Here is a 41,059-nt window from a genome sequence, read left to right as displayed (position 1 = left end):
CTGGGCGTCGATGTCCTTGTAGCGGTCGAGCATGACGCGCAGGCCGGGAACGTCGTAGCGGTCATAGGCGCCCGGCAGCCCCGCCATGATGTTGGAGAGAAGCTTGCGCCGGTCGCTCTCCGACGAGCGGACATGCCAGTCCTTCGCGCGGGTCAGCACATCGGGCGCGTAGTCCGCCTCGGCGCCTGGGCGCTCCAGCATGAAGCAGTCGAACGCCGCGAATTCGTGGATGTTGAAGCGCAGCGCCGTCGCGCCGCCCGGCAGCGGATGGGCCAGCTCCGTACGGGTCCAGTCGACCACCGGCATGAAGTTGTAGCAGATCGTGGTGACGCCGCATTGCGCGAGGTTGCGCATGGATTGACGGTAATTGTCGAAGAGGCTCGTCAGGTCGCCTTCGCCGATCTTGATGCGCTCGTGGATCGGCAGGCTTTCGACCACGCTCCAGCGCAGGCCGAGCGAAGGGGCGGCCGCGATCAGCGCCTTGCGCTTCTCGATCTCCTCGACGCTCCAGATGACGCCGTAGGGGATCTGGTGCAACGCGGTGACGATGCCGCTCGCGCCCGTCTGGCGGATATGGGAAAGCTGGATGACATCCTCGGGGCCGAACCAACGCCAGGTCTGTTCCATGATTGCCTCTCAAATAATGGGCCGAGCTGGGGACTCGGCGGCAGTTTCGAAGTCTTCTGTCGTTGAGATCACGCGCTGAGCACCTGCGGCAGGGCATCGGATTCGGGCTCAAACAGGTCCGGATGCTTCGCGGCGAGCTCGGGCAGGGAGCGCAGGATCTCGCTCAGGTGCCGGTGCATGGCCTTCTCGGCGGCGATGGGATCGGACGCCTTGATGGCTTCCACGATCTCCGCGTGCTGCCCGACGATGAGGTGGCGCGGGGTCGCCTGCTTCACGTCGAGATAGCGCACCCGGTCCATCTGCGGCTTGACGTCCTCGATCATACGCCAGGCGGCGGGCCGACCGGCCGCTTCCGCGAGCAACCGGTGGAACTCCTCGTCCATGGCCATGAAATCGTCCGACGAGGTGGCGCGCTGGGCGCGGCGCTGCCGGGTCAGGCTGGCGTTCAGCTCCGCCAGGATCACGGGCGAGGCCTTGAGGGCCGCCTCACGGACGACGGCGCATTCGACCGCCACGCGGATGAAGCGCGCATCCTCGACGGCCGCCCGGGAAATCTTGACCACCTGCGTGCCCCGCTGCGGCAGGACCCGAACGAGCCCGGCCTCGCTCAGCTTGATCAGGGCCTCGCGCACCGGCGAGCGGCTCACGCCGAATCGCTGCGCCAGATCCTGCTCGGAGAGCATTTCGCCGGGTGCGATCCTCATGCTGACGATGGCCTGGCGGAGGGCACGCGTGACCTGCCGAGCCATGGGTTCACGGCCGGTATCGAGCTTCGCGAGGGCTGGTCCATTGGTCATAAGTGGCACACTACCATACTAGTAGACCATTGCAAAGGATCGGCGATGGGCTTAAGGTTTCCCCTATGTGACGCTCGCAACTTGGCCGTGAAATGGGCCTGGGCGACGCGTCGAGGGAGTACGCCATGTTGATCCACCCGGACCGGCTGTTTCCTGTCGAGCCCGAAGCCCGCCAGGTGGCGCGCAGGCTCTACGCGCAGGTGAGCGACCTGCCCATCGTGTCGCCGCATGGCCATACAGATCCGCGCTGGTTCGCCCAGAATGAGCCGTTCCCGGATCCGGCGACGCTCTTCGTCATTCCCGACCATTACATTTTCCGCATGCTCTACAGCCAGGGCGTCCGGCTGGAAGATCTCGGGATCCCGGCCAAGGACGGCACCCCGGGCGAGCGCGATGCGCGGGCGATCTGGCGCCGCTTCGCGTCGCATTATCACCTGTTCCGCGGCACCCCCACGCGCCTCTGGCTCGACCACACCTTCGCGACCCTGTTCGGCTTCACGGAGCGGCTCTCCGCCGCCAATGCCGATGCCTATTACGACCGTATCGACGCAGCCCTTCGCGCGCCGGAGTTCCGTCCACGCGCCCTGTTCGAGCGCTTCCGCATCGAGGCCATTGCCACGACGGAAAGCCCGCTCGATCCGCTGGCGCATCACGAGACCATCCGACAATCGGGCTGGAAGGGCAGGGTGGTGACAGCCTACCGTCCCGACCCGGTCGTCGATCCCGAATTCGAGGGGTTCCGGCAGAACCTCGCGCGCTTTGGCGAGATCACCGGCCACGACACGACGACCTGGAGCGGCTATCTAGACGCGCACCGCACGCGGCGCGCCTTCTTCCGCGAATATGGCGCGACCTCGACCGATCACGGCCACCCGACGGCGCGTACGGCCGATCTCTCGCAGGCCGATGCGGAGGCCCTGTTCCGCCGCGTTTCGACGGGCGCCGCGACGCCCGAGGATGCGGAGATGTTCCGCGCCCAGATGCTGACAGAGATGGCCGCGATGAGCGTGGAGGACGGCATGGTTATGCAGCTCCATCCCGGCTCATTCCGCAACCACAATGACGCGCTCTATCGCCGCTTCGGCCGCGACATGGGGGCCGACATTCCGCTGCAGACCGATTACGTGCGCGCCCTCAAGCCGCTGCTCGACCGGTTCGGCAACGAGACGAACTTCACCTTCATCCTCTTCACCCTCGACGAGACGAGCTATTCGCGCGAGCTGGCGCCGCTCGCGGGCCATTACCCGGCGCTCAAGCTCGGACCCGCCTGGTGGTTCTTCGACGCGCCGGAGGGCATGCGCCGCTTCCGCGAGCTCACCACGGAGACGGCGGGCTTCTACAACACGGTCGGCTTCAACGACGACACGCGCGCCTACCTGTCGATCCCGGCCCGGCACGACGTCGCCCGCCGGGTCGACTGCGCCTATCTCGCCAATCTCGTGACGACCCATCGCCTCGACGAGGACGAGGCGCACGAGATGGCCTACGATCTCGCCTATCGCCTCGCCAAGGAGGCCTACAAGCTGTGACACGGGACATGGCCGGCCATGAAGAGCCATGTCGCACAGAACGGGAGGAAGACATGACGAACCTGATCACCAGGCGGACTTTCGTCGGCGGGGTCGCCGGCGCCGCCGGCGTTGCAACCCTCGGCGGCAAGGCCTTCGCGCAGGCGACCCTGCCCACGAGCCCGGTTACCCTCAACATCATCGACGTGGCCGGCAACCTGGCGCTGACCCAGAAGGCCATCGAGAATTATCGCAAGGCCAAGCCCAACCTGGTTTCGCGCATCACCTTCACCAAGGCGACGGCACCGGAACTCGCAGGCAAGATCAAGGCGCAGCAGGATGCGGGCCGGGTCGATATCGACCTCGTCCTCACCGGCACCGACGCGCTCTCCGCCGGCATCGAGCAGAAGCTGTGGGTCGACCTCATCCCGGCCCACGCGAACGCGCTCCCGAAGCTCGACGACATCTACCTCGCGCCCGCGGCCAAGATGCAGGGTCTCGCCAAGGGGCAAGGCGTCGTGGTGACCTATTACCCGTCGGGCCCGCTGCTCGAATACATGCCCGACAAGGTCAAGACCGTGCCGACCACGGCCGAGGAGCTCCTAGCCTACACCAAGGCCAATCCGGGACGCTTCCTCTATGCACGCCCGGCGAATTCCGGTCCGGGCCGCACCTTCATCATGGGCCTGCCGTACATTCTGGGCGACAGCAACCCGCAGGATCCGGCCAAGGGCTGGGACAAGACCTGGGCGTACCTGAAGGAGCTGGGCCAGAACGTCGAGTATTACCCGTCCGGCACCGGCGCGGTGATGAAGGAGCTCGGCGAAGGCTCTCGCGACATGACCGTCTCGACCACCGGCTGGGACATCAATCCCCGCGTCCTCGGCGTCGTGCCGAAGGAGGCCAAGGTGGCGGCTCTGAAGGGCTTCCACTGGGTGGCTGACGCCCATTACATGTGCGTGCCCAAGGGGCTGCCCAACGAGAAGTTAGCGGTGCTCCTAGACCTCATGAGCTTCCTCCTCACCAAGGAGCAGCAGGCCTACACCTATGACGAGGGCTACTTCTATCCGGGTCCTGCCGTGAAGGGCGTCACCCTCGACATGGCGCCGCCGGAGAGCCAGGCGGCCATCAAGGAATTCGGCCGTCCCGAATACGAGAAGTGGATCGCCGAGAACCCCATCGAACTGCCGCTCCAGCCCGACCAGATGGTCGTCGCCTTCCGCATGTGGGACGAGCAGGTCGGCGGCGGCAAGCGCAAATAAGACTAAGAACAAGGACGCGCGATGACCATTGCCCTTTCCCAGTTCGACGAAGTGCGGCTCGACCATGTGAGCCGCGACTTCGGGGCGCTCAACGCTCTGCGCGATGTTTCCCTCACCATCCGGCGGCGCGAGTTCATCGCACTGCTCGGACCATCCGGCTGCGGGAAATCGACGACGTTGAACTGCATCGCGGGTCTCCTGCCTGTGACCGGCGGGGCGATCTGGCTCGACAAGAGCCGGGTCGACACACTCCGCCCCGAGGAGCGCGGGTTCGGGATGGTGTTCCAGAACTACGCGCTCTTTCCCCATCTCAACGTGCGCCAGAACATCGGCTTCGGCCTCAAGATGCGCGGCAGGCCCAAGGCCGAGATCGACCGCAAGGTCGACGAGGCCCTGAGCCTCGTTCGCCTGCAGGGCCAGGAGAACAAGCTGCCGGGCCAGCTCTCCGGCGGCCAGCAGCAGCGCGTGGCCATCGCCCGCGCCATCGTGATCGAGCCGCCGCTGGTGCTGATGGACGAGCCCCTGTCGAACCTCGACGCGAAGCTGCGCCTCGAGATGCGCGCGGAGATCCGGCGCATCCACAACGAGCTCGGCGCCACGACCATCTACGTCACCCACGACCAGGACGAGGCCCTGTCGCTCGCCGACCGCATCGTGGTGCTGCGCGACGGCGTGGTGCGGCAGGTCGGGACGCCTAAGGAGCTGTACGAGGCGCCATCCCATCTTGACGTGGCCGATTTCATGGGCTTCCGCAACAAGCTGAAAGGCAAGGTGGCGGGAACGGATAACGGCCGCGCCGTTCTCGACGTGGAAGGTGCGCGGATCAGCGGCGTCGCCCGCGAGAGCCTCTCGGCCGGCTCCGCCGCCTACGCGGCCATCCGCCCGGACGATCTCATGGTCGGCGAGGCGGGACCGAATGCCATCGCGGCGACCGTCGACACCATCGAGTATCGCGGCCGCGAATTCGTCGGCACGGCCCATTCGGCCGGCGGACTCGATTTCGTGTTCCGCTCCCATCAGCCGGTCGAGCCCGGATCGCACGTGCACCTGCGGGCCGACGACCAGCGGGTTCTCGTCTTCGCGGAGCCGATCCAGGGGAGGCAGTGATGGACGCGCTTGCTCCCACGGCCCCGGTCGAGCACGGCCCGAGCCTGCGTCAGCGTCTCGCGGCGCGAGGCTTCGACGCGGTGACCCTGCTCGTCATCCCAGCGGCGATCTTCAGCCTCCTGCTCTTCGTCTATCCCTTCGCCTTCGGTTTCATCCTGTCCTTCGAGCCGAAGGCGGGCGGGGACTGGCTGGCCAATTACAAGCGCTTCTTCTCCGATCCGTTTCTCTACGACACGATCGGCAACACGCTCCGGCTCGCGATCCCCGTCACGCTCCTCAACCTCGTGCTCGCGGTGCCGATCGCCTTCCGGGTGCGCCTCATGCGGCGCCAGCGCCTGCTGACCACGATCCTCGTCCTGCCGATCACCCTCGGCACCGTGCTCGTCGCGGAGGGCCTCCTGAACTATCTCGGCCCGCAGGGCTGGTTCAACCGCACGCTCATGACCTTCGGGCTGATCTCGCAGCCGCTGAAGCTCGTGCACAATTACTGGGGCGTCTTCGCCTCACTGGTGATCACCGGCTTTCCGTTCACCTTCCTGCTGACGCTCTCCTACGTCACCGGCATCGATCCGGCACTCGAACAGGCGGCCGCGACGCTGGGCGCGAGTGCGTGGCAGCGCTTCCGCCACGTCTATCTGCCGCTGCTCATGCCGGGCTTCGCCATCACCTTCTGCCTGTCCTTCGTGCAGGCCTTCTCGGTGTTCCCCTCGGCGGTGCTGCTGGGCGAGCCCGCGGGCATCACCCGCGTGATCTCGATCGCTGCGGCAACGGCAGCCTTCGAGGAATACGACTACTCCATGGCCTCCTCCATCGCCATGATCATGGGCTTCGTGCAGCTCGCCATCGTGGTGGCGGTGCTCGCCTCGCGCGGCCTGTTCTACCGTGGGCCCGCTTCGGGCGCGAAAGGGTAAAGCCGATGATCCGCGACACGACACTCGGCTCCAAGCTCTGGGCGGCGGCCATCTGGTTCCTCGTCGGCTTCTTCGTCATCAACCTCTTCGCCATGATCGCCACCGTGGTGACGAGCTCCTTCGCTACTCGCTGGCTCGGCACCTGGCTGCCGGTGGGCTTCACCACGCGCTGGTATTCCTCCGCCTGGAGCGAGTTCCAGCTCTGGGACGTTCTGATCGTGACGTTCCAGGTGATCGCCGCGGTGGTGTTCGTGTCCGGCGCCCTCGGCGTCACGGCCGCCTATGCGCTCGCCCGCCGGGACTTCGCGGGAAAGCGGCTTCTCGTCCTGCTCTTTCTGCTGCCCCTGATGATCCCGCCGATCACCTTCGGCATCCCGCTGGCGACCGTGCTCTACCAGACCGGCCTCGCGGGCACGTTCTGGGGCGTGGTGGCGGCCAATCTCGTGCCGACCGTTCCCTTCGTGATCCTCGTCATGATCCCGTTCATCGAGCAGATCGACCCGAAGATCGAGGCGGCCGCCCGGGTGTTCGGCGCCAACACGTTCAAGCTCTTCGTGCACGTTCTCCTGCCGCTGCTCCTGCCCGGCATCCTCGCGGCCCTGCTGCTGGTGCTCGTGCGCACCATCGCCATGTTCGAGCTGACCTTCCTAGTGGCGGGCCCGACGAGCCAGACCCTCGTGGTAGCGCTCTATTACGCAGTCTTCGCCGCGGGCGTGCGCGCCGTTCAGTCCATCGACGCCATGGCGGTAATCTACATGGTCACGACCCTGGTCTGGCTCATCATCGCCCTGCGCTTCGTCAACCCGACGCAGATCGTCACCCGGGCGAAGCAGCAGCCGGCGCATTGAGAAAAAGCGATCATCTGTAGGAGTTAGGCGCGCCGGTGCCGCAGCTTCACCTCTCCCCGAATCTCGGGTGTTCCCGAGATCCGTTCCTGCAAGCCCAAGTCGGGAACACCCGATTTGGGATGGGGAGAGGTCGAGCGGAGCGAGGGTGAGGGGGTACAGGTCCATCCGGAGAGGGCGTAACCCCTCACCCGCGCCTCCGGCGCGACCTCTCCCTCAAGGAGAGGTGAAATCACGCCACATCTTGATAGACTATCGCCCACAACCCCCACCCCTAGCCCCTCCCCACAAGGAGGAGGGGAATACACACATCCCTTTTCAGGCCGGACCTCGAGGACACCATGTCGGATCGCTTGAACGAAGACTCTCTCGCCGATCTCCCGGAAAACATCCGGCGGCCGGCCTATGACCGGCGGGCGGTGACGACCGGGATCGTGCATCTCGGAATCGGGGCCTTTCACCGGGCGCATCAGGCGGTCTACACGGACGACGTGCTCGCCCTCGATCCGCGGTGGGGCATCGTGGCGGCGAGCCTTCGCAGCCCCGATACCTTCGACGCGCTGGCCCCGCAGGACGGGCTCTATACGCTTTCCGTGCGCTCGCAGGCGGGCGAGGCGCTGCGCATCATCGGGTCCATCGGCCGGGTCATCGTCGCGCCGCGCGCCACGGACGACCTCCTCGACGCGATGGCCGATCCGCGCACGAAGATCGTCACGCTGACGGTGACCGAGAAGGGCTATTGCCACGACCCGGCGACCGGCACCCTGAACGAGGCTCATCCCGACATCGTGCACGATCTCGCCTATCTGCGGACGCCGCGCTCCGCGCCCGGATTCATCGTCGAGGCCCTGCGCCGCCGCCGCCGGGCGGGCGTGCCGCCCTTCACGGTGCTCACCTGCGACAACCTTCCCTCCAACGGCCGCACGGTGAAGCGGGTTCTCACGCGCTTCGCGGAACTGATCGATCCGGATCTCGGCCGGTTCGTGGAAAGCGAGGTGTCCTGCCCCTCGACCATGGTCGACCGGATCGTGCCCGCGACCAGCGATCAGGACCGCCAGCGCATCGGCGAGGCTCTGCATGTGGAGGACGCCTGGCCCGTCGTGACCGAGCCGTTCACGCAATGGGTCATCGAGGATCGCTTCCCGCAGGGGCGTCCGGCCTGGGAGAAGGCCGGGGCCGAGTTCGTTGCCGACGTGGAGCCCTATGAGCACATGAAGTTGAGGCTGCTGAACGGCAGCCATTCGACGCTTGCTTACCTCGGCTACCTCGCGGGCTACGAGACGGTGGCCGACACCATGGCCGATCCGGCCTTCGTGCGGCTCATCGAGGGACTGATGGACGAGGAGGTCACGCCGACGCTCCACATGCCGCCCGGCGCCGATCTCGCCTCCTACAAGCGCGCCCTGATCGAGCGATTCAAGAACCCGGCCCTGAAGCACCGCACCTGGCAGATCGCCATGGACGGCTCGCAGAAACTGCCGCAGCGCCTCCTCGGCACGGTGCGCGACCGCCTGCGCGATGGCGCCTCCATCGCGCGCCTGTCCCTCGGGGTGGCGGCCTGGATGCGCTACGTCACCGGCATCGACGAGAAGGGCGCGGCCATCGATGTGCGCGATCCCATGGCGGCCCGGTTGCGGGAGCTGGCCGATGAGGCAGGGGGCGGCGCCGAGCGCCTAGCCCATGCGCTGTTCGGCATCCGCGAGATCTTCGGCGACGACCTCCCGAGCGACCCACGCTTCACCCAACCCGTGACCGCGCATCTGGCGTGGCTTTACGAGAAGGGCGCCCGGCGGACGGTGGCGGAGTTCGGAGGAGCCTAGAGCCTCGGACCCAAAAGTGGCTTCCACTTTTGGGATTCATCCGATGCGCTAGGGTTATCGGCAAATCGTTTGATCGCCATGCGTCTCGTCTGAGACGACGCTCCTCCTAACGTAACCAAAGTCGTCGCGTCCGTGCTGATGCGGAGACACCAACTCGTAGAGATACAGCGGACGTTAGGCTGACCGGACTTCAATCAATATGTCATCGAACAAGCTGAAGTACCTCTGCTCGAGCTCCGCAGTGGAAAGTTCGAACGCAGCCATCGCATACTGCAAGCCGAGTGCTTGTGCAGCCGCTTTTCCGTCCAACATAAAAGATGGATGTAGATCATCTGCCGTCATCAGGTCGCCGGCATTGCGCATGGCATAATCCATGATCCAGAGACAGTAGACTAGCCGCTCAAACGGGGTGAGCGATGAAAAACCCTGGGCAGATTTCTTTGCGACGACACGATCGCCAGTGTTCAAAAGCCATGTTTCATGATCTGGGTCTGCCATCTCAAATGCGCGCCTGCTTGGCCCGCTTGCGCTCGCATGATTTGCAGCGGCAGCCCATGGGCTTGATGAAGGTCTCGAAGTAGTTCTTGCCGTAGTTGTAGGTGATCTCGTCGCCGGGCTTGATGCGCTTGATCGCCTTGATGCGGATCCGGCCGCGCGACACGGTGGCCTCGGCATTGGGGCGGCAGCCGTGATTGATGTAGCGGGCGGTGTTCCAGCGCGGCGAGCCGTCGATCGTCCAGCGGTCGCTGATCTCGAACAGGTAGCGCGTATTGCGGCGCCGCTGCACTTCCTCGTTCGTGATCTTCGGCCCGACATACTCGATGATGAAGGTGCCCTTCTCGATCACGTCGGTGGCGAACAGGCCGAGGCCGGTTTCGGATCTCCCGATACGAAACGGTCCTTCTGCGGGTTTCATGTTCATGGGAGACGAGGACTCCGAAGCACGCGTACTGACATGCAGGTGTAGTATCGCTAAACGCGGAGCGATGAAATTGGGTCTGAACGAAAACTTCTCCAGATCCCATGCCCGCTTTTGCACGAAGACGCGACGATTGCGTCCGCCACGCGGGCGGTCTCTACACCACTTCCGAGGAATCCGCCGCTCCGGCGAGAGCGCGACGCAGGGTATCGGCGAAATTGTCGTAGGAGAACGGCTTCGACAAGGTCGGCGAGTCGCGGAAGCGTTCCGGTAGCGAGCGGAAATCGTAGCCCGTCGAGAAGATGAACGGGATGCCGCGGAAGCGCAGGACATCGGCCACGGGAAACACCACCGAGCCGTCCACGTTGATGTCGAGGATGCCGATGTCGATATCGGCCTGAAGCGCCAGGGTCAGGGCATGATCGAGCCGTGCGGCCGGGCCTACGATCTCGCATCCGAAATCGAGAACCATGTCCTCGATCAGCATCGAGATCATCGCTTCGTCCTCAACGATCAGGACCCGCTTCCTGCGACCCTCGAACATAGCCCCTCCAAGCCGGATTGCATCTGCATGGCACCTTGCGGCGTCGTTAAAACGAATCAGCTGCAACAACTATAGTCGATGGTTCGGTACGCCATCACTATCTTAGGTTATTATGACTTGAGCCCGCATCGTAATGCCGTGGATTACGGAAAGTAAAGAGTCGGGGTGTCTGCGGTTCTAATGCGTTCTCATGGAGTGTTTCCGTGCGCAGCACTGCGCAATCCTTGCTGCGAAGGCTCCATGAGGCGCGTGTGCCTCCCAACCGTGGTGAACCTCGCGGTCGAAGGGCGCGGCGAATCATGTCGGCAGCGAGTCTCTGCCCCAAGGTAGCGTGACGGCGGCCGGACGAGGGGAGGCCGTCGAGCACTCTGTGGCGGACCTATCCGTGACCCGCCATGCGCAGTGGCAGCGCCTGCCAATCGTCTTCCACCCGATCCTCTCTGAACGAGGGCTGTCTGGCAGGTGCCGTCTACCGATGAATCAGAGATCGGACGTCAGTGCCGACGCAGTCTTTGAATCAAAACGTCCGCAGCTTGGCTTGTTAGGCCCCAGGCGACAGGGCGCTCGCCAAGATACACCGTGAAGGTGCCGTCCTGGGTCGCCTGCTTGGCAATCTGTATCATGAGTTACCCTCCTCATGGGGAGCCCGGACATCGGTCCGTTGTCTCGCCATGATGAAATGAGAGGCGCTTCCCGGGAAGCTTAAATTATGGGCAGTGACAGGCCGATGACGATGCAAAGCCTTGCGAACCAACAGCTTCACAGAAGGTTGCCGTAAAGGCAAGTCCCGGTCCAGATGGGCCGCAGAACCGCAGGATCGCCTTATGAAGCTCTTCGAATGCCAGGCCTGCGGGCAGCCGCTCTATTTCGAGAACAGCCGTTGCGAGAGCTGCTGCCGGCGGCTCGGCTGCCTCCCGTCGATCCAGGAGATCAGCGCCCTGGAGCCGACGGCGGACGGGAGTTGGACCGCTTTGGCTCTGCCCAGCAAGGGATTCCGTTTCTGCGCCAATGCCCGGTACGAGGCCTGTAACTGGCTGATCCCGGAGGACGATGCCAACCCCTATTGCCGGGCCTGCCGCCATAACCGCACTGTCCCGGATCTCTCCGATGGCCGGAACCTGATCCGCTGGCGTAGCCTCGAGACCGCCAAGCGGCGGCTTTTCTACACCTTGCTGAAGCTCGGCCTGCCTCGGGCGACGCGGGCCGAGGACCCGCAGGGACTCGCCTTCGACTTCCTGGCCGAACTCGCCGAGAACTCCCCCGCTGGCCCCTCGATCCTGACCGGACACGACAACGGCCTGATCACCATCAACATCGCCGAAGCCGACGATGCGGAGCGGGAAAGGCGGCGTCACAGCGTGGGAGAGCCCTACCGGACCCTCTTGGGGCACTTCCGACATGAAGTTGGCCATTATTTCTGGAACGTGCTCGTCCGGGACGATCCGAGCCTCGAAGTATTCCGACGGATCTTCGGCGACGAGCGGCAGGATTACGGAGAGGCCCTGAAGGCCCATTATGCCCATGGACCCAGAGAGAACTGGCAGGAAGGGTTCATCAGTTCCTACGCGGCCTCGCATCCCTGGGAGGACTTTGCCGAAACCTGGGCACATTATCTCCATATCGTCGACACCCTCGAAACGGCCCACGCTTTCGGACTGGCAGTGCGTCCCAAAATCGGCCGGGGATCCGAGCTTGCGGCGGAAATCGATTTCGATCCGCATCGGGAAACCGATCTGAACCGGCTGGTCGCGGCTTGGCTGCCCCTGACGTTCGCCGTCAATTCCCTGAACCGCAGCATGGGGCAGCCGGACCTTTATCCTTTCGTCCTAGCCTCCCCCGTCATCGCCAAGCTGGCCTTCATCCATGAGCGGATCCACGGCTGGAGCGGGCGCCTATAGGAAGGCGCAGACCGCCATCGCGTTCTCAAGGCGATGATCGGAGGGCTTAATTCTCGCGTCGGACCGCCACAAACCGCATGACACGCCCTTTTGGGACCTTGCGTGAAATGTCTAGGTATGAGTAGTTATCGTCTTGCTCTCAATGGTTGAGGGCGTTACGCCTATAGCGTTTACGAAACTTGAGACTTTAGAAGGCAGTCCTGATGGGCCGGGGAAATGATCACCGTGATCGCCGACGTCAATTTGGCGGTCAACCCGAAGATCACTGGGGCGATTTCGCTCCTCCAACATCTTACGAACGGCCCATGCGGCAGCAGACATCTTATGGCTCACCCGCTTCGGGCCCAGAGACCGAAGCACGGGTGAAGTGGTTCAATCCTGAAAAGGGCTTCGGATTCGTCGAAATGACCGACGGATCGGGCGAGGCCTTCCTGCACGTCCGGCAGGTCGAGGCGGCGGGCTATTCCGCGCTCGAATCCGGCACGACCCTGGTCATTAAGGTCGGTGCAGGCCAGAAAGGACCGCAGGTCCAGGAAATCGTGAGCGTCGACGCCAGCACGGCCGAGCCCGAGCCGCCGCGTGGCGCTCGCGGTCCCCGGCCCATGCGTTCGGGTGGCCCCAGCCAGTCCGGCGGGTTCTCCCCGCGTCCGAGCAGCCCGCGGCCCGTCGCCGGTCCGCCGGAGGTTCCGGCCACCGTCAAGTGGTTCGATTCCGTGAAGGGCTACGGCTTCGTGTCCGTTGAGGGCGAGAGCAAGGACCTGTTCCTGCATATCTCCGTCGTGGAGCGTGCCGGCCTGAGCCAGCTCGAGCAGGGCCAGGCGGTCCGTGTCGCCATCGTCGAGGGCCGCAAGGGCCCTGAAGTCGGCGCCATCGAACTCGCTTAAGGCTTCCAGCCTCTTCGTGTGAACAGCGTCGGGTCTGGGGCCTTCTCCTCATGGGGAAGGCCGGCCCGGGTTTTCGCACGTCCTTTGGCATGCCATCCGACGACATTGAAACCGGCCCCTAAGTGCGGTGCGCTTTGGGGGCCGATCCTCATGGAACTCGCATCGGGACCACCCGCGGGAGCGGGCTCGTTCCGATGCCTAGCAGTGGACCTCTTCGAAGGCCCGCACCCACATCTCGCAGACGCCGGACCGGACGATCTCGTTCAGAGTGAATTCGATGATCGGGACAGGGAGCATCTGCGACTTGATCAGGTGAATGACGGTGCGCAGGCCCGAGGTTTCCCGTAGGTCGCACTGGCTGACGTCCCCATTGATCACCACCGTGCAATCCTCCCCGATGCGGGTCAGGAAGGTTTTCATCTCGGCCGGAGTGGCGTTCTGCGCTTCATCGAGGAGGATGAAGGCGTCCCGCCAGGACCGTCCGCGCATGACCTCGAATGGCACCATTTCGATATCGCCGTTCTTGACCGCAATGTCGTAAGCGGCGGTGCCGATCCGCTCCTTGATGGCCTCGATGACCGGGGCGGCCCAGGGACCGAACTTTTCCTCGAGACTGCCGGGAAAGAACCCGAGGGAGCGGCCGCTCGGGACGTTGGGGCGGGTGAGAATGATCTTGCGGATGCGGCGCTGCCGGAAAAGATCCGCCGCGTAGGTCGCCGCGATCCAGGTTTTTCCGGTGCCCGCGGGCCCAAGGACCACGACCTGGGCATTGGTCTTCAGAGCGTCGAGATAATCGTCCTGTGTCGCATTGAGCGGTTTGATGGGAGGGAGGCTGCGCTCAGCCTGGAATTTGGATCCGGTGAGGTCGAAGACCTGCGCTGTTTCATGGGAGCGGCGGGTCTTGCGTCTCTGCTTCTCATGATGCTTGCTCAATGACCAACTCCGGGTTTCGAAACTGCGCACAGAGACCTATCCAGGCGCCGCGCAGAGGCGTCTGGGGGAACTTGCAAGAGAAGGTTGTTTGCGAGGGCGAGTCGTTGCGGGCGGTGGATTTCCGCGATCCGGACGGTGAGGATCAACCTGCCTGCCCATCAAAGCCTGTTCTTCAATCTGCCAGTGGCGAACTATCTTTGATTCTGATGACAGTTTACCGCTGCTACGCCTACCTGCGAGTCAAATGTTGAGGCAGCCTGCTTGGTTCCCGGGCATCATCCCTCTGTGCAATGGAGGGGAGAAATAGCTGTGGACGGCGCCGGAGTCCTCCTCCTGCGATGCCTGGACGGCCAGCCCTCGCCAATCGCGGCTGCCCGATGGTAAGGATGGCGCCTTGAACAAGGGCAGCGTGGCATGATCGTTATCTTCGGCTCCATCAACATGGACCTCGTGGCAAGAGTCCAGCGGATCGCCCGCCCGGGCGAGACCGTCCTGTCTCGCCGGGCCGACAGCTTCTTCGGCGGCAAGGGCGCCAACCAGGCGGTCGCGGCCGCGCGGGTCGGCCACGGTCTTCCGCTTCGGGTCGCCATGGTCGGAGCAATCGGCACTGATCCGTTCGGAACGGCCTGCCTCAAGAACCTCGAAGAGAACGGAGTGGATGTCACCGCCATTCGGGTGACAGACGAGCCCACGGGCTGCGCCTTCATCACCGTCGACGAGACTGGCGAGAACGCCATCACGGTCGCCAGCGGCGCGAACATGGCGCTGCGTTCGGATGACCTGCCCGAGAGCCTTCTGTCCAGGGCTTCCGTTCTGGTGCTCCAGATGGAGGTGCCGATTGCTGATTCCCTGGAGGCTGCCGCGCGGGCGCGCCGGGCCGGCGTCAAGGTGGTGTGGAACTTCGCCCCGGTGCCGGCCGTCAAGGAGCGTTCGGCCATCGCCGAACTCCTGGCGGTGACCGACGTCCTCGTGGTCAACGAGCACGAGGCGCTCGCCATCGCCGATGTCATCGGAGAGCGGTCGGGCGAAGACTATCTCAAGGCCGGATCTGACATTGCCCGTTCGTTCGGCCCGACCTGCATCGTCACGGCAGGATCGCGCGGCGCCTATGCCATCACCCCCGATGGTGCTCAGATTCATGCGACGGCACGTCCGATCCTCCCGGTCGACACCACGGGCGCGGGGGACACCTTTGTCGGCGTCCTGGCCAACGGGCTTGCCGAAGGGCTGGAGATCGGGCCGGCCATGGAGCGGGCCTGCGCGGCCGCGTCCCTGTCCTGCCTGACGGCGGGTGCCCAGGCGGGCATGCCCCAGAGACAAGCCCTGGAGCAGCACCTGAATCAGGCTTGAGAGAGCGCCTCGGGGATCACCCTGGTCAGGCTACCGTTTGCCGGGAAGAGCGGGATCAGGCAGGCCTGCAGGGCGTGGTAGAGGTCCGGCTTGCCCGTGAAGAGGGTCGTCCCCGGCTTCAGGTCTTCCGTCAGCTCCGGGCGCCATCCGCCGTGGTCGTGGTCGATCAGGTTGCGGTCGGCAAAGCCCCAGAGGGTGCGGTACCATTGCTCATGATAGACGCTCGGGTCGTGGTCGCCGAGAAACGCCGCCGCGCCGATCGCTTCCGCGCAGGGCCACCAGAGCTTCTGCGGCAGGCGGGGCTTGTCCTCCCAGTCGAGGGCATAGAAGAAGCCGCCCTTGTCCTTGTCCCATCCGAGCTCGATGGATTGGCGGAAGAGTTCACGGGCCGCCTCCGGCATCCAGGCATGGCGCTTGCCGCCGAGAGACCAGAGCTGGAGCACAAGGCGCGCCCATTCGAGCCAATGGCCCGGCGTCGTGCCGTAGGGGCGGAACACGTCGTAGCCGCGATAGTCCTTGTCGAGGCTCCAGTCCGCATGGAAGTGCTCGGCCACCCGGTAGCCGAGGGAGGCGGCATGGCGGCCAATGATCAGGCTTGCGATCCGCTCGGCCTTGTCGAGATAGGCCTTGTCGCCGGTGGCCTCGAAGGCAGCCATCAGCGACTCCGTCAGGTGCATGTTGGAGTTCTGGCCGCGGTATTGGCTCAGGGGTTGCCAATCGCGGGAGAACTCCTCCGTCACGGCTCCGTGTTGATCTTCCCAGAATCGCTCCTCCAGAACCTGCGTGATGTCCTGGATCAGGCGGTCGGCGAGGGGATGTCCGACCGTCTTGGCGCTGGAGGCGGCGAGCAGGACGAAGGCGTGCCCATAGGCCTGCTTGGTGTCGTCCTTCGGCCCGTCGTTGTCGAGAGACCACACATAGCCGCCGTGCTGGGCATCCCGATGGGCATTCCAGAGGTAGTTCATGCCATGGTCGACGATAGCATCGCTACCAGGGCGGCCGAGCAGGGTGCCGATGGCGAAGCAATGCACCATGCGGGTGGTGTTGTGGATCTGCCGCACGGGATTGGCGGTCTCGATAGGCCGACCCGCATCGTCGAGATCGAAGAAGCCGCCGGCCGGGTTGATGATGCCGCGCTGGAAGAAATCGAACAGGTTGTTCGCCTGATCCATCAGCCATTGCCGGTGGAAGCGGTTCGAGCGCCAGGTCGGGCCAAGGGGAGGGAGGACGGGCTGGGACATCGTCATGACAGGTTCCGTTGTGATCAGGCGCGTGATGCCATGAATTGTTCGACTTCGGCCCAGGAGGGCGGGTTGGCGCCGCGCCGGGTGCAGACGATGGCCGCAGCGGTAGCGGCGAAATCGAGCGCCTCTGTGGCCTGCCCTTCCGTCAAGCCGGCAATGCCTGCGGGCGTGAGCAGGTGGCTGGCATCGAGCCAGGACAGGAGGCCGGCATGGAAGGTGTCGCCGGCGCCGACCGTATCCACCACGTCGATCCGTGGAGCCGGGCGCTCCACGATCCGGTCGCCGAAGGCCGCCAGCGGGCCCTTCTCACCGCGGGTGATGATCACGAGCTTCGGACCGAGCGCCAGCCACGCGCGGGCCGCGGAGGCGAGGTCATTGGTGGCGTAGAGAAGCTCGATGTCCTCGTCGCTCGCCTTCACGATATCCGCATGGGCAAGCAGACCTTCGAAACGATCGCGATAAGCCTTCAGGTCGCCGACGACACGCGGCCGGACGTTGGGATCGAGGGAGATCACGCGCGACCCGGCCTCGCGGCGAAGCAGCGTCTCGATGGCGCTGGCGATGGGCTCGACGCCCAGGGCATAGGAGCCCGCTGCGATGGCGTTCACCTCAGGCGGAAGCCGGGCCGGCAGCATGTCGGGCGAAAGGGCGCGGTCGGCGGAATTGGGCGCATAGAAGGAATATTGCGGCTGCCCGGAGGCACTCGTCGCGACCACGCTGAGGGTCGTGTAGTTCGGGCAACGCTGGAGATAGGCGGGACTCACGCCGGATTCCGCGAGCTTTTCCGCCAGGAAGGTGCCGAACACATCGTCCGACAGGGTGGACAGGAAGGCGGAGGGCCGTCCGAGGCGGCCGATCCCGATGGCCACATTGAAGGGTGACCCGCCGGCAATCGCTTCCGCAGGAAAGCCGGACGGGCCAGGCGCTCCGATGAAAAGGTCGATCAGGGCTTCGCCGCAAACCAGGATCATGAAAAGCCTCCGGACAAAACCTCAATGACACTCATGGGCACCCAGCGATCTCAGCGGCGTAAGGTTAGCCCGGCATCGCATCGGGCGGAACGGGCTCCGAGGGGAGAGCCGCGATCCGTTTGAGATCGCGCAATATATGATCCAGGGAAACGGGTCCAGAGACGCCGCCGAAGCCGAAATACAGCGTCCTGTAATGAGCAAAGAGCTGCTCGTAGACCGCATGCGCCGTCGGGTCCGGTTCGAAGGTCCTGAAGGGCAGGCAGATCGCCGCCCGGGCGCTGTCGAGATCGGGATGCGATCCGGCGGCGAGGCTCGCGAAGATGCTGGAGCCGAGGCCCGTCGGAATGCCGTTCGGGACCAGAACGGGACGGCCGAGCACATTGGCGTAGACCTGGTTCAGGACGGCATTGTGCTGAGGGATGCCGCCCGCATTGATGACGCGCTCGACCGGCACCCCGCCCTCGGCCATGCGCTCGAGAATGATGCGCGTGTGGAAGGCGGTGCCTTCGATGGCGGCGAACAGTTCGTCCTGAGCGGTGTGCAGCAGGTTCCAGCCGAGCGTGATGCCGCCGAGATCCGCCTTCACGAGGACCGTACGGTCGCCGTTGTCCCAGGTCAGGCGCAGGAGGCCGGTCTGGCCGGCGCGGTATTGCTCCAGGCCCTTGGACAGGTCCTGGACGTTGGTGTTGGCGCGCCTGGCGATCGCCTCGAAGATATCGCCGGTCGCCGACAGCCCGGCCTCGATCCCGACGAGGCTGGGATCGACGCTGCCGGGCACGACACCGCAGACGCCCTGGATCAGGCTGGTGTCCTCGGCGATCGCGATGATGCAGGTAGACGTGCCGACCACGTTCACCACGTCGCCGACCCGGCAGCCGGCCCCGATGGCGTCCCAATGGGCATCGAGAGCGCCGACCGGGATCGGAATGCCCGCTTTCAGGCCGAGACGCTCGGCCCAAACGGGCGTGAGATGGCCTGCCACGACATCGGAGGTGACGTACTCGCCCGCGAGTTTTTCGCGGATGCCGTCGAACAGCGGATCGACCTTGGAGAGAAATTCCTGAGGGGGCAGGCCGCCCCAGCGGGGGTTCCACATCCACTTGTGGCCCATGGCGCAGATGCTGCGCTTGATCTGGCGGGGAGCCGTGACGCCGGTGAGGGTGGCCGCCACCATGTCGCAATGTTCGAGGGCCGTCACCAGCCGGTCGCGCTTGTCCGGATTGTTGCGCAGCCAGTGCAGCAGCTTGGAGAAGCCCCATTCGTGCGAATAGACGCCGCCGCACCATTGGATGGCTTCGAGACCTTCCTCATGCGCGAGCCGGGTGATCTCCTCGGCTTCGGCTTTCGCCCGGTGATCGCACCAGAGGTAATACTCGTCCAGGGGTTCGAGGTCTTTGCCGACCATTACGACACTGGAGCCTGTGGTGTCGATCGCAAGCGCCGCGACGTCCTCGCCCTTCACGCCGGCCGAATCCAGGGCCCCGCGCATGGCGCGCGTCAGCGCATCCATGTGATCGGCATGCGCCTGGGTCGCGTAGGCGGGGTTCTCGCGCTTCCGGTGAAGCGGGTATTCCGCCTTGGCGAGGCCGAGCGGGCCCTTGCGATCGTCGACGAGGGTGACCCTGACGCTCAGAGTGCCGAAATCGACACCTGCTACAACGGCCATCTGTATCTCCCCAAACGGGTCATGTGCGGTTGAAAAGGAAACGGGAGGTTATGTCTCGGACTGGCCATAGGTCGCGGCCGCGCCATGCTTGCGGAAATAGTGCCGGTCGAGCAGCGCCTGCGAGACGCCCTGGGCGTTCGGCTGCAGCGAGACCGTGTACATCGCCATGCGGGCGACAGCTTCCAGAACAACGGCGTTATGCACCGCGTCGTCGGGCGTCCGGCCCCAGGCGAAGGGGCCATGTCCTGCGACCAGAGCGGCCGGCACTTCCATGGGGTCCCGATTGCCGAAGGCCTCCGCGATGGCCACGCCGGTCGCGCGGACATAATCGTTCTTGATCTCGTCGGCGGTCAGCTCCCGGGTGACCGGTACCGGACCATAGAAATAATCGGCGTGCGTGGTCCCGAGGGCCGGAATCGAACGACCGGCCTGAGCCCAGGCCACGGCGTGTTCCGAATGGGTGTGCACCACGCCGCCGATCTCCTGGAAGGCCTTGTAGAGATGGATATGAGTGTCGAGATCGGAGGAGGGACGCAACTCGCCCCAGACGACCTTGCCTTCAAGGTCCGTGACGACCAAGTCGTCGGCCTTCATGCGCTCGTACGGTACGCCACTCGGCTTGATGACGACGAGCTTGTCCTCGCGGCTGATGCCGCTGACATTGCCGAAGGTGTAAAGCACGAGCCCGCGGCGAACGACTTCCAGATTGGCTTCCAGAACCTGTTCACGCAGCTGCTTCAACATCGGATGCTTCCTCAAAAAAGCCCATGAACGGAAAACGGCGGCCACAGCTCGCGCCATGGCCGCCGGATGTCAAACGAAATCAGCGGACGGCCTGCCAGCCCTTGTAGTCCTTGATGTTATCCGCGGTGATCAGCTTCGGCTCGAGCAGGATCACGTTCTTCTCGGGCTTCTTGCCGTTCACGATGCCGACGGCGAGCTCATAGGACTGAGCGGCCATGATGTACGGGTCCTGGGAGGCCGAGGCCTTGATCAGGGAGTTGCCGGACTTCAGCTCGGTCTCGATATCCGGGGCGCCGTCGACCGCCGTGATGATGAACTCATTGCGGTTGAGCTGCTTGGCGGCCAGATTGATGCCAATGGCGGTCGGGTCGTTGATCGCGAAGACGGCGTCGATCTTCGGGAAGCGGGTCAGCAGGCTCTGTCCGACGGCGAAGCCGCCTTCGCGGGAGCCCTTGGCGTCCTGGTTGTCCGACAGGATCTTGATGTCCGGGAACTTGGAAAAGACGTTCTTGCAGCCCTTCACGCGATCCGTGATCGAGGAGACCTGCGGGCCGTTCACGATCAGGACGTCGCCCTTACCCTTGAGGTGATCGGCGATGTACTGGCAGGCGAGTTCGCCGGCTTTGACGTTGTCCGTCATCACCGTGACGTCGGCGCCGGCCGCGGCCACGTCGAAGGCGGCGACCACGAGGCCGGCCGCCTGGGCGCGCTTGACGGAAGGCTCGATGGCCTTCGGATCGACGGCATTGATCATCACGATGTCCGTTCCGGCCGCCGTGAAGTTGTCCATCTGGGTGAATTGCTTGTTGAGATCGTAATCCGCCGAGACGGACGTGATCTTGGCGCCGGGGGTGATCTCCTTCGCCTTGGCCTCGATGCCCTTGATGGTCGCGACGAAGAACGGGTTGCCGAGCAGGCCGACCGAGATGCCGACGTTCTTGACGTCCTTGGCATAGGCCGGGGCAGCCAGAACGGCAGCGACGGCAAGGCTCAGCGTAAGACGGGAAAGTGCCATTGGTTCCTCCAAGTGTCCTTTGCAAGTTGCTTTGCAGGTGTCTTTGTGCTCCACGCCTCCCGGAGCCTGTGCTTGCCTTCCAGGAGTGCGGTTATACGAGCGTCCGAGGCGGGCGCTGGTATCTTGTGATCAGGTGCGCGCCGATCCCTTGAGGCGGTAGCGGTCGAGCGCCACAGCCCCAATGATCACGAGCCCCTTGATGATGAACTGCCAGATGTCGGAGACGCCCACCAGAATGAGGCCGTTCGACAGGATCGCGATGATGAGCGCGCCGATCAGCGTGCCCCAGATCGATCCGATGCCGCCGACGAAGCTGGTGCCGCCGAGGATGACGGCCGCGATGGCGTCCAGTTCATAGGATTGCCCGAGTTGCAGGCCATTCGCGGCGAACAGGCGCGCCGCCGACATGACGCCGCCGAGACCTGCCGCCAATCCCGAAAAGGCATAGACGAACAGCAGGACAGCCCAGACCTTGATGCCGGTGAGCCGCGCTGCGTCCGGATTGCCGCCGACCGCGTAGATATGGACGCCCAGTACCGTCCTTCGCAGGATGAACCAGGAGATGATCACCACGGCGAAAGCGATCCAGACCAGCCAGGGCAGGCCGAAGAGGGTGCCGTTGCCGATGAACGCGAAGGGAAGCTGAGGGTTGAACTGGGTCGTATCATTTCCGAGCAGGCGCGCGAGGCCGCGCACGGCTGTCAACGAGCCTAAGGTGACGATGAATGGCGGGAGCTTCGCGAACGCAATGAGCGCACCGTTCACCAGACCGAGACCGAGTCCCGCCAGTAGGGCCGCCGGAATTCCCAGCATGCCCCATTCGGGGATCAGAGATCCCAGGATGGCCACCATGGCGGCGGCGGCCAGGATCGAGCCGACCGACAGATCGATGCCGCCCGTGAGAATGACGAAGGTCATGCCGGCGGCCAGGACGGTGTTGATCGAGGCCTGCTGCATCACGATCGAGAGGTTCTGAAAGCTCAGGAACCGGCCCGACATGAGCTCGAACACGATGCCGAGGATGATGAGCACCGGCAGCATGCCGATGGCCTGCAGGGTGGAACGCCAGGCAAGGCGGCGCTGGAGGCTCTCGGACGCCGCATCGGGGCCCTTCACACCAGTCGATTGCATGCGTGCGCTGGTCTCATTCGGGGATGTCATTCGGCCGCTTCCCTTACGCCTGTCGCGATAGCAATGATGTTTTCCTGAGTCATGGGCGGATGGCCGGCTCCACCGACCTCACCCTCGAGCCGCCCCTCTCTCATCACCAGCACGCGATCGCAGATACCCACGACTTCCGGCAGCTCGCTGGAGATGACGATGACGCCGACGCCGTTTCGGGCGAGGCTGTCGATCAGGCGGTAGATTTCCGACTTGGCCCCGATATCCACGCCGCGGGTCGGCTCGTCGAGGATGAGGACCTTGGGTTTCGTCTCGAGCAGACGCGAGAGGAGGACCTTTTGCTGGTTGCCGCCCGAGAGGCTCCCGACCGGCACCACGTCGCCCGCCACGCGGATGCCGAGCGCCCGGATCGCCGCCGCGGCCCGTTGCCGGGCGGCTTTCATGTTGAGCACGCCGCCCGCACGGGCATCGCGGCCCAGAACGTTCACGTTCACATTGTCCCGGACCGTCAGGTCGAGGAAGAGGCCGAGATGCTTGCGGTCTTCCGTGAGGTAGACCACGCCGGCCTGGATGGCGTCGTCCGGCTCGTCGATCGAGAGGCGATTGCCCTGGAGAAAGATCTCGCCGCTGGTGCGCGGATCAGCTCCGTAGATGAGCCGCGCCAGTTCCGTGCGTCCCGCGCCGACGAGGCCGGCGATGCCGAGAACCTCGCCCTCATGCAGCTCGAAGGAGCAGTCGTGAACGCGAACACCGTCGCCCATATTGCGCACCGCGAACATCACCGGCCCGCGGCTCTGATGGGCGTCGTGCTCCTTCTTGTAGAAGGACGACAGGTCACGTCCCACCATCATCTGCACGAGGCGCTCGGCCGAGATTTCGTCACCCACGAGGGTGCCGACATAGGAGCCGTCCCGGAGCACCGAGACGCGCTCGGCCAGCTCGTAGATCTCGGCCATGCGGTGGCTGATATAGATGATCGCAAGGCCTTCCGCACGCAGCTGCCGGATCAGCGCGAACATCGCCTCCGTCTCGCGGGAGGAGAGGGAGGTCGTGGGCTCGTCCATGACCAGGATGCGGGAATTCGCGATGAGCGCGCGGGCGATCTCCACGAGCTGCCGCTCGGCCATCGACAATTCGCTGACCTTCGTGGTCGCCTTGAACTGAACGCCCAGGCGTTCGAGAACCGACGTGCAGGCTTTTTCCATGGACCGCCGGTCGACCATGGGACCGGACTTGTGCTCCCGCCCGAGAAGCATGTTCTCGGCGACCGTCAGGTTCGGCGCGAGGGAGAGTTCCTGGTAGATGATGGAGATGCCGTGATGCCGCGCCGTCAGCGGCCCGTCGATGACGACGGGTTGGCCGTTGATGCGGATCTCGCCTCCGGGGTCAGCCTGATAGGCGCCGGAGAGGATCTTCATCAGCGTCGACTTGCCGGCGCCGTTTTCCCCCATCAACGCATGGATCTCGCCGGGATAAACGGTCAGGGAGACGTTCGTCAGCGCCTTGACGCCTGGAAACGTCTTGGAAATGTCTTTCATTTCGAGGATCGGGGTGGATCCTGTCATGGGCGTTTCCCTAAAGGCGCGTTATTGAGGTGGCAGTTTTCAGCCTTGAACTCTGAAGACTCTATCATGCCAAATTTCGGACCGGATCAGAAGGGATTGTGACTGCCCTAAATGTTTCAATTCAATCGGGTTTCAATCCCTCCTTTATAGACGTGGATGGCAGCCCACAACATTTTGCGGACAAAGTGAATTTGCGCATCATCCAGTCGCCTGATGCGTCGATACATTGTTTCTATTGAGGCGTTCTTTTCAGAGCCTTCCGAATTCCGGCTTCAGCGCGCGATACAGGCTGCGGAAGGCCTCGATCCTCGGGCGATAGAGGTCGACGAGCTGCGGGTCGGGCTCGATGGTTTCCAGAATGCCCGGTGGCTTGCACACCGTCTCGGGGGATTCCCCTGTGGTCGCCAGGCGCGCCAAGCGGGCGGCACCGAAGGCCGGACCCTTGTCGCTGCCTTGATACCGCAGCATCGGAACATTCAGCACGCTGGCGAAGATCTTGGCCCAGAATACGCTTCGCGATCCGCCTCCGATCATTCCTGCATGCGTGAGGGGAGTGCCCGCCTGCGCGAGGCATTCCTTCGCGTCGGCGAAACTGAAGGCGACGCCTTCCAGGATCGCCTGCACCAGGTCCGTCTGCTGTGTCTGCGGCGAGAGCCCGAAGAACACGCCGCGCGCATAAGGATCGTTGTGCGGCGTGCGCTCGCCCGCGAGATAGGGCAGGAAGAGAACGGATGACGGCTTCCGATAGGCGGCCTCGGTCTCCTGCAGGAGCTCCCCGATGTCGCGTTTCAGGAGCTGGGCGCCCCAGGCCAAGCAACTTGCCGCATTCAGCATCGCGGCCATCTGGAACCAGCGCCCCGGCACCGCGTGGCAGAAGGAGTGCACCACCGCCTCGGGAGCCGGGCTGAAATCCCGGGTGGTGACGAAAAGCTGTCCGGACGTGCCGAGAGAGATGAAGGCCGATCCTTCCTCGATGGCGCCCAGGCCCACGGCACCGGCGGCCGCATCTCCTGCGCCGCCCGCTACGACCACGTCCTTCCGCAGGCCCCATCGTCCGGCGATATCGGACCGCACGAGGCCCGACGCTTGCGAACCTTCGACGAGCCTCGGCATCTGCTCGCGGCTGAGGCCAGTGGCTGCCAACGCCGCGTCGGACCAGTCGCGCTTGGCTTCGTCCAGCCACCACGTGCCGGCTGCGTCCGACATCTCGGTCACGATCTCGCCGGTGAGCTTGAGCCGGATATAGTCCTTCGGCAGCATCACCTTGCGCACGGCGCGAAAGATCTCCGGCTCATGGCGCGCGAGCCAGACGAGCTTCGGCGCCGTGAAGCCGGGCATCGGAATGACGCCCATGGCGTGGGACAGCTCGGGGTGCCTTTCACCGAGTTCCTGCGCCTCGCGAAAGGAGCGGCCGTCGTTCCAGAGGATTGCAGGCCGGAGCGGCCGGTCGTTCTCGTCGAGAAGAACGGCACCGTGCATCTGACCCGAAAGGCCGATCCCGCGGATGTCGGCGAGTGCCGACAGGGCGCGAGTGCGCAGTTGGTCGAGCGCCGCCTGCACCGCCTCCCACCAGCTCTCCGGATTCTGCTCGGACCAGAGATCATGCGGTCGGGATACCTGCAGGGGGACATCCGCTTCCGCGACCGCTATCTGTGATTCGTCGACGAGGATCGCCTTTACGGCTGAGGTGCCGACATCGATGCCGAGGTAATGAGGCACGCCGCATGCTCCTTGAATTGTCGATGGCCTTGGTTTGGCCTCATGTCCGGAAGAGCATATAGCTCAGCCCTGCCGCTTAGGCATACGGGTGATAAAATCCAGAGGCGCGGCCATGAAAAAATCTCATGGTCCAAATGTCGCTCGGATATTTAAATGGCAGCGGCATGCACCAGATAGTCGGTCATGCCACAGAATTCCAAACCCCAGTCCGAGTTCACCCGTCCCGAGACCGCCAACTCTGCGGCTGCGTTGAGCGCCGCTGTGCGGCTGCACCTCGGGAAGCAGTTGCGTGCCCTCTATGGCGACCCCGCGGAGGACAAGCTGCCGCGCGACCTCGCGCGTCTGGCTGATCGTGTCGCCCAGGTCATCCGTGCACATACGGAGCCGGTCGACCAGGAGTTCGTCAACGGCGTCATGGATGCCCTGCCGAACCTGCGTGCCTTCGCCCTCTCGCTGACCGGAAAGGTCGATCAGGCCGAGGATCTCGTGCAGGACACGGTGCTCAAGGCTCTGACCAAGCAGGACACGTTCGAGTCCGGCACGAACCTGCAGGCTTGGCTCTTCACGATCCTGCGGAACGGCTTCTACTCCACACATCGCAAGACCAGCCGCGAGGTGGAGGATGGTGACGGGACCCATGCCGCGAGCATGATCGCGATCCCGGACCAGGAGGACAAGCTCGCGCTTCAGGATCTCTCCACAGCGCTCGAGAAGCTGCCGCAGGAGCAGCGCGAGGCCATCATCCTCATCGGCGCCGAAGGCATGTCCTATGAGGACGCGGCGGAAGCCCTGGGCGTGAAGGTCGGGACGATCAAAAGCCGGGTCAATCGCGCTCGCAACCGTCTCGCCGAGCTGATGGGAACGTCCCGCGTCGACCACGACCACTCGGCGACGGCCTGACGATCAATTCTCTGTAGACCTGAGCATCGTGCGGAAAAGTGCATTCCACTTCTCCGCACGATGTTCTATGCCTCCGCCTCACCAACTTGTGAGCAGGCGCGCGGCATCCATCTGCGGAGCGCTGCTGCTCTCAGGCAGCGGTTCGCGGCGTTTGGCGACTTGATACCCGTCCGACGTCCGCAGAGACGACCGACTGCCCGAAGGATCTTGAGGCATGTCGCTTGTCGAGCTGATCGGTTTTCTGGCGCTGACCGGAATTGCCGCCTACATCCAGACCCTGACCGGCTTCGCTTTCGGCCTGATCACCATGGGTGGTGTCGGGCTCACCGGCCTTCTGTCGCTTCCCGATGCGGCGATGCTCGTGAGCGTTCTCACGTTCGTGAACGCCGTCCAGATGCTCCACAAGGGGTGGCGCGATGTGGCGTGGCGCGAGTTTCTCGTCGTAATGCTGACCAGCATCCCCACACTCTTCGTCGGTTACTGGCTGCTGGAATGGCTGGCGGGAACGCGGGCCGACATCCTGCGCCTCATCCTCGGCTTCGTGATCATCGTTTCCAGCCTGCAACTCGCCCGAAAGCCGGAGCCGCTTCCTCGGCCATCCAGCGACGGTTCGTTCATGTTCTTCGGCAGCATCGCGGGCCTGATGGGCGGGCTGTTTTCGACCGCCGGGCCTCCGCTCGTCTATCATTTCTACCGGCAGCCGATGCCCCAGGTGACGGTGCGGGAAACCCTGGTGACGATCTTCGCGCTCAACGCGGTGTTCCGGAACGGCCTCGTCGTCTTTTCCGGCAATCTTCCGTCCACTTCGACCCTGACCGGGCTCTTCGCCATTCCGGTCGTCATGGGGGCAACCCATGCCGCGCGCCGCTGGCCTCCACCGCTCTCTCCCGCCACCATGCGCTGGGTCGTTCTCGGATTGCTCTTCCTGTCGGGCGTGTCGCTGGGCATGCCTGCGGTCGTGCATCTGCTGAAATCCCCTTGACGATCCCTGGAGTGCGCAAAATATCAGCGACGTCGGGTCGGCCGTTCCTCGAACTTTTCCATAGGCTTCAGGTTGAGCCTGTAGCTGGTGGGTGCTCGAAGCCGCTCTTCTGCCAAGGAGGGGAGCATGGAACACAGGCCTCTGTCCGAACTTAGTAGCGTCGCCGATCTCAAGATTCCCGAGGACGTCAAAGCGCCGGTCCTGTCCAAGCGCGAGCGTCTCGACCGCTGGGTCGAGCTCCTGGAGCAGGAGCCGGACCGGATCCTCACGACCCTGGATGAAATCGAGTGGAAGCCAAAAGCTCAGCGCCTCGCCCTGCGGGCCGACGGCTCCGCTTTGACGGTTGCCTATTCAGATCCGCTTCTTCGCCGTTCGGGGCTGCGCAGCGATACCTTCGGGGACGCGGTGGATTTCTTCCAGATCTCCGACCACGATGCGCATATCGTCCTCTGCTCCTGCCATGGCGGCGAGGCCATGCGGGCGGACGAAGCGGCCCGCAGGGTTCGCGGCATCCGATCTCCCAGCCTCTGGGCGCTTTATTTCGGTTGGTTCCGCTGAACTGGAAGCAGGGTCCCGGAACTGGGCTGCCCTGGCTTGGGATCGGTTCTCATGAGGATCGAACTCACCAGGGCCGCACGGCGAACCATTCGTGATGCGGGAGCAGGATGTCAGAGCCGGAACCAAGTTTCGATTGTGATCTCGGATGATATTTTGTTTCGCAATCCTGCTGCAAAGATACCCAATCAGTAGCTATACAGAAACGCCAACACAGTTACTCCCTGCTGGTTATCCATGATCGGCGCCTAGAGCCATATCTGCTGTCCCATTCAGGGGAAATGAGATGGCAGCCCAGGCTCCCGTGGATAGAACATACGATCAGGATATCGACGGGGTCCTGTCCGGACAGCGCTGGGACAGTTTGGAACTGACCTATAGCTTTCCGTCTGAGGCCGCTGTCTATGGAAACTCCTATGGCTATGGCGAAGCCAAGAACAACTTCCAGCCGCTGACCTCTCTTCAGAGTGCGACCGTCCGCAGGGTCTTCGCGATGATCTCGGACGTGACTGGGCTGAAGTTCACTGAAATCCACGAGAATTCGTCCGAGCAAGCCGACTTGCGCCTGGCGAGGTCCGACGAGCCGGGCACAGCTTGGACCTACTTCCCGGCCTCGGCGCCGGAAGGCGGAGACACCTGGTTCCGGACGAGCGGCGGTCGTTTCGATCAACCATCCCCCGGAAATTATGCCTATTTCGTGTTCATCCATGAGGTTCTTCATGGAATCGGTCTGAAGCACGGCAATGAAACGAGCGCATTCGGGGCCATGACGGCAGAGCGCGATTCTATGGAATACTCGCTGACGACCTACAGGTCCTATGTCGGCGCGAGCGGTCTCTATGTGGAAAATGAAGCGTGGAGTTTCGGCCAGACTCTGATGATGTACGACATCGCCGCACTTCAGCGGATGTACGGTGCGAACTTCACCACCCGCAGCGAAGACACGATCTACCGCTGGAGCCCGAGTACCGGGGAAACCTTCATCAACGGAATAGGACAGGGAGCTCCGGGAGCGAACCGGATCTTCATGACCATTTGGGATGGAGGAGGGAACGACACCTTCGATTTCTCGAACTACAGGACCGGTCTGAGCGTAGACCTGCGGCCTGGCGAATGGTCGACGACCTCAGCCGGCCAGCTTGCCGATCTCGGTGCGGGCGAGTCGGCCCGGGGCACCATCGCCAATGCTCTCATGTACGACGGTGACCCCAGGTCGCTCGTCGAGAACGCCCTGGGGGGTGCAGGAGGCGACGTGCTCGTCGGCAATGACGCTGCGAATATGCTCAAGGGAGGGGCGGGGAAGGACCGTCTCAGCGGCCTGGACGGAGCAGATACCCTGTATGGCGGAACCGGCAGGGACGTGCTCGTCGGAGGCCAGGGGAAAGACGCTTTCGTCTTCGACACGAAACCCAGGAAGGCCGTCAACCTGGACCATATCCTGGACTTCTCGGTGCCAGACGACACCATCTATCTCGAGAACGCCGCGTTTTCGCACCTGGGCCATGCGGGCAGGCTTCCTTCGGCGGCATTCTGGACCGGCTCCAAGGCCCATGATCGATCCGACCGGATCATCTACGATAGGGAAACCGGCGCGCTCTATTACGATCCGGACGGAACCGGGGTCAGCGGCCAGATCAGGTTCGCTCAGCTGACCAAAGGGTTGAAGATGACCGCTGGCGACCTCCGGATCATCTGAGGCAGGCCAGACGCGCCTTTCGGCCTCGCGGATGCGTCCGGAGCGCCGCTACCTTCCGTCAATTTGACTTCCTGCCGGGTTTAGAGGACATCACGCCCTTTGATGACCCGTGCTATGGGAATTCCTGTCGGCACGAAGGATTTGCCCGCCTCCGGAGTGATTGATGGACGGTTCTGTCCCCCAGCAGCGGATGTCTCTGCGCTACCTCTCCGTCGCTCAGCTGACGAGCCTCGTCGAGCGGAGCCATGCCCGGCTCTGCGCCGTCCTCGTGCTGCTGTCGCTCGCCTGCTTCCTCCCGGGCTTCACGACGCTCCAGCCCATGGACCGGGATGAGCCGCGTTACGCCCAGGCGTCCAAGCAGATGCTGGAGACCGGTGACTTCGTCGACATCCGGTTCCAGGACGAGGCCCGAAACAAGAAGCCGGTCGGCATCTATTGGATGCAGAGCGCCACCGTCTCCCTCGGACAGGCTCTGGGCGTGCCGGAGGCACGCACCACCATCGCCCTCTATCGGATTCCATCCCTGTTCGGTGCCATCGCGACGGTTCTGCTGACCTATTGGGCGGCACTGGCCTTCTTCGGGCGGCGGGGGGCGTTCCTCACGGCGGCCTTGATGGCGACCTGCGTCATCCTCATGGTCGAGGCACGATTGGCGAAGACGGACGCGATGCTGACGGCCTGCTCCGTCGCCGTCATGGGTGGTCTGGCCCGGGCCTATCTGAGCCGTGGGGCAGGGACCCTGCCGAGACGGGCACTATGGCTCTTCTGGACGGGCTTCGCCTTCGGAATCCTGATCAAGGGGCCGCTGGTCATCATGTTCGCGGGCCTTGCCGCTGCGGTGCTGTCCTACAAGGAACGCTCCGGCCGCTGGCTCATGACCCTGAAGCCCTGGCAGGGGCTGGTCTTCACGCTCGCCGTCGTCCTCCCGTGGTTCATCGCCATCGCCATCAACACCAAGGGCGCCTTCTACGCGGAGGCCATCGGACACGACATGCTGGGTAAGGTCGGCACGGCCCAGAAGGTGCATTGGGCGCCGCCGGGCTTCTACCTGATCTCGTTCTTCGCCACCTTCTGGCCCGGGGCCATCCTGGCCGCCATCGCGGTGCCCTTCGCCTGGATCCACCGCCGCGAGGAGCCGGTCGCCTTCGCCCTGGCCTGGATCGTGCCATCCTGGATCGTGTTCGAGGCGGTTCCGACCAAGCTCCCGCACTACACCTTGCCGCTTCTGCCGGCGGTCGCCATCATCACGGTCATGGCCATCGCGCGCCACTTCGTAGGACCGCAGCGTCCGGCGGCCAAGATCGCGACGGTGCTCATCCCGTTCATTCCGGTTGGGCTGACGATCGGCCTGTCCGTGGTCGGATGGACGTTCGACGGGATGATCCCTTACCGAGCGCTCCCGTTCCTCGCCCTGTCCTCGCTTCTCTCGCTTTGGGCCTGGTGGCTTTTCGTGAAGAACCGGATGGTTCCGACCCTTTGGGCGAGCTTCGTGGCAGCGATCTTCCTGGCTGTCGGCGTTTTCGGGTTCGCCCAGCTCGATCTGCGCTCCCTGAAGGTTTCGGGCCGGCTCGCCGAGGCGGCTCACAACGTACCCTGCGCCGATCCCCAGGTCGGAACCCTCGGCTACCGTGAACCGAGCCTCGTCTTCCTGACGGGCACGAAACTCGAGATGATCGATTCGGGTGCCGACGCCTCCGCTTTCCTGAGCCAGGGCGGTTGCCGTGTCGTATTCGTGGAAAAAAGGTTCGAAGGTGAGTTCCGGAGCGAGAATGAGCGCCTGAAACAGCAGCCCACGCTCTCGACCAGAATCCAGGGATTCAATATCAACAGCGGTCGGCGGGTCGATATCGCCGTCTATGGGACAGGTTTCTAGAACTTCGTTCCGCTTTCGAAGAGGCGGCCAGGAATGGCCCGTAAAGAATGACTGATCTTTCTCATGGCCCCCGCATCAGTGTCGTGGTGCCTGTCAAGAACGAGGCCCTCAACATTCTCCCCCTGGTCGAGGAGATCGAGCGTGCCTGCGCACCGCTCTCGCCCTTCGAGGTGGTCTATGTGGACGACGGATCCACGGATGCGACCGTGGAGCAGGTTCGGAACGCCCGGGCGACGCGGCCGTGGCTGCGCCTCGTCCGGCATGAGGCGAGCTGCGGCCAGAGCGCGGCCGTTCGAACCGGCGTCCACGCCGCCCGCGGCCCCATCGTTGTCACCCTCGACGGGGACGGGCAGAACGACCCGGCTTTCATTCCCCAGCTTGTTGCGGCCCTCGACGATCCGCAGGTCGCCCTCGTGGCCGGGCAGCGGGTGGGGCGCAAGGACGGTGCCTACAAGAAGTGGCAGTCCCGGATCGCCAACGGCGTTCGCGGGCGGATCCTGAAGGATGGGACCCGCGATACGGGCTGCGGACTTAAGGCCTTCCGCCGGGACGTTTATCTGCGATTGCCTTATTTCGACGCTCTTCACCGCTTCATGCCTGCCCTGGTCAAGCGCGAAGGCTTCCGGATCGCTCATGTGGATGTGGTCGACCGGCCCCGGCATGCGGGCCGGTCCAATTACGGTATGTTCGACCGCCTGTGGGTCGGCATCCTTGATTTAGCCGGAGTCTGGTGGTTGATCCGGCGCCGGCGCCGCGTGCCCATTGCTCAGGAAATCGTCTGATGTTGATGCGTCTTTCCCACGATCTGGGACTCTATTTCTATGATCTGGTCGTCGCCCGGTTCGACCTGTGGGCTGCCTTCGGCGTGCTGGCGCAGTTCGTCTTCGGGGCACGCTTTCTCGTGCAGTGGATCGCCAGCGAAAAGGCCGAGAAGAGCGTGATTCCGGTCGGCTTCTGGATTCTGTCCATATCCGGCGGCCTGATGACCCTGGTCTATGGCTTCGCCCGCAGCGACATCGTCATCATTCTAGGGCAGGCCTTCTCAATCTTCATCTATATCCGCAACCTGATGCTGATCTCGAAGGAGAGGAAGAAGGCCGCGGGCCGGGTCGTCTCCGGATCGGAGGTCGAGGCCCCGGCGCAGTAGACGCCGAGGCCTCGTGGGTTTCAGGCAGCCTCGGCGTCCGTTACCCGAAGGCGTGCGAAGCCTGCATCGAGATCCCGCTTCAGGTCCTCAAGATCCTCCAGGCCGATGTGGAACCGGAGCGCATGGCCGCCGGGCTCCCATTTGGTCGCCGTCCGGTAGGTCGCGCAGTTGAAAGGAATCACGAGGCTTTCAAACCCTCCCCAGGAATAGCCCATGCCGAAGAGGGAAAGCCCGTCGAGCATCGCGGCGAGCGCCTGGTCGGAGCAGGGCTTGAGGATGACGGAGAACAGGCCCGACGAGCCCTTGAAGTCGCGCTGCCAGATCTCGTGCCCGGGATAGGTTTCCAGGGCTGGATGCAGCACTCGGGCTACCTCGGGCCGTGCTTCGAGCCATCGGGCCATTTCAAGCGCCTGTTTCTCGTGCTCACGCAGGCGCAGGGCCATGGTGCGCAGCCCTCTCAGGCCGAGAAAGACGTCCTCGGGTCCCGGGCACATGGCAAAGGAATCGTAGGTTTCCCGCAGGCGCTTGAAGCAGCGCTCATTGGCCGAGACCAGTCCGAGCAGCAGGTCCGATCCCCCGCTCAGGTATTTCGTGCCGGCCTCGATGGCGAGGTCCACCCCGCGCTCGTGGGGCGGGAAGAGCAGGGGGGTCGCCCAGGTATTGTCCATGAGGACCACCGCCCCGTGCCGGTGCGCCACCTCGGCGATCGCGGGAATGTCCTGCATCTCGAGAGATTGCGAGCCGGGAGCCTCCGTGAACACGGCCGTGGTGTTCGGGCGGATCAAAGCCTCGATCCCGGCGCCGATCTGTGGGTCGTAATAGGTGGTTTCCACACCAAAATTTTTGAGTACCCCGTTACAGAACTGCCGCGTCGGCAGGTAAACCGAATCCGTCATCAGAAGGTGATCGCCCGCCTTCAGACATGACATGAGGGCAATGGTCACGGCGGCGAGACCCGAAGGGGTCAGCACGGTGCCGGCCGCACCCGCCAGTTCCGTCCAGGCCGTTTCCAGGGAGTTCGTGGTCGGAGTCCCTTTCGTTCCATAGGAATAGCGACCGCGCCGGTGCAGCAGATCGTCCGTCGTGGGGTAGAGGACGGTCGAGCCGCGGTAGATGGGCGTATTCACGAAACCGTGCTGCTCGAATGGCTCCCGTCCGGCATGGACGAGGCGGGTGCGTTCGGAGATGTTTTGGGGCTTTGGGGGGAGTTTTGACATTGCTTCAAGGGCTTGCTGAGGAGACCTGGATCAGAGACCGGGCAGCCTCTGCCGTCAAGTCAGGCAAGAAATGCCTTCCATCAAGACTTGACCAGTGATTAATCATGGAATGTGATGGATCTCGATGCCGTCTCAGTCGAGGCGGCGCGGAACGGTCTATCCGGGCGCGGCTGGGGGGTAATAACCAAAAACGGCCGAGCCATGTCGAACTATTGGGAGAAGATACAAACATGAAAAAGGCTCTCGTATCGATTGCCTTCGGCCTGACGGCCAGCCTGTTCGCAACGGGCGCTTCGGCACAGGCGACACTCAACAGCGTGAAGCAGAAGGGCTTCCTGACCTGCGGCTCAAACACGGGCCTCGCCGGTTTCGGGCAGCCGGACGCTCAGGGCAACTGGACGGGCCTCGACGTCGATCTCTGCCGCGCCATCGCCGCGGCCATCTTCGACGATCCGACCAAGGTTCGCTTCATCCCGCTCGCCGCCAAGGACCGCTTCACGGCGCTTCAGTCCGGCGAAGTGGACGTGCTGTCCCGCAACTCCACCATGACGATGTCGCGCGACACGCAGCTCGGCCTCGATTTCCCGGCCATCAACTACTATGACGGCCAGGGCTTCATGGTCCGCAAGAAGCTCGGCGTCTCCTCGGCCAAGGAGCTGAACGGCGCTTCCATCTGCACCCAGCAGGGCACCACGACCGAGCTGAACCTCGCCGACTACTTCCGTGCCAACAACATGAAGTACGAAGTGGTGGCGTTCGCGACCTCGGACGAGACCTTCAAGGCCTATGACGCCGGCCGCTGCGATGCGTTCACCACGGATGCCTCCGGCCTCTACGCCGAACGTCTGCGCGCTTCGGCTCCGGACGATCATATCGTCCTGCCCGAGATCATCTCCAAGGAGCCGCTTGGACCAGCTGTTCGCCACGGTGACAACCAGTGGGGCGATATCGTCCGCTGGACCCACATGGCCATGCTGAATGCCGAAGAGCTCGGCGTGACCAAGGCCAATGTCGAGCAGATGAAGACCTCCGACAATCCGGAGATCAAGCGTCTTCTCGGTACGGAAGGCAAGTTCGGCGAGGCCACCGGCCTGACCAACGACTGGGCCGTGCGCATCATCAAGCACGTGGGCAACTACGGCGAGGTCTTCGAGAAGAACGTGGGCGAAGGCTCCCGTCTGAAGATCAAGCGCGGCCAGAACGCCCAGTGGACCAAGGGCGGCCTGCAATACGGCATCCCGGTTCGCTAAGCCGCTTCAAGACCAGGACGCCCGGAATATCCGGGCGTCCTTCTCTCAAAGAACAATAAAAAGCCGCCCGTTCATGACAGTATTGGCTGCATGAACAGGGGAGGACGGCAGGGTATAAAATAAAAAGCCGTCAGAGGATGAACTCAGTGCAGACCGTTGTCAGTCAGACATCGCCTCCCAAAAAATCGTTTCTATACGATCCGAAGGTCCGTGGAATTTTCTATCAGGTCGTTGTTGTCGCGGCGATCGTCTTCCTGTTCTATGCGGCCGCGAGCAACGCCATCGAGAACCTGCAACGCGCCAAGATCGCATCGGGCTTCGGATTCCTCAACAATACGGCCGGCTTCGATATCAGCCAGACGCTGATCCAGTTCAGCGCTGCCGGCAGCACCTACGGCGACGCCTTCATCGTCGGCCTTCTCAATACGCTGATCGTCTCGGCCATCGGCATCTTCTTCACGACCATCCTTGGCTTCATGGTCGGCATCGCGCGCCTTTCCAAGAACTGGATGGTGGCGAAGGTCGCGATGGTCTACGTCGAGGTGCTGCGCAATATCCCGCTCCTGGTGCAGCTTCTGTTCTGGTACATCGCCGTCCTGGGCGCCCTGCCGCAGCCGCGCAACTCCCTCGACATGGGGGCGGGGTTCTATCTGAACTCGCGCGGCCTCTTCATGGCCAAGCCCATCTGGGGCAGCAACATTTCGGTGATCATCGCTGCGCTCGCGATCGGCGTCGTCGCCACCTTCGTGTACCGGCGCTGGGCCAGGAAGCAGCAGGAGCAGACCGGCCGGCAATACCCTGTCGGCAAGGTGACCCTGGCCCTGATCCTCGGTCTGCCGATCTTGACCTGGATCGCTCTCGCCTTGGCCGGCGCTAATCCGATCACTTTCGAGATGCCGCGCAAGGGAACCTTCAACCTAACCGGCGGCCAGCAGATCCTTCCGGAATTCGTGGCGCTGCTGCTCGGCCTGACGACCTACACGGCGGCCTTCATCGCCGAGGTCGTTCGCGCGGGCATCCTGGCCGTCTCGAAAGGTCAGTCCGAAGCCGCCGGCTCCCTCGGCCTCACGCCCGGGCAGACCCTGCGCCTGGTCGTGATCCCGCAGGCGATGCGCGTCATCGTTCCGCCGCTGACGAGCCAATATCTGAACCTGACGAAGAACTCCTCCCTGGCCGTGGCCATCGGCTATCCCGACCTGGTGCAGGTCTTCATGGGAACCGTGCTCAACCAGACGGGCCAGGCCATCGAGGTCGTCGTCATCACCATGGGCGTCTATCTGACGATCAGCCTCGTGACATCGTTCATTATGAATATCTACAATCGCCGCGTGGCGATCGTCGAACGGTAGGAGATCGCATGAGCACCGCCGTCGACGTGCCCCGTTTCGTCCGCGCCAAGCAGGTGGAAGCGCTGCCTCCACCGAACCTGGCTCGCGGCCCCATCGCCTGGATTAGGGAAAACCTGTTTTCCGGCCCCCTCAATACCGTGCTGACGCTGGTGGTGTTCTACCTCCTGTACGTCAGCGTCCCACCGCTTGTGCGCTTCCTCTTCATCGACGCCGTCTGGACCGGCTCGGACCGGGCCGTCTGCCGTGCCGATTCCGGCGGCAGCGAGACCGGAGCCTGCTGGGCCTTCATCTGGGACAAGATCAACTACTTCATCTACGGTTCCTACACGATCTCGGAGCGCTGGAGGGTCGACGTCTTCTTCGCTCTCCTGGCCATCGGGGTCGTCTGGCTGCTGTGGCTCAGGGCGCCGCGCCGGGATCTGGGCGCCGTCTACTTCTTCTGGATCTTCCCGGTCGTCTCCTACATCCTCCTGACTGGCGGGAATGCCGATCTCGGGGTTCGCTTCTGGATCGGGTTCGCGATCTTCGGAGCGCTGGTGATCGCCCTGTTCGCCTTCTTCGCCGCTCTGCTCAAGGCGTCCATGCGTCCGGCATTCATCATGAGCGGCGGCATCGTTGCGGTGATCGGCATCACCCTGGCCCTGGTCGATATCGATTTCGGTCTTGCCCATGTGCCCACGTCCTTGTGGGGCGGAATCCTCGTGACGCTTCTGGTGGCGACGGTGGGCATCGTGGTGTCGCTGCCCTTCGGCATCGTTCTGGCCCTTGGGCGGCGGTCCAAGCTCCCCATCATCCGCATGGCCTCGGTGATCTTCATCGAGTTCGTGCGCGGCGTGCCGCTCATCACGGTGTTGATCATGGCCAACACCATGCTGCCGCTCTTCCTTCCCGGCGACATTACGGTCGATCGTCTGCTGCGGCCTCTCATCGGGACGGCACTCTTCGCTTCGGCCTATATGGCCGAGGTGGTGCGTGGCGGCCTCCAGGCCATGCCGAAGGGCCAGTATGAAGGAGCCATGTCCTTAGGCTTGAACTATCCGCAGATGATGAGCCTCATCATCCTGCCCCAGGCGCTGCGGATCGTCATTCCTGGCATCGTGAACACCTTCATCGGTCTGTTCAAGGATACGTCGCTCGTTGCCATCGTCGGCATCTTCGACCTGGTGAAGACCATCGAGGCCTCCCGGATCGATCCGAACTGGGCGGCCCCCACCATCGGCATCACGGGCTATGCCTTTGCGGCCCTGTTCTACTTCATCTTCTGCTTTGGAATGTCGCGATACTCGCTCGGGGTCGAGCGGCGCCTTGCGGCTGGTCAGAAACGGTAAACATTCATGGCTACGACAATGACATCCCAAACCGCCCGTTCCGTCGAGATCGATCCGAAGGCCGAGTCCGCCGTCCAGATGATAGACGTGCATAAATGGTACGGCGAGTTCCACGTTCTACGGGACATCAACCTGAACGTGCGCCGCGGCGAGCGCATCGTGATCTGCGGCCCCTCGGGCTCGGGCAAGTCCACGATGATCCGCTGCATCAACCGCCTGGAGGAGCACCAGAAGGGCCGTATCATCGTCGACGGTATCGAACTTACCAACGATCTCAAGCGCATCGACGAGGTCCGCCGCGACGTCGGCATGGTGTTCCAGCACTTCAACCTCTTTCCACACCTGACGATCCTCGAGAACTGCACGCTCGCTCCGATCTGGGTCAAGAAGATGCCCAAGAAGGAGGCGGAAGAGGTCGCCATGCACTACCTGAAGCGGGTCAAGATCCCCGAGCAGGCGAACAAGTATCCGGGCCAGCTCTCCGGCGGCCAGCAGCAGCGCGTGGCGATCGCCCGCTCTCTCTGTATGAGCCCCAAGATCATGCTGTTCGACGAGCCGACCTCAGCGCTCGACCCGGAAATGGTGAAGGAAGTGCTCGACACCATGGTCGGCCTTGCCGATGAGGGCATGACCATGCTGTGCGTGACCCACGAAATGGGCTTCGCGCGTCAGGTGGCCGACCGGGTGATCTTCATGGATTACGGACAGATCGTGGAAATGAACACGCCCGACGAGTTCTTCAGGAACCCGCAGCACGAGCGCACCAAGCTCTTCCTGTCCCAGATTCTGCACTGAGCCGGATCAGCATACGAGTTTCGATAGGCCCCGGCGACGTCCGGGGCCTTCTTGTTAGATGGCGGATAAGTCGATCATGAGCATTGCCTTACGTCAGCATCGCTCCTCGGCGGCGATACCGCTTCGGTCGCGTGGGTTCCGGCGCGTCCGAACAATCTGAAAGAGACTATTCGCGTCAGAGGGAAAGGCCTGCGGGCTTTCGGTTGTCAGGGTTCAGCGACGCCGTATTCCTCGGCATAAAGGTTGGCGACCCGGGTCTGCCACAGGCACAGCACCGGCGCGACGACCAGTTCGACGATCAAGCCGCCGATCATGAAGAGGGACGGCAGGCCGGTCAGCCCCAGTCCGATCAGCCGGCCCAGCCCTCCGATGACGACGAGGAGCGTCAGGAGGCGGAAGCGGCCCGTTCTGATTTCGATGGAGGGCAGGGTGCTCCAAAAGCCGAGACCGATGCCGAGGAGCAGGCCGGAGAGGAAGCGAAAATGGCTCTCGGCCGAGATGCTGACCGCATCGCCCGTCAGCGCCTGCCCGAACAGGATTCCGTAAAGGCCCGTGGCGACAGGAATGGTGGCGACGATGGCCACGCTCTGCTGCAACAGTTTCCGCTCGCGTTCCATCCTGGCCATGGCATCCCCCACTCCGGGAGATTCTGCTCCTTCCCGAGCGCGAGACAATCGCTTACGGTGCCCGGCCACAGATTTTTCTCATGCGGGGACGCATTATGCCGGTACGGTTCGAATTGCACGGATTTGCCTATTCAGGGCCGACCTACAAGGTCGCTCTTGCCCTGTCCCTTATGGGCGAGGCCTTCGACTATACGCATGTGAACATGATGGGAGGCGAGCACAAGCAGCCCCCGTATCTATCCAGGCAGCGCTACGGGCAGGTGCCCATGCTGGTGGACCGCAACAATGGTCGACACCTGTGCCAGTCGGCGGCAATCCTGGAATATCTTGCCGACATGACGGGCCGGTTCGGCGGCGCCGATCTCGATGAGCGCCTTCAGGTGCGCGAATGGCTCTATTGGGATTTTGATCGTCTCGCGGCACCATTGTACAAGGCTCGCGTCGTCAAAGCGGGTTTCCGCCAGGCTCCTCCCGAGGTGGTCGAGGACTGCCTCAATGCCGCCAGGACTGCCCTGGGCGTTCTGGAGAGCCATCTCGCAGGCCGCGCCTGGCTGGTGGGGGAGGGCGCAACCATCGCCGATATCGACATCTACGGCGTCGTCTGCTGCGCCGGCGAGGCCGGGATCGACATCGCCGAATATCCCCAGGTGGGGGCGTGGGCGAAGCGTGTCGAGGCCTTGCCCGGCTTCAGGTCCCGGGCGGATCTGCTGCCCATGGAATCCCGAGTAGCCGCATGAGCGCCCTGTCGATCCGTGAGGCGCAGGCCGGAGATCTAGAGGCGATCATCCGCATGCATGAAGAGGACGAACTGGGCTCGCACGGCGATGTCTGGTCGGACGAAACGAAGCCGGCCTATGAGGCGGCTTTCGCAGCCATTCAGGAGAGTGCTGAAAACCGGCTGTTCGTGGCGCTCGATAACAACGAGATCGTCGGCACGTTCCAGCTCACCTTCATTCCCAATCTCACGGGGCGCGGCGCCACCCGGGTGAAAGTGGAGAGCGTGAAGGTGAGGGCTGCCCGTCGCTCCGGCGGTATCGGCGGGCAGATGATCGCGTTCGCCGAGGACTACGCCCGCACCCATGGAGCTGCCGCGATGGAGTTGACCTCCAACAAGACCCGCAAGGACGCCCACCGCTTCTACGAGCGTCTTGGGTTCGCCCGGAGCCATGAGGGCTTCAAGAAGAAGCTCTGACCTGGGCCGCCGCGCCTCCTTGTTCCTTCGGGATGAGCAAAGAGAGGACGCTGAACGTCCTGAACACCATCCCTCCTGTTTGGAAACACCCGGCGTCGCATCCAGTCGGGAACCGGCTAGGGCAGGGGCTCCATGGCCCCCTGTTGCCGTTCTATGCTTCGAATGGAGTTGACAAGTGTGCTGTGAGGGGACATATCCGCAGCCCCGCCGGCTTTTGGGCCGGGCGGGCTTCATTCTTTTTCCGGCGCCGGCCTGGGCGGGGTCTTTGGATCCTGCGGCAGGGGCGGGCGCGTGATCGGGTCTCGTGGAGGTTCGATCGGCGGCACGAGCCAGGGACGCCAGCATTGGGTCAGTCTTCGGGGCTCCTCTGACGACATGGGGAAGCATTCGATCAGCATTGTCTGGTTCGGGTGACAGCAACGCGGAGGGCGAATACGCTGTCTGCGGGCGATGAAGCTTGCCCGAATACCGTGAGGGGTGGGTGGGGCGCCGGTTTCGAGACGAATTCTTCGAAAAAGGTGTTGACCTGGGGGAGGGGTTCGGTTAGAACCTCTTCATCGGCGGCGGGGTTCTTCGGACCCTGGTTGCCCCGGGCTTCGCGGTCTGGCGCCCTGCATGGGGATGGCCGGGCTGGTTCGAGGTTTTGCTCTTTGACATTGTTGAGAGGGAAGAGAAGCGTAGGCGGCGGTGTCCTTGCG

Annotated in this window: 38 protein-coding genes; 22 read left to right on the top strand and 16 right to left on the bottom strand. The window is 63.7% G+C overall.

Features of this window, described 5'->3' with window-relative positions; translation table 11 throughout:
- Positions 1-627, bottom strand: a 627-nt coding sequence (gene uxuA / locus OC446_RS20690; protein ID WP_262030908.1) for a mannonate dehydratase, incomplete at its 3' end; no start/stop codon positions are given.
- A 68-nt stretch (positions 628-695) separates the two neighbouring features.
- Positions 696-1,424 (bottom strand): GntR family transcriptional regulator, encoded by a 729-nt coding sequence (locus OC446_RS20685; protein WP_262030907.1) that lies wholly within the window; start codon positions 1,422-1,424, stop codon positions 696-698.
- A gap of 125 nt (positions 1,425-1,549) precedes the next feature.
- On the opposite strand from OC446_RS20685, the gene uxaC reads away from it, so the two are divergent.
- The 6 genes from uxaC (at position 1,550) to OC446_RS20655 (ending at position 8,877) form a co-directional block, all read left to right on the top strand.
- Positions 1,550-2,953, top strand: a complete 1,404-nt coding sequence (gene uxaC, locus OC446_RS20680) for a glucuronate isomerase (protein WP_262030906.1) — start codon at positions 1,550-1,552, stop codon at positions 2,951-2,953.
- Positions 2,954-3,006: 53 nt separating this feature from the next.
- Positions 3,007-4,194, top strand: a complete 1,188-nt coding sequence (locus tag OC446_RS20675; RefSeq protein WP_262030905.1) for an ABC transporter substrate-binding protein — start codon at positions 3,007-3,009, stop codon at positions 4,192-4,194.
- Positions 4,195-4,215: 21 nt separating this feature from the next.
- A complete protein-coding gene (locus OC446_RS20670; RefSeq protein WP_262030904.1) occupies positions 4,216-5,301 on the top strand; it encodes an ABC transporter ATP-binding protein in 1,086 nt (361 codons plus the stop codon).
- Complete coding sequence (locus OC446_RS20665) at positions 5,301-6,212, top strand: ABC transporter permease (RefSeq protein ID WP_262030903.1); 912 nt, start codon at positions 5,301-5,303, stop codon at positions 6,210-6,212. The genes OC446_RS20670 and OC446_RS20665 overlap by 1 nt, the downstream gene beginning before the upstream one ends.
- 5 nt (positions 6,213-6,217) lie before the next feature.
- The gene (locus OC446_RS20660) at positions 6,218-7,060 is read left to right on the top strand and encodes an ABC transporter permease (protein ID WP_262030902.1); all 843 of its coding nucleotides are present in this window, start codon (positions 6,218-6,220) and stop codon (positions 7,058-7,060) included.
- Positions 7,061-7,398: 338 nt separating this feature from the next.
- Positions 7,399-8,877: a mannitol dehydrogenase family protein gene (locus tag OC446_RS20655; protein WP_262030901.1), complete on the top strand. Its 1,479-nt coding sequence runs from the start codon at positions 7,399-7,401 to the stop codon at positions 8,875-8,877.
- Positions 8,878-9,051: 174 nt separating this feature from the next.
- On the opposite strand, the gene OC446_RS20650 is transcribed toward OC446_RS20655, so the two are convergent.
- The 3 genes from OC446_RS20650 to OC446_RS20640 form a co-directional block, all read right to left on the bottom strand.
- Complete coding sequence (locus OC446_RS20650) at positions 9,052-9,375, bottom strand: hypothetical protein (protein ID WP_262030900.1); 324 nt, start codon at positions 9,373-9,375, stop codon at positions 9,052-9,054.
- Position 9,376: 1 nt separating this feature from the next.
- Positions 9,377-9,799: an SET domain-containing protein gene (locus OC446_RS20645; RefSeq protein WP_262030899.1), complete on the bottom strand. Its 423-nt coding sequence runs from the start codon at positions 9,797-9,799 to the stop codon at positions 9,377-9,379.
- Between the two features lie 154 nt (positions 9,800-9,953).
- Positions 9,954-10,340, bottom strand: coding sequence for a response regulator (locus OC446_RS20640; RefSeq protein ID WP_262030898.1), 387 nt, complete (start codon positions 10,338-10,340; stop codon positions 9,954-9,956).
- Between the two features lie 824 nt (positions 10,341-11,164).
- On the opposite strand from OC446_RS20640, the gene OC446_RS20635 reads away from it, so the two are divergent.
- Both OC446_RS20635 and OC446_RS20630 read left to right on the top strand, forming a co-directional pair.
- A complete protein-coding gene (locus tag OC446_RS20635; RefSeq protein WP_262030897.1) occupies positions 11,165-12,238 on the top strand; it encodes a putative zinc-binding metallopeptidase in 1,074 nt (357 codons plus the stop codon).
- Between the two features lie 305 nt (positions 12,239-12,543).
- Positions 12,544-13,122, top strand: a complete 579-nt coding sequence (locus tag OC446_RS20630) for a cold-shock protein (protein WP_262030896.1) — start codon at positions 12,544-12,546, stop codon at positions 13,120-13,122.
- Between the two features lie 198 nt (positions 13,123-13,320).
- Here the strand turns inward: OC446_RS20630 and OC446_RS20625 are convergent, their stop codons facing one another.
- Complete coding sequence (locus OC446_RS20625; RefSeq protein ID WP_410055105.1) at positions 13,321-14,055, bottom strand: PhoH family protein; 735 nt, start codon at positions 14,053-14,055, stop codon at positions 13,321-13,323.
- 414 nt (positions 14,056-14,469) lie between these two features.
- Here OC446_RS20625 and OC446_RS20620 point away from each other — a divergent pair, with 414 nt between their 5' ends.
- Positions 14,470-15,405, top strand: coding sequence for a ribokinase (locus tag OC446_RS20620; RefSeq protein ID WP_262030895.1), 936 nt, complete (start codon positions 14,470-14,472; stop codon positions 15,403-15,405).
- On the opposite strand, the gene OC446_RS20615 is transcribed toward OC446_RS20620, so the two are convergent.
- The 8 genes from OC446_RS20615 to xylB all read right to left on the bottom strand — a co-directional run bounded on the left by OC446_RS20615 (position 15,396) and on the right by xylB (position 25,451).
- Entirely contained in the window at positions 15,396-16,652 is a 1,257-nt protein-coding gene (locus OC446_RS20615; protein ID WP_262030894.1) for an AGE family epimerase/isomerase, read from the bottom strand. The genes OC446_RS20620 and OC446_RS20615 overlap by 10 nt on opposite strands.
- Positions 16,653-16,669: 17 nt before the next feature.
- Complete coding sequence (locus tag OC446_RS20610) at positions 16,670-17,620, bottom strand: carbohydrate kinase family protein (RefSeq protein ID WP_262030893.1); 951 nt, start codon at positions 17,618-17,620, stop codon at positions 16,670-16,672.
- A gap of 64 nt (positions 17,621-17,684) precedes the next feature.
- Positions 17,685-19,286, bottom strand: a complete 1,602-nt coding sequence (locus OC446_RS20605) for a ribulokinase (RefSeq protein ID WP_262030892.1) — start codon at positions 19,284-19,286, stop codon at positions 17,685-17,687.
- A gap of 48 nt (positions 19,287-19,334) precedes the next feature.
- Positions 19,335-20,030 carry an L-ribulose-5-phosphate 4-epimerase gene (locus OC446_RS20600; protein ID WP_315986526.1) on the bottom strand — a complete coding sequence of 232 codons (696 nt, stop codon included), beginning with the start codon at positions 20,028-20,030 and terminating at the stop codon, positions 19,335-19,337.
- A gap of 79 nt (positions 20,031-20,109) precedes the next feature.
- A complete protein-coding gene (locus OC446_RS20595) occupies positions 20,110-21,045 on the bottom strand; it encodes an ABC transporter substrate-binding protein (protein ID WP_262030891.1) in 936 nt (311 codons plus the stop codon).
- A gap of 129 nt (positions 21,046-21,174) precedes the next feature.
- On the bottom strand, positions 21,175-22,176 hold the full coding sequence (locus tag OC446_RS20590) for an ABC transporter permease subunit (RefSeq protein WP_410055107.1): 1,002 nt from the start codon (positions 22,174-22,176) through the stop codon (positions 21,175-21,177).
- A gap of 26 nt (positions 22,177-22,202) precedes the next feature.
- Complete coding sequence (locus tag OC446_RS20585) at positions 22,203-23,732, bottom strand: sugar ABC transporter ATP-binding protein (RefSeq protein WP_262030889.1); 1,530 nt, start codon at positions 23,730-23,732, stop codon at positions 22,203-22,205.
- A 249-nt stretch (positions 23,733-23,981) separates the two neighbouring features.
- Positions 23,982-25,451 (bottom strand): xylulokinase, encoded by a 1,470-nt coding sequence (xylB, locus tag OC446_RS20580; RefSeq protein WP_262030888.1) that lies wholly within the window; start codon positions 25,449-25,451, stop codon positions 23,982-23,984.
- Between the two features lie 183 nt (positions 25,452-25,634).
- Between xylB and OC446_RS20575 the strand changes: the two genes are divergently transcribed.
- The 7 genes from OC446_RS20575 (at position 25,635) to OC446_RS20545 (ending at position 32,604) form a co-directional block, all read left to right on the top strand.
- Positions 25,635-26,351 (top strand): sigma-70 family RNA polymerase sigma factor, encoded by a 717-nt coding sequence (locus OC446_RS20575; RefSeq protein WP_262030887.1) that lies wholly within the window; start codon positions 25,635-25,637, stop codon positions 26,349-26,351.
- Between the two features lie 214 nt (positions 26,352-26,565).
- Positions 26,566-27,333: a sulfite exporter TauE/SafE family protein gene (locus OC446_RS20570; RefSeq protein ID WP_262030886.1), complete on the top strand. Its 768-nt coding sequence runs from the start codon at positions 26,566-26,568 to the stop codon at positions 27,331-27,333.
- A gap of 126 nt (positions 27,334-27,459) precedes the next feature.
- A complete protein-coding gene (locus tag OC446_RS20565; RefSeq protein ID WP_262030885.1) occupies positions 27,460-27,891 on the top strand; it encodes a hypothetical protein in 432 nt (143 codons plus the stop codon).
- Positions 27,892-28,174: 283 nt separating this feature from the next.
- Positions 28,175-29,584: a M10 family metallopeptidase C-terminal domain-containing protein gene (locus OC446_RS20560; protein WP_262030884.1), complete on the top strand. Its 1,410-nt coding sequence runs from the start codon at positions 28,175-28,177 to the stop codon at positions 29,582-29,584.
- Positions 29,585-29,747: 163 nt separating this feature from the next.
- Complete coding sequence (locus tag OC446_RS20555; protein ID WP_262030883.1) at positions 29,748-31,457, top strand: ArnT family glycosyltransferase; 1,710 nt, start codon at positions 29,748-29,750, stop codon at positions 31,455-31,457.
- A gap of 47 nt (positions 31,458-31,504) precedes the next feature.
- Positions 31,505-32,239, top strand: coding sequence for a glycosyltransferase family 2 protein (locus OC446_RS20550; protein ID WP_262030882.1), 735 nt, complete (start codon positions 31,505-31,507; stop codon positions 32,237-32,239).
- A complete protein-coding gene (locus tag OC446_RS20545; protein ID WP_262030881.1) occupies positions 32,239-32,604 on the top strand; it encodes a lipid-A-disaccharide synthase N-terminal domain-containing protein in 366 nt (121 codons plus the stop codon). Before OC446_RS20550 ends, OC446_RS20545 begins: the two co-directional genes overlap by 1 nt.
- A gap of 20 nt (positions 32,605-32,624) precedes the next feature.
- Here OC446_RS20545 and metC read toward each other — a convergent pair whose 3' ends face one another.
- Complete coding sequence (metC, locus tag OC446_RS20540; RefSeq protein ID WP_262030880.1) at positions 32,625-33,821, bottom strand: cystathionine beta-lyase; 1,197 nt, start codon at positions 33,819-33,821, stop codon at positions 32,625-32,627.
- 230 nt (positions 33,822-34,051) lie between these two features.
- Between metC and OC446_RS20535 the strand changes: the two genes are divergently transcribed.
- The 4 genes from OC446_RS20535 to OC446_RS20520 all read left to right on the top strand — a co-directional run bounded on the left by OC446_RS20535 (position 34,052) and on the right by OC446_RS20520 (position 38,543).
- On the top strand, positions 34,052-35,071 hold the full coding sequence (locus OC446_RS20535; protein ID WP_262030879.1) for an amino acid ABC transporter substrate-binding protein: 1,020 nt from the start codon (positions 34,052-34,054) through the stop codon (positions 35,069-35,071).
- Between the two features lie 137 nt (positions 35,072-35,208).
- Positions 35,209-36,420: an amino acid ABC transporter permease gene (locus OC446_RS20530; protein WP_262030878.1), complete on the top strand. Its 1,212-nt coding sequence runs from the start codon at positions 35,209-35,211 to the stop codon at positions 36,418-36,420.
- Between the two features lie 8 nt (positions 36,421-36,428).
- Positions 36,429-37,748 (top strand): amino acid ABC transporter permease, encoded by a 1,320-nt coding sequence (locus OC446_RS20525; RefSeq protein ID WP_262030877.1) that lies wholly within the window; start codon positions 36,429-36,431, stop codon positions 37,746-37,748.
- Between the two features lie 78 nt (positions 37,749-37,826).
- Positions 37,827-38,543 carry an amino acid ABC transporter ATP-binding protein gene (locus OC446_RS20520; RefSeq protein ID WP_410055106.1) on the top strand — a complete coding sequence of 239 codons (717 nt, stop codon included), beginning with the start codon at positions 37,827-37,829 and terminating at the stop codon, positions 38,541-38,543.
- 206 nt (positions 38,544-38,749) lie between these two features.
- On the opposite strand, the gene OC446_RS20515 is transcribed toward OC446_RS20520, so the two are convergent.
- Positions 38,750-39,160: a DUF4345 domain-containing protein gene (locus OC446_RS20515; RefSeq protein WP_262030909.1), complete on the bottom strand. Its 411-nt coding sequence runs from the start codon at positions 39,158-39,160 to the stop codon at positions 38,750-38,752.
- A gap of 89 nt (positions 39,161-39,249) precedes the next feature.
- Here OC446_RS20515 and OC446_RS20510 point away from each other — a divergent pair, with 89 nt between their 5' ends.
- Positions 39,250-39,906, top strand: a complete 657-nt coding sequence (locus OC446_RS20510) for a glutathione S-transferase family protein (protein WP_262030875.1) — start codon at positions 39,250-39,252, stop codon at positions 39,904-39,906.
- Positions 39,903-40,361, top strand: coding sequence for a GNAT family N-acetyltransferase (locus OC446_RS20505; protein WP_262030874.1), 459 nt, complete (start codon positions 39,903-39,905; stop codon positions 40,359-40,361). Before OC446_RS20510 ends, OC446_RS20505 begins: the two co-directional genes overlap by 4 nt.
- Positions 40,362-41,059 lie beyond the last annotated feature (698 nt).

The sequence above is a fragment of the Microvirga sp. Mcv34 genome, assembly GCF_024519725.1.
In the GTDB taxonomy this organism is placed as follows: domain Bacteria; phylum Pseudomonadota; class Alphaproteobacteria; order Rhizobiales; family Beijerinckiaceae; genus Microvirga.
The sequence above is the reverse complement of the archived record's forward strand: the minus strand, read 5'-3'. Positions and strand labels throughout refer to the sequence as shown.

Coding starts and splice junctions, on each gene's coding strand:
- OC446_RS20685 (WP_262030907.1), bottom strand. CDS start 1,424: ATGACCAATGGACCAGCCCTCGCGAAGCTCGATACCGGCCGTGAACCC.
- OC446_RS20595 (WP_262030891.1), bottom strand. CDS start 21,045: ATGGCACTTTCCCGTCTTACGCTGAGCCTTGCCGTCGCTGCCGTTCTG.
- OC446_RS20530 (WP_262030878.1), top strand. CDS start 35,209: ATGAACTCAGTGCAGACCGTTGTCAGTCAGACATCGCCTCCCAAAAAA.
- metC (WP_262030880.1), bottom strand. CDS start 33,821: ATGTCAAAACTCCCCCCAAAGCCCCAAAACATCTCCGAACGCACCCGC.
- OC446_RS20670 (WP_262030904.1), top strand. CDS start 4,216: ATGACCATTGCCCTTTCCCAGTTCGACGAAGTGCGGCTCGACCATGTG.
- OC446_RS20635 (WP_262030897.1), top strand. CDS start 11,165: ATGAAGCTCTTCGAATGCCAGGCCTGCGGGCAGCCGCTCTATTTCGAG.
- OC446_RS20560 (WP_262030884.1), top strand. CDS start 28,175: ATGGCAGCCCAGGCTCCCGTGGATAGAACATACGATCAGGATATCGAC.
- OC446_RS20510 (WP_262030875.1), top strand. CDS start 39,250: ATGCGGGGACGCATTATGCCGGTACGGTTCGAATTGCACGGATTTGCC.
- OC446_RS20665 (WP_262030903.1), top strand. CDS start 5,301: ATGGACGCGCTTGCTCCCACGGCCCCGGTCGAGCACGGCCCGAGCCTG.
- OC446_RS20515 (WP_262030909.1), bottom strand. CDS start 39,160: ATGGAACGCGAGCGGAAACTGTTGCAGCAGAGCGTGGCCATCGTCGCC.
- OC446_RS20520 (WP_410055106.1), top strand. CDS start 37,827: ATGATAGACGTGCATAAATGGTACGGCGAGTTCCACGTTCTACGGGAC.
- OC446_RS20645 (WP_262030899.1), bottom strand. CDS start 9,799: ATGAACATGAAACCCGCAGAAGGACCGTTTCGTATCGGGAGATCCGAA.
- OC446_RS20605 (WP_262030892.1), bottom strand. CDS start 19,286: ATGGCCGTTGTAGCAGGTGTCGATTTCGGCACTCTGAGCGTCAGGGTC.
- OC446_RS20565 (WP_262030885.1), top strand. CDS start 27,460: ATGGAACACAGGCCTCTGTCCGAACTTAGTAGCGTCGCCGATCTCAAG.
- OC446_RS20615 (WP_262030894.1), bottom strand. CDS start 16,652: ATGACGATGTCCCAGCCCGTCCTCCCTCCCCTTGGCCCGACCTGGCGC.
- OC446_RS20600 (WP_315986526.1), bottom strand. CDS start 20,030: ATGTTGAAGCAGCTGCGTGAACAGGTTCTGGAAGCCAATCTGGAAGTC.
- OC446_RS20675 (WP_262030905.1), top strand. CDS start 3,007: ATGACGAACCTGATCACCAGGCGGACTTTCGTCGGCGGGGTCGCCGGC.
- OC446_RS20650 (WP_262030900.1), bottom strand. CDS start 9,375: ATGGCAGACCCAGATCATGAAACATGGCTTTTGAACACTGGCGATCGT.
- OC446_RS20570 (WP_262030886.1), top strand. CDS start 26,566: ATGTCGCTTGTCGAGCTGATCGGTTTTCTGGCGCTGACCGGAATTGCC.
- OC446_RS20555 (WP_262030883.1), top strand. CDS start 29,748: ATGGACGGTTCTGTCCCCCAGCAGCGGATGTCTCTGCGCTACCTCTCC.
- OC446_RS20525 (WP_262030877.1), top strand. CDS start 36,429: ATGAGCACCGCCGTCGACGTGCCCCGTTTCGTCCGCGCCAAGCAGGTG.
- OC446_RS20505 (WP_262030874.1), top strand. CDS start 39,903: ATGAGCGCCCTGTCGATCCGTGAGGCGCAGGCCGGAGATCTAGAGGCG.
- OC446_RS20655 (WP_262030901.1), top strand. CDS start 7,399: ATGTCGGATCGCTTGAACGAAGACTCTCTCGCCGATCTCCCGGAAAAC.
- OC446_RS20630 (WP_262030896.1), top strand. CDS start 12,544: ATGCGGCAGCAGACATCTTATGGCTCACCCGCTTCGGGCCCAGAGACC.
- OC446_RS20640 (WP_262030898.1), bottom strand. CDS start 10,340: ATGTTCGAGGGTCGCAGGAAGCGGGTCCTGATCGTTGAGGACGAAGCG.
- OC446_RS20535 (WP_262030879.1), top strand. CDS start 34,052: ATGAAAAAGGCTCTCGTATCGATTGCCTTCGGCCTGACGGCCAGCCTG.
- OC446_RS20550 (WP_262030882.1), top strand. CDS start 31,505: ATGACTGATCTTTCTCATGGCCCCCGCATCAGTGTCGTGGTGCCTGTC.
- OC446_RS20610 (WP_262030893.1), bottom strand. CDS start 17,620: ATGATCCTGGTTTGCGGCGAAGCCCTGATCGACCTTTTCATCGGAGCG.
- OC446_RS20545 (WP_262030881.1), top strand. CDS start 32,239: ATGTTGATGCGTCTTTCCCACGATCTGGGACTCTATTTCTATGATCTG.
- OC446_RS20590 (WP_410055107.1), bottom strand. CDS start 22,176: ATGCAATCGACTGGTGTGAAGGGCCCCGATGCGGCGTCCGAGAGCCTC.
- OC446_RS20660 (WP_262030902.1), top strand. CDS start 6,218: ATGATCCGCGACACGACACTCGGCTCCAAGCTCTGGGCGGCGGCCATC.
- uxaC (WP_262030906.1), top strand. CDS start 1,550: ATGTTGATCCACCCGGACCGGCTGTTTCCTGTCGAGCCCGAAGCCCGC.
- OC446_RS20620 (WP_262030895.1), top strand. CDS start 14,470: ATGATCGTTATCTTCGGCTCCATCAACATGGACCTCGTGGCAAGAGTC.
- OC446_RS20585 (WP_262030889.1), bottom strand. CDS start 23,732: ATGACAGGATCCACCCCGATCCTCGAAATGAAAGACATTTCCAAGACG.
- OC446_RS20575 (WP_262030887.1), top strand. CDS start 25,635: ATGCCACAGAATTCCAAACCCCAGTCCGAGTTCACCCGTCCCGAGACC.